General features: G+C 72.2%; 50 protein-coding genes, 1 tRNA gene and 1 pseudogene. 25 read left to right on the top strand and 27 right to left on the bottom strand.

What is annotated here, in order from left to right; translation table 11 throughout:
• Window positions 1-44 precede the first annotated feature (44 nt).
• A complete protein-coding gene (locus ACFWBW_RS01220) occupies window positions 45-1,055 on the top strand; it encodes an ATP-binding protein (protein ID WP_385367408.1) in 1,011 nt (336 codons plus the stop codon).
• Here the strand turns inward: ACFWBW_RS01220 and ACFWBW_RS01215 are convergent.
• Window positions 1,009-2,373: a hypothetical protein gene (locus ACFWBW_RS01215; RefSeq protein WP_385367407.1), complete on the bottom strand. Its 1,365-nt coding sequence runs from the start codon at window positions 2,371-2,373 to the stop codon at window positions 1,009-1,011. The genes ACFWBW_RS01220 and ACFWBW_RS01215 overlap by 47 nt on opposite strands.
• Window positions 2,374-2,608: 235 nt before the next feature.
• On the opposite strand from ACFWBW_RS01215, the gene ACFWBW_RS01210 reads away from it, so the two are divergent.
• The 5 genes from ACFWBW_RS01210 (at window position 2,609) to ACFWBW_RS01190 (ending at window position 10,419) form a co-directional block, all read left to right on the top strand.
• Window positions 2,609-5,032 carry a SulP family inorganic anion transporter gene (locus tag ACFWBW_RS01210; RefSeq protein WP_385367406.1) on the top strand — a complete coding sequence of 808 codons (2,424 nt, stop codon included), beginning with the start codon at window positions 2,609-2,611 and terminating at the stop codon, window positions 5,030-5,032.
• A 300-nt stretch (window positions 5,033-5,332) separates the two neighbouring features.
• Entirely contained in the window at window positions 5,333-7,288 is a 1,956-nt protein-coding gene (gene acs / locus ACFWBW_RS01205) for an acetate--CoA ligase (RefSeq protein ID WP_385367405.1), read from the top strand.
• Between the two features lie 220 nt (window positions 7,289-7,508).
• Entirely contained in the window at window positions 7,509-8,942 is a 1,434-nt protein-coding gene (gene nhaA, locus ACFWBW_RS01200; protein WP_385367404.1) for a Na+/H+ antiporter NhaA, read from the top strand.
• 53 nt (window positions 8,943-8,995) lie between these two features.
• Window positions 8,996-9,454 (top strand): phage holin family protein, encoded by a 459-nt coding sequence (locus ACFWBW_RS01195; protein ID WP_266906122.1) that lies wholly within the window; start codon window positions 8,996-8,998, stop codon window positions 9,452-9,454.
• Window positions 9,451-10,419 carry an alpha/beta fold hydrolase gene (locus ACFWBW_RS01190; protein ID WP_385367403.1) on the top strand — a complete coding sequence of 323 codons (969 nt, stop codon included), beginning with the start codon at window positions 9,451-9,453 and terminating at the stop codon, window positions 10,417-10,419. Before ACFWBW_RS01195 ends, ACFWBW_RS01190 begins: the two co-directional genes overlap by 4 nt.
• 366 nt (window positions 10,420-10,785) lie before the next feature.
• Here the strand turns inward: ACFWBW_RS01190 and ACFWBW_RS01185 are convergent, their stop codons facing one another.
• The 3 genes from ACFWBW_RS01185 to nth all read right to left on the bottom strand — a co-directional run bounded on the left by ACFWBW_RS01185 (window position 10,786) and on the right by nth (window position 13,685).
• Entirely contained in the window at window positions 10,786-11,988 is a 1,203-nt protein-coding gene (locus ACFWBW_RS01185; protein ID WP_385367461.1) for a MarP family serine protease, read from the bottom strand.
• A gap of 13 nt (window positions 11,989-12,001) precedes the next feature.
• Window positions 12,002-12,772 (bottom strand): NUDIX hydrolase, encoded by a 771-nt coding sequence (locus ACFWBW_RS01180; protein ID WP_385367402.1) that lies wholly within the window; start codon window positions 12,770-12,772, stop codon window positions 12,002-12,004.
• 103 nt (window positions 12,773-12,875) lie between these two features.
• Complete coding sequence (gene nth / locus ACFWBW_RS01175) at window positions 12,876-13,685, bottom strand: endonuclease III (RefSeq protein WP_385367401.1); 810 nt, start codon at window positions 13,683-13,685, stop codon at window positions 12,876-12,878.
• Between the two features lie 397 nt (window positions 13,686-14,082).
• Here nth and ACFWBW_RS01170 point away from each other — a divergent pair, with 397 nt between their 5' ends.
• Window positions 14,083-14,757 (top strand): Crp/Fnr family transcriptional regulator, encoded by a 675-nt coding sequence (locus ACFWBW_RS01170; protein WP_003981529.1) that lies wholly within the window; start codon window positions 14,083-14,085, stop codon window positions 14,755-14,757.
• 138 nt (window positions 14,758-14,895) lie between these two features.
• Window positions 14,896-15,705 carry a nucleotidyltransferase domain-containing protein gene (locus tag ACFWBW_RS01165; protein WP_385367400.1) on the top strand — a complete coding sequence of 270 codons (810 nt, stop codon included), beginning with the start codon at window positions 14,896-14,898 and terminating at the stop codon, window positions 15,703-15,705.
• Between the two features lie 16 nt (window positions 15,706-15,721).
• On the opposite strand, the gene ACFWBW_RS01160 is transcribed toward ACFWBW_RS01165, so the two are convergent.
• From ACFWBW_RS01160 to ACFWBW_RS01145, 4 genes are all read right to left on the bottom strand, one after another.
• The gene (locus ACFWBW_RS01160) at window positions 15,722-16,567 is read right to left on the bottom strand and encodes an MBL fold metallo-hydrolase (protein ID WP_385367398.1); all 846 of its coding nucleotides are present in this window, start codon (window positions 16,565-16,567) and stop codon (window positions 15,722-15,724) included.
• Entirely contained in the window at window positions 16,564-17,517 is a 954-nt protein-coding gene (locus tag ACFWBW_RS01155; protein ID WP_385367396.1) for an NUDIX hydrolase, read from the bottom strand. The genes ACFWBW_RS01160 and ACFWBW_RS01155 overlap by 4 nt, the downstream gene beginning before the upstream one ends.
• A 466-nt stretch (window positions 17,518-17,983) precedes the next feature.
• A complete protein-coding gene (locus ACFWBW_RS01150) occupies window positions 17,984-18,457 on the bottom strand; it encodes a RidA family protein (protein ID WP_243330527.1) in 474 nt (157 codons plus the stop codon).
• Complete coding sequence (locus ACFWBW_RS01145; protein WP_112447450.1) at window positions 18,454-18,618, bottom strand: DUF4177 domain-containing protein; 165 nt, start codon at window positions 18,616-18,618, stop codon at window positions 18,454-18,456. Before ACFWBW_RS01145 ends, ACFWBW_RS01150 begins: the two co-directional genes overlap by 4 nt.
• Before the next feature lie 76 nt (window positions 18,619-18,694).
• Between ACFWBW_RS01145 and ACFWBW_RS01140 the strand changes: the two genes are divergently transcribed.
• Window positions 18,695-19,675: an ArsA-related P-loop ATPase gene (locus ACFWBW_RS01140; protein WP_385367393.1), complete on the top strand. Its 981-nt coding sequence runs from the start codon at window positions 18,695-18,697 to the stop codon at window positions 19,673-19,675.
• A 14-nt stretch (window positions 19,676-19,689) separates the two neighbouring features.
• A complete protein-coding gene (locus ACFWBW_RS01135) occupies window positions 19,690-20,985 on the top strand; it encodes an ArsA family ATPase (protein WP_385367391.1) in 1,296 nt (431 codons plus the stop codon).
• A 29-nt stretch (window positions 20,986-21,014) separates the two neighbouring features.
• On the opposite strand, the gene ACFWBW_RS01130 is transcribed toward ACFWBW_RS01135, so the two are convergent.
• On the bottom strand, window positions 21,015-21,365 hold the full coding sequence (locus ACFWBW_RS01130; RefSeq protein WP_385367389.1) for a WhiB family transcriptional regulator: 351 nt from the start codon (window positions 21,363-21,365) through the stop codon (window positions 21,015-21,017).
• Between the two features lie 386 nt (window positions 21,366-21,751).
• Here ACFWBW_RS01130 and ACFWBW_RS01125 point away from each other — a divergent pair, with 386 nt between their 5' ends.
• Entirely contained in the window at window positions 21,752-24,022 is a 2,271-nt protein-coding gene (locus ACFWBW_RS01125) for a transglycosylase domain-containing protein (RefSeq protein ID WP_385367387.1), read from the top strand.
• A gap of 96 nt (window positions 24,023-24,118) precedes the next feature.
• Here ACFWBW_RS01125 and ACFWBW_RS01120 read toward each other — a convergent pair whose 3' ends face one another.
• Complete coding sequence (locus tag ACFWBW_RS01120) at window positions 24,119-24,580, bottom strand: GatB/YqeY domain-containing protein (protein WP_243330535.1); 462 nt, start codon at window positions 24,578-24,580, stop codon at window positions 24,119-24,121.
• A 79-nt stretch (window positions 24,581-24,659) separates the two neighbouring features.
• Between ACFWBW_RS01120 and ACFWBW_RS01115 the strand changes: the two genes are divergently transcribed.
• From ACFWBW_RS01115 to ACFWBW_RS01105, 3 genes are all read left to right on the top strand, one after another.
• A complete protein-coding gene (locus ACFWBW_RS01115; protein WP_385367385.1) occupies window positions 24,660-25,598 on the top strand; it encodes a metallophosphoesterase in 939 nt (312 codons plus the stop codon).
• A gap of 36 nt (window positions 25,599-25,634) precedes the next feature.
• Window positions 25,635-26,330, top strand: a complete 696-nt coding sequence (locus tag ACFWBW_RS01110; protein WP_385367383.1) for a Pr6Pr family membrane protein — start codon at window positions 25,635-25,637, stop codon at window positions 26,328-26,330.
• A gap of 40 nt (window positions 26,331-26,370) precedes the next feature.
• Window positions 26,371-26,444, top strand: a tRNA-Pro gene (locus ACFWBW_RS01105).
• 77 nt (window positions 26,445-26,521) lie between these two features.
• Here ACFWBW_RS01105 and xerC read toward each other — a convergent pair.
• Window positions 26,522-27,025 (bottom strand): annotated as a pseudogene (gene xerC, locus ACFWBW_RS01100) (tyrosine recombinase XerC); the annotation flags it as partial.
• A 903-nt stretch (window positions 27,026-27,928) separates the two neighbouring features.
• Here xerC and ACFWBW_RS01095 point away from each other — a divergent pair.
• Window positions 27,929-28,153, top strand: coding sequence for a hypothetical protein (locus ACFWBW_RS01095; protein WP_385367381.1), 225 nt, complete (start codon window positions 27,929-27,931; stop codon window positions 28,151-28,153).
• 424 nt (window positions 28,154-28,577) lie between these two features.
• Here ACFWBW_RS01095 and ACFWBW_RS01090 read toward each other — a convergent pair whose 3' ends face one another.
• From ACFWBW_RS01090 to ACFWBW_RS01065, 6 genes are all read right to left on the bottom strand, one after another.
• Complete coding sequence (locus ACFWBW_RS01090) at window positions 28,578-29,087, bottom strand: SRPBCC domain-containing protein (protein WP_385367379.1); 510 nt, start codon at window positions 29,085-29,087, stop codon at window positions 28,578-28,580.
• 122 nt (window positions 29,088-29,209) lie between these two features.
• The gene (locus tag ACFWBW_RS01085; RefSeq protein WP_385367378.1) at window positions 29,210-30,739 is read right to left on the bottom strand and encodes a flotillin family protein; all 1,530 of its coding nucleotides are present in this window, start codon (window positions 30,737-30,739) and stop codon (window positions 29,210-29,212) included.
• Window positions 30,740-30,846: 107 nt separating this feature from the next.
• The gene (locus ACFWBW_RS01080; RefSeq protein WP_385367376.1) at window positions 30,847-31,356 is read right to left on the bottom strand and encodes a hypothetical protein; all 510 of its coding nucleotides are present in this window, start codon (window positions 31,354-31,356) and stop codon (window positions 30,847-30,849) included.
• Window positions 31,357-31,482: 126 nt separating this feature from the next.
• Window positions 31,483-32,535, bottom strand: coding sequence for a PucR family transcriptional regulator (locus ACFWBW_RS01075; protein ID WP_385367374.1), 1,053 nt, complete (start codon window positions 32,533-32,535; stop codon window positions 31,483-31,485).
• Between the two features lie 148 nt (window positions 32,536-32,683).
• Complete coding sequence (locus ACFWBW_RS01070; protein WP_385367460.1) at window positions 32,684-33,199, bottom strand: DM13 domain-containing protein; 516 nt, start codon at window positions 33,197-33,199, stop codon at window positions 32,684-32,686.
• A gap of 299 nt (window positions 33,200-33,498) precedes the next feature.
• Window positions 33,499-34,968: a vanadium-dependent haloperoxidase gene (locus ACFWBW_RS01065; RefSeq protein ID WP_385367372.1), complete on the bottom strand. Its 1,470-nt coding sequence runs from the start codon at window positions 34,966-34,968 to the stop codon at window positions 33,499-33,501.
• Between the two features lie 328 nt (window positions 34,969-35,296).
• Between ACFWBW_RS01065 and ACFWBW_RS01060 the strand changes: the two genes are divergently transcribed.
• Genes ACFWBW_RS01060 through ACFWBW_RS01050 form a run of 3 tightly spaced genes read left to right on the top strand, consistent with a single transcriptional unit; the run spans window position 35,297 to window position 37,598 of the window.
• On the top strand, window positions 35,297-35,920 hold the full coding sequence (locus ACFWBW_RS01060; protein WP_385367370.1) for a metal ABC transporter ATP-binding protein: 624 nt from the start codon (window positions 35,297-35,299) through the stop codon (window positions 35,918-35,920).
• Window positions 35,917-36,807 (top strand): metal ABC transporter permease, encoded by an 891-nt coding sequence (locus ACFWBW_RS01055; RefSeq protein ID WP_385367368.1) that lies wholly within the window; start codon window positions 35,917-35,919, stop codon window positions 36,805-36,807. Before ACFWBW_RS01060 ends, ACFWBW_RS01055 begins: the two co-directional genes overlap by 4 nt.
• On the top strand, window positions 36,762-37,598 hold the full coding sequence (locus ACFWBW_RS01050) for an ABC transporter substrate-binding protein (protein ID WP_385367366.1): 837 nt from the start codon (window positions 36,762-36,764) through the stop codon (window positions 37,596-37,598). The genes ACFWBW_RS01055 and ACFWBW_RS01050 overlap by 46 nt, the downstream gene beginning before the upstream one ends.
• 54 nt (window positions 37,599-37,652) lie before the next feature.
• On the opposite strand, the gene ACFWBW_RS01045 is transcribed toward ACFWBW_RS01050, so the two are convergent.
• Entirely contained in the window at window positions 37,653-39,401 is a 1,749-nt protein-coding gene (locus tag ACFWBW_RS01045; protein WP_385367364.1) for a class I adenylate-forming enzyme family protein, read from the bottom strand.
• The gene (locus ACFWBW_RS01040) at window positions 39,398-41,290 is read right to left on the bottom strand and encodes a CoA transferase (RefSeq protein WP_385367362.1); all 1,893 of its coding nucleotides are present in this window, start codon (window positions 41,288-41,290) and stop codon (window positions 39,398-39,400) included. Before ACFWBW_RS01040 ends, ACFWBW_RS01045 begins: the two co-directional genes overlap by 4 nt.
• A 160-nt stretch (window positions 41,291-41,450) precedes the next feature.
• Between ACFWBW_RS01040 and ACFWBW_RS01035 the strand changes: the two genes are divergently transcribed.
• Window positions 41,451-42,689: an acyl-CoA dehydrogenase family protein gene (locus ACFWBW_RS01035; protein ID WP_385367360.1), complete on the top strand. Its 1,239-nt coding sequence runs from the start codon at window positions 41,451-41,453 to the stop codon at window positions 42,687-42,689.
• Here ACFWBW_RS01035 and ACFWBW_RS01030 read toward each other — a convergent pair.
• The 3 genes from ACFWBW_RS01030 to ACFWBW_RS01020 all read right to left on the bottom strand — a co-directional run bounded on the left by ACFWBW_RS01030 (window position 42,680) and on the right by ACFWBW_RS01020 (window position 45,818).
• Complete coding sequence (locus ACFWBW_RS01030; RefSeq protein ID WP_385367358.1) at window positions 42,680-43,486, bottom strand: hypothetical protein; 807 nt, start codon at window positions 43,484-43,486, stop codon at window positions 42,680-42,682. The genes ACFWBW_RS01035 and ACFWBW_RS01030 overlap by 10 nt on opposite strands.
• Before the next feature lie 93 nt (window positions 43,487-43,579).
• Complete coding sequence (locus tag ACFWBW_RS01025; RefSeq protein WP_385367356.1) at window positions 43,580-44,659, bottom strand: sugar ABC transporter permease; 1,080 nt, start codon at window positions 44,657-44,659, stop codon at window positions 43,580-43,582.
• Window positions 44,660-44,708: 49 nt separating this feature from the next.
• Entirely contained in the window at window positions 44,709-45,818 is a 1,110-nt protein-coding gene (locus ACFWBW_RS01020) for an MFS transporter (protein ID WP_385367459.1), read from the bottom strand.
• A gap of 354 nt (window positions 45,819-46,172) precedes the next feature.
• Here ACFWBW_RS01020 and ACFWBW_RS01015 point away from each other — a divergent pair, with 354 nt between their 5' ends.
• Window positions 46,173-47,003: a hypothetical protein gene (locus ACFWBW_RS01015; protein ID WP_385367354.1), complete on the top strand. Its 831-nt coding sequence runs from the start codon at window positions 46,173-46,175 to the stop codon at window positions 47,001-47,003.
• A gap of 328 nt (window positions 47,004-47,331) precedes the next feature.
• Entirely contained in the window at window positions 47,332-47,973 is a 642-nt protein-coding gene (locus ACFWBW_RS01010; RefSeq protein ID WP_385367352.1) for a sigma-70 family RNA polymerase sigma factor, read from the top strand.
• 73 nt (window positions 47,974-48,046) lie between these two features.
• On the opposite strand, the gene ACFWBW_RS01005 is transcribed toward ACFWBW_RS01010, so the two are convergent.
• Window positions 48,047-48,436, bottom strand: coding sequence for an SHOCT domain-containing protein (locus ACFWBW_RS01005; protein ID WP_385367350.1), 390 nt, complete (start codon window positions 48,434-48,436; stop codon window positions 48,047-48,049).
• Window positions 48,437-48,538: 102 nt separating this feature from the next.
• Here ACFWBW_RS01005 and ACFWBW_RS01000 point away from each other — a divergent pair, with 102 nt between their 5' ends.
• Window positions 48,539-49,711, top strand: a complete 1,173-nt coding sequence (locus ACFWBW_RS01000) for a sulfite oxidase (protein WP_385367348.1) — start codon at window positions 48,539-48,541, stop codon at window positions 49,709-49,711.
• 97 nt (window positions 49,712-49,808) lie between these two features.
• Window positions 49,809-50,255, top strand: a complete 447-nt coding sequence (locus tag ACFWBW_RS00995; protein WP_250744887.1) for a DoxX family membrane protein — start codon at window positions 49,809-49,811, stop codon at window positions 50,253-50,255.
• Window positions 50,256-50,283: 28 nt separating this feature from the next.
• On the opposite strand, the gene ACFWBW_RS00990 is transcribed toward ACFWBW_RS00995, so the two are convergent.
• The 3 genes from ACFWBW_RS00990 to ACFWBW_RS00980 are packed head-to-tail and all read right to left on the bottom strand — an operon-like array spanning window position 50,284 to window position 52,141.
• A complete protein-coding gene (locus ACFWBW_RS00990) occupies window positions 50,284-50,643 on the bottom strand; it encodes a hypothetical protein (RefSeq protein WP_385367345.1) in 360 nt (119 codons plus the stop codon).
• 6 nt (window positions 50,644-50,649) lie between these two features.
• The gene (codA, locus tag ACFWBW_RS00985; RefSeq protein ID WP_385367343.1) at window positions 50,650-51,957 is read right to left on the bottom strand and encodes a cytosine deaminase; all 1,308 of its coding nucleotides are present in this window, start codon (window positions 51,955-51,957) and stop codon (window positions 50,650-50,652) included.
• A gap of 16 nt (window positions 51,958-51,973) precedes the next feature.
• Complete coding sequence (locus tag ACFWBW_RS00980) at window positions 51,974-52,141, bottom strand: hypothetical protein (RefSeq protein WP_266906264.1); 168 nt, start codon at window positions 52,139-52,141, stop codon at window positions 51,974-51,976.
• Window positions 52,142-52,263: 122 nt separating this feature from the next.
• Between ACFWBW_RS00980 and ACFWBW_RS00975 the strand changes: the two genes are divergently transcribed.
• Complete coding sequence (locus tag ACFWBW_RS00975) at window positions 52,264-54,090, top strand: prolyl oligopeptidase family serine peptidase (protein WP_385367340.1); 1,827 nt, start codon at window positions 52,264-52,266, stop codon at window positions 54,088-54,090.
• A 78-nt stretch (window positions 54,091-54,168) separates the two neighbouring features.
• Window positions 54,169-54,978, top strand: a complete 810-nt coding sequence (locus ACFWBW_RS00970; protein WP_385367338.1) for an SURF1 family protein — start codon at window positions 54,169-54,171, stop codon at window positions 54,976-54,978.
• Window positions 54,979-55,056: 78 nt separating this feature from the next.
• Here ACFWBW_RS00970 and ACFWBW_RS00965 read toward each other — a convergent pair whose 3' ends face one another.
• Window positions 55,057-55,965 carry a hypothetical protein gene (locus ACFWBW_RS00965; RefSeq protein ID WP_385367336.1) on the bottom strand — a complete coding sequence of 303 codons (909 nt, stop codon included), beginning with the start codon at window positions 55,963-55,965 and terminating at the stop codon, window positions 55,057-55,059.
• Window positions 55,966-56,105: the final 140 nt, after the last annotated feature.

Below are 56,105 nucleotides of genomic sequence, written 5' to 3'. Positions count from 1 at the left end.
CAGGCATACAACACAAAGCCACCGACCCACTACCCTTCGTGAACATGAAGATCGCTTTCGTGGGGAAGGGCGGCAGCGGCAAGACCACGCTGTCCTCCCTTTTCATCCGCCACCTCGCCTCCAATGAAGCCCGTGTCGTCGCGGTGGACGCCGACATCAACCAGCACCTGGGCACCGCCCTCGGACTCAGCGAGGACGACGCGGCCTCGCTGCCCGCGCTGGGCGCGCACCTGCCCCTCATCAAGGACTACCTGCGGGGCTCCAACCCGCGCATCGCCTCCGCCGACACCATGATCAAGACGACTCCGCCCGGCACCGGCTCCCGGCTGCTGCGGGTCGACGAGGACAACCCCGTCTACGACGCCTGCGCGCGCACCCTGACCCTCGACGGCGAGCCCGTGCGGCTGATGGCGACGGGGCCGTTCACCGAGTCCGATCTGGGCGTGGCCTGCTACCACTCCAAGGTCGGCGCGGTCGAGCTCTGCCTCAACCACCTCGCCGACGGCCCGGACGAGTACGTGGTCGTCGACATGACGGCCGGTTCGGACTCCTTCGCCTCCGGCATGTTCACCCGCTTCGACGTGACCTTCCTGGTCGCCGAACCGACCCGCAAGGGCATCTCCGTCTACCGCCAGTACAAGGAGTACGCGCGGGACTTCGGGATCACGCTCAAGGTCGTCGGCAACAAGGTGCAGGGCCCGGAGGACATCGAGTTCCTCCAGGACGAGGCCGGCGAGGACCTGCTGGTCACCGTCGGGCAGTCGGACTGGGTGCGGGCGATGGAGAAGGGCCGACCGGCCGCCTTCGAGCTGCTGGAGGCCACCAACCGGCTGGCCCTGCAGGCGCTCCAGGACGCCGCGGACGACTCCTACGCGCACCGCGACTGGGAGCGGTACACCGAGCAGATGGTCCACTTCCACCTGCGCAACGCGGAGAGCTGGGGCAACGCGAAGACCGGGGTCGACCTGGCGGCGCAGGTCGACCCCGGTTTCGTCCTACGGGAGCTGCTCACTCCTCGTTCTGACTCGCTTCTGCCGGCTCCTCAGCCGGCTTGACCCCGGCGGGGGCGGCCGGTTTGGCCGGCGGCCCCGCCGTCAGGAAGGTGTTCCAGCCCGCCTTGGGCGCCTCGCCGACGTCCAGGGTGCGCATCCACTCCAGGGCCTTCGGGTCCTGGGCGTCCAGCCAGTCCACCAGCTCGCGGAAGGGCACGCAGCGGACCTCCTTCTGCGTGCACATGGTCTTGATGGAGTCCTCGACGGCACGCATGTAGGTGCCGCCGTTCCAGGATTCGAAGTGGTTGCCGATGATCAGCGGCGCGCGGTTGCCCTGGTAGGTCCGCTCGAAGGCCTTGACCAGGCCGTCGCGCATCTGCTCGCCCCAGTACGCGTGCTGGGAGGGGTCGCCCTGTGTGGTCGTACCGGACTGGTTGACCAGGTAGTTGTAGTCCATGCTGAGCGTTTCGAAGGCGCGGCCCGGCATGGGGACCAGCTGGAGCGGGATGTCCCAGAGGCCGTCCGTCTTCTTCGGCCAGATCTGCTTGCTGATGCCGCTGGAGTCGTAGCGGAAGCCGCCCATCTCCTTCGCCGCCAGCATGAAGTTCTTCTGGCCTTCGAGGCAGGGGGTGCGGGCCCCGATCATCTCCTTGTCGTAGTCGAACGGGAGCGCCTCCATGCCCTTGAGGGCGGGCGAGTTCGTCTTCCAGTTCTTGACGAACGACTTCGCCTGGTTGATCTCGCTCTTCCACTCCGCCACGGACCAGGTCCCGACACCGCCCTCGGGTCCGCAGAAGTGGCCGTTGAAGTGGGTGCCGATCTCGTTGCCCTCCAGCCAGGCCCCGCGCACCTGCTCGGCGGTGTCCTTGATGCCCTGGGGGTCGCCGAAGCCGATGTCGGAACGGCCCGCGGAGTGCTGGGGCGCCGTGTAGAGGGAACGCTTCTCCTCCGGGAGCATGTACACGCCGCTGAGGAAGTACGTCATACGGGCGTTGTACTTCTTGCCCACCTCACGGAAGTGCGAGAAGAGCTTCTGGCTGTCCTCTCCCGCACCGTCCCACGAATAGACGACGAACTGCGGCGGCTTCTCGCCGGGCTTCAGCTTCTCCGCCTTCTGTACGTTCGGCTGCAGGCCCGTGTACGAGGTCGAGCCGTCCCCGATGAGCCTCTTGACGCTCCCCGGGGCCGGGCCTTCCGGCGCGGCCGCGCCCTTCTTGGCCGGCTGGGCTCCGGGGGCCGGACGGCCGGCGGGCTCCGAGGTGCTGCACCCGGCCACTGCCAGAACCAGCGCGGTGGCGACCAGACCGCCGCCGATCGTCTTCGACGCGGCCTTCCTCGCGGCGCCCGTCTTCGTGGCGCCCCTCTTCGTCGTGGCAGTCATCCGCCGCACCTCTTCCCTCGCAGTTCCGTCGCAGGACTTCCGCGCCGCAACGTCCCACGCGGTCCGTTTTAAGGAAGGTGTGACAAGCCGTACTAAATGCTTATTCACTCGGGCGCGCTAATTTCTAGGCCATTTGCCCGTATTACCTACCACTGGTCTTTACTCTCCATTACCGTTCGTTTACCGAGTGTTGATAATCCCGCCGCTTCACCCCTCCCCCGAGGAGACGGGACCTATGACGAGCACCCCCACCACCACCTCCCCTCCCCCCGTCGGGAGGGCCTCCTCCGACCTCTCCGCCGACCTCTCCGCCTCCATCGCCGTCTTCCTGATCGCCCTGCCGCTCTCCCTCGGCATCGCCCTGGCCACCGGAGCCCCGCTCCAGGCAGGGCTCGTCGCCGCAGCTGTCGGCGGGATCGTGGCCGGACGCCTCGGCGGAGCCCCCCTCCAGGTGAGCGGCCCCGCTGCCGGACTCACCGTCGTCACCGCCGAGTTGATCCAGCACTACGGCTGGCGCACCACCTGCGCCATCACGGTCCTCGCGGGCTGCTGCCAGCTCGGCCTCGCCGCGCTGCGGACCGCCCGGTCCGCGCTGATGGTCAGCCCGGCCATCGTCCACGGCATGCTCGCGGGCATCGGCGTGACGATCGCCCTGGCGCAACTGCACATCGTGCTCGGCGGCACCCCGCAGAGCTCCGCCGTGGCCAATGTCCAGGGGCTTCCCGCCCAGTTGGCCGACCTGCACCCCGTCGCGCTCGGGATCAGCGTGCTCACGCTGGTCGTGCTGCTCGGCTGGCCCCGGCTCCCCGGCCGGGCGGGGAAGGCGCTGCGCAAGGTGCCCGCCGCACTCGCCGCCGTCGCCACCGCGACGGCAGTCGCGGCCCTCGCCGGGCTCTCCCTGCCCCGCGTGGACCTGCCGTCCTGGCGCAGCCACGCACTGCCCGAGATGCCCGAGGGTCCGGTGCTGGGCATCATCGCCGCGGTGCTGACCATCACCCTGGTCGGCAGTGTGGAGTCGCTGCTCTCGGCGGTGGCCACCGACAAGCTGATCGCCTCCGAGCGCGCCACGGGCAAGCGCCCCGCCCGGGCCGACCTGAACCGCGAACTGCGCGGCCAGGGCGCGGCGAACATCGTCTCGGGCGCCCTGGGCGGACTGCCCATCACGGGCGTCGCGGTCCGCAGCGTGGCCAACGTCAAGTCCGGCGCCGTCAGCCGGAGGTCGTCCATGCTGCACGGCTTCTGGGTCCTGCTCGCCGCCGGACTGCTCGTGCCGGTCCTCGACCTGATCCCGCTCGCCGCGCTCGCCGCACTGGTGATGGCGGTCGGCGTGCAGATGGTGAGCGCCACGCACCTGCGCACCGTCACCCGGCACCGCGAGGTCCTCGTCTACGCCACGACCATCGTGGCCGTGGTGCTCGGCGGAGTCCTGGAGGGCGTCGCCATCGGCATCGCGATGGCCGTCGCCCTGGCCCTGCACCGTCTGGCCCGGACCCGGATCACCGTCGAGCACCTGGACAGCGGGGTCCACCGGGTGTGGGCGCGGGGGCAGTTGACCTTCCTCGCCGTACCGCGGCTGAGCCGGGTGCTCAACCAGATCCCGGGCAACGGCCACGCCGTCATCGAACTGGACGGCTCGTTCATGGACCACGCCGCCTACGAGACCCTCCAGGACTGGCGGGACTCCCATCTGGCGCACGGGGGCTCGCTGGAGGTTACCGGCCGGGCCGGGGCCAGGATCTCCGGATCCGAGCAGCAGGACCAGCCGGACCAGCCGACGCGGGCCGAGTGGACCCGGCTCGCGGAGCGCGCCCATCGGGGTGCGCAGCGCGGGGACCACCAGTGCTGCCGTCCCTGGACGCCGTGGCAGAACCACTGCGACCACCGCGCCACGGATTCCGGTACGGCCCCGGAGGCCGCCGCGAGCACGGCCGCGCTCTCACTGCCCCTCGCGGCCACCGCGCCGGCGGCGGCCCGCGGGCGCGGCGCCGGTCAACTGGCCAACGGGATCAGCGCCTTCCAGAGGGACACGGCTCCGCACGTCCGCGAGGAGCTGGCCCGGCTGGCCCGGGAGGGGCAGCGGCCCTCCCAGCTCTTCCTCACCTGTGCGGACTCCCGCCTGGTGACCAGCATGATCACGGCCAGCGGCCCCGGGGACCTGTTCACGGTGCGCAACGTCGGCAATCTCGTCCCGCTCCCGGGGGCCGAGTCCACGGACGATTCGGTCGCGGCGGCCATCGAGTACGCCGTGGACGTCCTGAAGGTGGACAGCATCACCGTGTGCGGGCATTCGGGGTGCGGGGCCATGCAGGCACTGCTCAGCTCGGCGCCCGGGGTGCCGATGACCCCGCTGCGGCGGTGGCTGCGGCACGGGCTGCCGAGCCTGGAGCGGATGGCCAGCCGTCATCACGCCTGGGCGCGGATCTCCGGGCGGCTGCCGGCGGACGCCGTGGAGCAGCTGTGCCTGACCAATGTGGTGCAGCAGCTGGAGCACCTGAGGGCGCACGAATCGGTGGCCCGGCGGCTCGCCGAGGGCACGCTGGAGCTGCACGGGATGTACTTCCACGTCGGCGAGGCGCAGGCGTACCTGCTGTCGGAGGGGCAGGACTTCTTCGACTGCCGGGTCTTCGACACCGTCGGCGCGGGCGCGCTGCGCGGCTGAACGGCCAAGCGGCTGAACGACCAAGGGGCTCACCGGCCAAGCGGCTCAACGGCTGAGCAGCCGAACGGGTAGACCCCTCCGAGCGGGAGCTTTGAACCGATACCCTCCCGTATCCGTGCCACTCAGTGGCCCCTTCCCGCACCCTGCGGCGGGAGGGGGCCACTCGTGCGTGGGCCCGGACCGGTAATAGGTCTACACCAATTCCCGGCAACCTCTTGTCACCCGGGCCATTGACTGATGAGCTATGCCCGGGGACACAACCGGGGACACAACGGACACCCTGGGAAAGGGAGATGCGTCGTGAGCAATGAAAGCCTGGCCAATCTGCTCAAGGAGGAGCGGCGGTTCGCACCGCCCGCCGATCTGGCCGCCGCCGCCAATGTGACAAAGGCTGCGTACGCACGGGCCGACGCGGACCGGCTGGGCTTCTGGGCCGAGCAGGCGCGGCGGCTGAGCTGGGACACCGAGCCCACCGAAACGCTCGACTGGAGCAACCCGCCCTTCGCGAAGTGGTTCGCGGACGGCAAGCTGAACGTCGCGTACAACTGCGTGGACCGCCACGTCGAGGCCGGCAACGGCGACCGCGTGGCCATCCACTTCGAGGGCGAGCCCGGCGACAGCCGCTCGATCACCTACGCCGAGCTCAAGGACGAGGTCTCCAAGGCCGCGAACGCCCTGACCGAGCTGGGTGTGGAGGCCGGCGACCGGGTCGCCGTCTACCTGCCGATGATCCCCGAGGCCGTCGTCGCGATGCTCGCGTGCGCCCGCGTCGGCGCCGCGCACTCGGTCGTCTTCGGCGGTTTCTCCGCCGACGCCGTCGCGTCCCGCATCCAGGACGCCGACGCGAAGCTGGTCATCACCTCCGACGGCGGCTACCGCCGGGGCAAGCCCTCCGCCCTGAAGCCCGCCATCGACGAGGCCGTCGCCAAGTGCCCGCAGGTCGAGCACGTCCTCGTGGTGCGCCGCACCGGCCAGGACACCGCCTTCACCGAGGGCCGGGACGTCTGGTGGCACGAGATCGTCGAGCGCCAGTCCGCCGAGCACGCACCGCAGGCCTTCGACGCCGAGCACCCGCTCTTCATCCTCTACACCTCGGGGACCACGGGTAAGCCCAAGGGCATCCTGCACACCTCCGGCGGCTACCTCACGCAGGCCTCGTACACCCACCACGCGGTGTTCGACCTGAAGCCGGAGAGCGACGTCTACTGGTGCACCGCCGACATCGGCTGGGTGACCGGGCACTCCTACATCGTCTACGGGCCGCTCGCCAACGGCGCCACCCAGGTGATGTACGAGGGCACGCCGGACACCCCGCACCAGGGCCGGTTCTGGGAGGTCGTGCAGAAGTACGGCGTCACCATCCTCTACACCGCGCCCACCGCGATCCGCACGTTCATGAAGTGGGGCGACGACATCCCCGCGAAGTTCGACCTGTCGAGCCTGCGCGTCCTGGGCTCGGTCGGCGAGCCGATCAACCCCGAGGCCTGGATCTGGTACCGCAAGCACATCGGCGGCGACCGCTGCCCGATCGTGGACACGTGGTGGCAGACCGAGACCGGCGCGATGATGATCTCCCCGCTGCCCGGCGTCACCGAGACCAAGCCCGGCTCCGCGCAGCGCGCGCTGCCCGGAATCGCCGCCACCGTCGTGGACGACGAGGCGAACGAGGTCCCGAACGGCGGAGGCGGCTACCTGGTCCTCACCGAGCCGTGGCCTTCCATGCTGCGCACCATCTGGGGCGACGACCAGCGCTACATCGACACGTACTGGTCGCGCTTCGAGGGCAAGTACTTCGCGGGCGACGGCGCCAAGAAGGACGAGGACGGCGACATCTGGCTGCTCGGCCGCGTCGACGACGTGATGCTGGTGTCCGGCCACAACATCTCGACCACCGAGGTGGAGTCGGCGCTCGTCTCGCACCCCTCGGTCGCCGAGGCGGCGGTCGTCGGTGCGAACGACGAGACCACCGGCCAGGCCATCGTGGCCTTCGTCATCCTGCGCGGCAGCGCCTCCGAGACCGACACCCTCGTCGCGGAACTGCGCAACCACGTGGGTGCCACGCTCGGCCCGATCGCCAAGCCGAAGCGGATCCTGCCGGTGCAGGAGCTGCCGAAGACCCGCTCGGGCAAGATCATGCGCCGCCTGCTGCGCGACGTGGCCGAGAACCGCGCGGTCGGTGACGTCACCACGCTCGCGGACTCCTCGGTCATGGACCTGATCCAGAGCAAGCTGCCGGCCGCCGGCAGCGAGGACTGAGGCAGCGTCCGGCGGTAGCCGTACGACACGGTGAAAGGGGGCATCCGGCGCGCCGCGCCGGATGCCCTTTTCGCACATAAAGTGACGATCGCCGGATACGCCCACGCGTGCACCCTGTAAAGTATTAGACGGTTAAAGAATTACTCCACAGGGTGCGCCGGGAAGTCTGGTCGGCAACGTGCTTCGCCATGCCGTCCAACCCACCCCGGAGGTGCCACCCGTGGCCGCGCCCACCCCCACCGACAGTCAGAACCGCAAGCTCCTCGGCCGCCTGTCGCTACCCGAGCGCCGCTTCGTGGCCGACGCCCTGCGCGCCGAGACGGTCGGCGGCGTCCTCCTCCTCGTGGCCGCGATCGCCGCACTCATCTGGGCGAACGTGCCCGCCATCTCGGCGAGCTACGACAGCGTCCGCTCCTTCCACATCGGGCCCGCCTCCCTCGGCCTGGACCTTTCGCTCCAGCACTGGGCGGCCGACGGCCTGCTCGCCATCTTCTTCTTCGTCGCCGGCATCGAGCTCAAGCGCGAGCTCGTCGCGGGCGACCTGCGCGACGCCAAGGCGGCCGCGCTCCCGGTGATCGCCGCGATCTGCGGCATGGCCGTACCCGCGCTGGTCTACGTACTGACCAACGTGCTCGGCAACGGCTCGACGGACGGCTGGGCGGTCCCGACCGCCACCGACATCGCCTTCGCCCTCGCCGTCCTCGCCGTCATCGGCACCTCGCTGCCGTCCGCCCTGCGCGCGTTCCTGCTGACCCTGGCCGTCGTCGACGACCTGTTCGCCATCATGATCATCGCGGTGTTCTTCACCAGCGAGATCAACTTCCTGGCGCTCGGCGGCGCCGTCGCCGGCCTGGTCCTCTTCTGGTTCCTGCTCCGCGGAGGCGTGCGCGGCTGGTACGTCTACGTGCCGCTCGCCCTGGTCATCTGGGGCCTGATGTACAACAGCGGCGTCCACGCCACGATCGCCGGTGTCGCCATGGGCCTGATGCTGCGCTGCCACCGCAAGGAGGGCGAGCAGCACTCCCCCGGCGAGCACATCGAGCACATGGTCCGGCCCCTCTCGGCCGGTCTGGCCGTCCCGCTCTTCGCCCTGTTCTCGGCCGGCGTCTCCCTCTCCGACGAGTCCATCGGCCAGGTCTTCACCCGGCCCGAGCCCCTCGGCGTGGTCCTCGGCCTCGTCGTCGGCAAGACGCTCGGCATCTTCGGCGGCACCTGGCTCGCCGCCCGCTTCACCAAGGCAGAGCTCAATGACGACCTCGCCTGGCCGGACGTCTTCGCCGTCGCCTCGCTCGCCGGCATCGGCTTCACCGTCTCACTCCTGATCGGCGAGCTCGCCTTCACCGACGACCCCGTCCTCACCGACGAGATCAAGGCCGCCGTGCTGATCGGCTCGCTCATCGCCGCCGTCTTCGCATGCGTCCTGCTGAAGATGCGCAACCGGAAGTACAAGGCGCTCATCGAGGACGAGGAGCGCGACGACGACCTCGACGGCATCCCCGACATCTACGAGCAGGACAAGCCGGACTACCACCTGCGGATGGCGAAGATCTACGAGGCCAGGGCCGCGGAGCACCTGCGCAAGGCGGAAGAGGCCGCGGTCGCCGCGGCCGAAGCTCCGGGCGGGTCCAGCGCCGACGGCGGCCGTCCGGCATGATCTGACCTGACGACAGGACAGCCGTCGCAGTCGGACGACAGAGGGAGAGAGCGATGAGCGCAGTGGACCAAGGGGCCCCAGGAGCCGAGCGCACACTCGGCCAGCTGGTCGCCTCGGCCACCGCCGAGATGTCCGCCCTGGTGCACGACGAGATCGCCCTCGCCAAGGTGGAGATCAAGCAGGACGTCAAGCGCGCGGGCATCGGCAGCGGCGCCGCCATCGTCGCCGGCGTGCTCCTCCTCTTCTCGCTGCCGGTGCTGAGCTTCGCCGCGGCGTACGGGATCCACAACCTCGGGCTCGGGCTGGCCTGGTCCTTCCTGATCGTCGGTGTGGCGTTCTGGCTGCTCGCGGGCGTGATCGGGCTGATCGCCATGGCGAAGTTCAAGAAGATCAAGCCCCCGGTGAAGACCATCGCCTCGGTCAAGGAGACGGCGGCCCTCGTCGGCACCGTCAAGCCCCACGCCCGGTCGGTCAGTGACAACGCCGTGGGTGTGGCACGCTCGTCTTCATGACAGCCCCCTCGTCCGATTCCGGCACGTTCGGTACGCCCCCCACCGCCGCCACCGCGGTCCGGATCGCCATCCCCGGCGGGCGAGAAGTGACGCACCGGGACGTCGCGGCCAACGGGGCGCGGTTCCACGTCGCCGAGCTGGGTGACGGGCCGCTGGTGCTGCTCCTGCACGGCTTCCCGCAGTTCTGGTGGACGTGGCGGCACCAGATGACCGCACTGGCCGACGCGGGCTACCGGGCGGTCGCGATGGACCTGCGCGGCGTGGGCGGCAGCGACCGCACCCCGCGCGGCTACGACCCGGCCAACCTGGCGCTCGACATCACGGGGGTCGTACGGTCCCTCGGCGAACCCGACGCCGCCCTCGTCGGGCACGATCTGGGCGGCTACCTCGCCTGGACGGCGGCGGTGATGCGGCCCAAGCTGGTGCGCCGGCTGGTGGTGTCCTCGATGCCGCACCCGCGCCGGTGGCGCTCCGCGATGCTGTCCGACTTCGGACAGACCCGCGCCGGCTCGCACATCTGGGGCTTCCAGCGGCCGTTCGTGCCCGAGCGCCGGCTCGTCGCCGACGACGGGGCGCTCGTCGGCGAACTGATCCGCGACTGGTCGGGCCCCCGGCTCCCCGAGGAGGACGACGTCGCGGTGTACCAGCGCGCGATGTGCATCCCCTCCACCGCGCACTGCTCGGTCGAGCCGTACCGCTGGATGATGCGGTCCATGGCCCGGCCCGACGGCCTGCAGTTCAACCGGCGCATGAAGCGGCCGGTGCGGGTGCCGACACTGCACCTGCACGGCTCGCTCGATCCGGTGATGCGTACGCGGAGCGCCGCGGGGTCCGGGCAGTACGTCGAAGCCCCGTACCGCTGGCGGCTCTTCGACGGGCTCGGGCACTTCCCGCACGAGGAGGACCCGGCGGCGTTCTCGACCGAGCTGGTCAACTGGCTGAAGGATCCCGAGCCGGACCGCTGAGCGAGACAGTCGCTTATATGACAAGCATTCAATTGCCTGGCGCATAGGCCAATTGGCCGCCCCGAAGGCGATTACCGACCTTGGGCTCCGGGCACAGCTCGGAGTATGGGCTGGACGCACGACTACGGTGACACCGCACACGAACGCCGCTCGACGGTCACGCCGGGCACGCACAGGGGGCAGGGCCGCGAAGGCCACGACGACCCCAGACTCGGGATTCCGCGCATCCTGCGCCGACGGGCCCGCTGGGTCTCCGCCCGGCTCAGGCACCAGCGTACGTAGGCAGGGCCCGGGCAGGGTTTCCGCCCGGGCAGGGGTTCCGGGGCCCGACAGGGCCGCGGGGCCCCACACACACTCCCGCAGGACTCAGAGGGCGCAGCCCTGGCTGTCGACCCGCCGGTTCGCCGTCTGGCCGATCCGGATGTCGTCGCGGATCTCGTCCGTGGTGAGGGCGTAACCGGTGTTCGGGTCGTCGAGGGACTTCGCGAAGACCACTCCGTACACCTTGCCCTCGGGCGTCAGCAGCGGGCCGCCGGAGTTGCCCTGGCGGACCGTCGCGTACAGGGAGTAGACGTCCCGTCGCACGGTTCCGCGGTGGTAGATGTCCGGGCCGTTGGCGTTGATCCGGCCGCGGACGCGCGCCGAGCGGACGTCGTAGGCGCCGTTCTCCGGGAAGCCCGCGACGATGGCGTCACTGCCGCCCGCCGCGTCCTTGTCGGTGAACTCCAGCGCCGGCGCCTTCAGCTTGGGCACGTCCAGGACGGCGATGTCGCGCTCCCAGTCGTAGAGCACGACCTTGCCGTCGTAGAGCTTGCCCTCGCCGCCGACCTGCACGGTCGGTTCGCCGACCCCGCCGACCACGTGCGCGTTGGTCATCACCTTGCCCGGGGCGAAGACGAAGCCGGTGCCTTCCAGCACCTTGCTGCACGCGGGAGCCGTGCCGACGACCTTCACGATCGACTGCTTGGCGTACTGGGCCACGGGGCTGCGCGCGAGCTGCGGGTCCGGCGGCTGGACCTCGGTGATCGGCTCGTTGGAGAACGGGCTGAAGACCTGCGGGAAGCCGTTGCGGGCCAGGGTGGAACTGAAGTCCGAGAACCAGGTGTTCGCCTGCTCCGGGAGCACCCGGGAGACACCGAGGAGCACCTTGGAGTTGCGGACTTCCTTGCCCAGCGTGGGAAGTGACGTACCGGCGAGCGCGGACCCGATGAGCCAGGCCACCAGCAGCATCGCGACCACGTTCACCAGGGCGCCACCCGTCGCGTCGAGCGCGCGGGCAGGGGACCACGTGATGTGGCGCCGGAGCTTGTTGCCCAGGTGGGTGGTCAGGGCCTGGCCGATCGAGGCACAGATGATGATCACGACCACGGCGATGACGACGACCGTGGTGGACACCTGGGTGCCGTTGTCGGTGACCCGGTCCCAGATCAGGGGCAGCAGGGACACGGCGACGAGACCACCGCCGAGGAAGCCGATCACCGACAGGATGCCGACGACGAACCCCTGTCGGTAGCCGACGATCGCGAACCACACGGCGGCGAGCAGCAACAAGATGTCCAGCACGTTCACAGGGGTCACCGTCTCATGCGCGCCAGTCGAGCGGGACTTCCCGGGACCGGTCCCAGGGGCGTTCCCAGCCGGCGAAGTGCAGGATCCGGTCGATCACTCCGGCGGTGAAACCCCAGACCAGAGCCGATTCCACGGTGAAGGCCGGGCCCTGGAAGCCGCCGGGGTGCACGACGGTGACCCGGTGCCCGGGGTCCGTGAGATCGGCCACGGGCACCGTGAAGACCCGGGCGGTCTCGGCCGGGTCGACCACGCCGACCGGACTGGGGTCGCGCCACCAGCCGAGCACCGGGGTCACGACGAACTCGCTGACCGGGATGTAGAGCGGCGGCAGCACCCCGAAGAGCTGGACCCCGGCCGGATCCAGACCGGTCTCCTCCTCGGCCTCGCGCAGCGCGGCGCGCAGCGGGCCGGTGGTGTGCGGGTCGCCGTCCTCGGGGTCGAGGGCGCCGCCCGGGAAGGACGGCTGGCCGGGGTGCGAGCGCAGGGTGCCGGCGCGCTCCATCAGCAGCAGCTCGGGGCCCCGGGGGCCCTCGCCGAAGAGGATCAGCACGGCGGACTGGCGGCCGCGGCCGTCCTCCGGCGGCAGGAACCGGCTGAGCTGGGTGGGCCGGACCGTCCGGGCCGCCTCGACGACGGGGTCCAGCCAGTCGGGCAGGCCGTGGGTGCGCAGCTCGATGCTTCCGCGCCGGCCGCTTCCGGTGTCGTACGGGGCCCCGTGCGCGGTGGCTGCGCCGGGCAATGCGGTGCCCGCCCTGCGGTTCTGCGTGGCCTCTGTCATAGGCACCCCTGTCCGTGGTCCCCCACACACCGCCAAACGCGGCGCGGGTAGCGATTCGTTCCTTGCGGGTGCGGCTCCGCTGCCGGGGCTCCGCCCCGGACCCCGCGCCTCAAACGCCGGCGGGGCTGGATTTGGCAGGCGCCGGCAGGCCCGGGTAGTCCGGGGGTGGGGTCAGGCGTTGGCCGGGCTGGCCGCCCTTCTCGTACTTCAGGAGCTTCGCCGCCTTCTCCGGGTCGGTCTCGCCCTCCCCGTAGGACGGGCAGAGCGGTGCGATCGGGCAGGCCCCGCAGGCGGGCTTGCGGGAATGGCAGATCCGGCGGCCGTGGAAGACGACGCGGTGCGAGAGCATCGTCCACTCGCTCTTCGGGAAGATCGCGCAGATCTCCGCCTCGACCTTCTCCGGGTCCTCCTGCTCGGTCCACTTCCAGCGCCGCACCAGTCGGCCGAAGTGCGTGTCGACCGTGATCCCGGGGACTCCGAACGCGTTGCCGAGGACGACGTTGGCCGTCTTGCGGCCGACCCCCGGGAGCGTCACCAGGTCCTCGATCCGGCCCGGAACCTCACCGCCGAAGTTGTCGCGCAGCGCCTGCGAGAGGCCGAGCAGGGACTTGGCCTTCGCCCGGAAGAACCCGGTCGGCCGGATGATCTCCTCCAGCGCCTCCGGATCGGCTCCGGCCATGTCCTCGGGGGTCGGGTACGCGGCGAAGAGGGCCGGGGTCGTCTGGTTCACGCGCAGGTCGGTGGTCTGCGCGGACAGGACGGTGGCGACCAGCAGCTCGAAGGAGTTGCGGAAGTCGAGCTCCGGGTGCGCGTACGGGTAGACCTCCGCCAGCTCGCGGTTGATCCTGCGTGCTCGCCGCACCATCGCCAGATGGCTCTCCGGCTTCGTCCCGGCCTTCTTGACCTTGCTCTCTGCCATCCCCGAAGGCTACGCCGCGCGGCCCTCCGCCCGTGGCCGGACGTGACCTCCGCCCGGTCGGGGTTTCTTGGCCGAAGTTTTGCCCTGAAAGGGGGGTGACTGCTCCGGGAGGGCTCCCACCAGGCCGTGTTCGCCCACGGCTGAATTTGGGGTGGCCGTCACTCCCCCGGACCCCTTGGCCTGTGCTCTCACCGGCCTGTTGGACCCCCCGCAGGTCCGGGACACGGTGGCGACGACCGCCCCGGACCTCAGGTAACACCACCCCGATCGGCCTCTCGCCGCACAGCACACCCGTACGTCCGGCATCCTTGTGATGAACGTGATTGATCGCACTGTTTGAGCCGTCCGGCAAAATGGGGGAGCGATCCCCTGGCTGGTCGACATAGGAGAGAGACTCGTGGACGACGTACTGCGGCGTGCCCCGCTCTTCGCGGCGCTCGATGACGAGCAGGCCGCGGAGCTCCGCGCCTCCATGGGCGAGGTGACCCTCGCACGTGGTGACGCCCTGTTCCACGAGGGCGACCCCGGTGACCGGCTCTATGTCGTCACCGAGGGCAAGGTGAAGCTTCACCGCACCTCACCCGACGGACGCGAGAACATGCTGGCCGTCCTCGGCCCCGGAGAGCTGATCGGCGAGCTGTCGCTGTTCGACCCGGGCCCGCGCACCGCCACCGCCACCGCGCTGACCGAGGTCAAGCTGCTGGGTCTGGGTCACGGAGACCTTCAGCCCTGGCTGAACGCCCGGCCCGAGGTGGCGACCGCGCTGCTGCGCGCCGTCGCGCGGCGCCTGCGCAAGACCAACGACCAGATGTCCGACCTGGTCTTCTCCGACGTTCCGGGCCGCGTGGCCCGTGCGCTCCTCGACCTGTCGCGCCGCTTCGGCGTGCAGTCGGAGGAGGGCATCCACGTCGTGCACGACCTCACGCAGGAGGAGCTGGCCCAGCTCGTCGGCGCGTCGCGCGAGACCGTGAACAAGGCGCTGGCCGACTTCGCGGGACGTGGATGGCTCCGCCTGGAGGCTCGCGCGGTGATCCTGCTGGACGTGGAGCGGCTCGCCAAGCGCTCGCGCTGACATTCGTAGCTCCGTTGAGGGGTCCTGCCCAGTCGGGCAGGGCCCCTTTGCGTGTTCCTGCGGCGCCGTTGCGGGGGCTCCGCCCCCGAACCCCCGCGCCTCAAACGCCGGCGGGGCTGGATTGTGCACAGTGGACCCATGGAGCACAGAGGCCTCGACGCGTACGGGTACTTCGAGCGCGAAGGCTCGCTCGGGCAGGTGCAGGCCGAGTTCCGGGGGCTCGTCGCCGCCGTGCGGGAGCGGATCGGGGAGGCGTACGGGCGACGGCTGCACAGCGCCTACCTGTACGGGTCCGTGCCGCGCGGGACGGCCCGGCCCGGGCAGTCCGACCTCGACCTGCTGATCGCCCTGCACCACGCGCCCGGCGCGGAGGACCGCGACACCACCGAGGCGCTGGCGCGCGGTGTCGACGAGGAGTTCGCGGAGATCGACGGAGTCGGGATCCTGCTGTACGGCAAGGACCGGCTGCTGAGCGAGCAGGAACGTTACGACCTGGGCTGGTTCCTCGCCTGCCTGTGCACCCCGCTGCTCGGCGCGGACCTGGCCGAGCACCTGCCCCGCTACCGGCCGGACGGCCTGCTCGCCCGCGAGTCCAACGGCGACCTCGCCGAGCTGCTGCCCAGGGTGCGCGAGCGGATCCGGGCGGCGGCCACGCCCGAGGAGTACCGGAAGCTGTGCCGGGGCGTCTCGCGGCACCTCGTACGGACCGGGTTCACCCTCGTCATGCCGCGGTGGGGCGGCTGGACCAGCGACCTCACCGAGTCGGCGGAGGTGTTCGGGCAGTACTACCCCGAGCGCGCCGCCCAGATGCGCGCCGCGGCCGCCGCCGCGCTGGAGCCGGTCGCGGACCCCGCCGTGCTGCGCGCCTACGTCGAGGACCTCGGGCCGTGGCTCGCGGACGAGTACACGGCCCGGCACGGGACGAAGACGCCCCGCCCGGCCGGCTAGCCCGCCTGCGGCCCGCTCAGTCCGGAGCCCCGGGGATCAGCCCGTGCTCCGTCAGGTACTCCAGCTGGGCGCGTACGGACCACTCCGCGGCCGGCCACAGCGACCGGTCCACGTCCGCGTAGACGTGGGCGACGACCGCCTCGGGGGTGGTCAGGCCGTTCTCGACCGCCGTCTCGATCTGCGCGAGGCGGTGGGCCCGGTGGGCGAGGTAGAACTCCACCGCGCCCTGCGCGTCGTCCAGGACCGGCCCGTGCCCCGGGAGCACCGTGTGGACCCCGTCGTCGACCGTCAGCGAGCGCAGCCGGCGCAGGGAGTCCAGGTAGTCGCCGAGCCGCCCGTCGGGGTGTGCGACGACGGTGGTGCCGCGCCCCAGGATCGTGTCACCGGTCAGGACCGCCCGGTCGGCCGGCAGGTGGAAGCAGAGCGAGTCCGCGGTGTGGCCGGGAGTGGGCACCACGCGCAGCTCCAGGCCGCCCGTGCGGATGACATCCCCGGCGGCCAGGCCCTCGTCGCCCAGGCGCAGGGCGGGGTCCAGGGCGCGGACCTTCGTCCGTGTCAGCTCGGCGAAGCGGGCCGCGCCCTCCGCGTGGTCGGGGTGTCCGTGGGTGAGGAGGGTGAGCGCGACCCGCTTGCCCGCCTCCTCGGCGGCGGCGACGACCGCGCGCAGGTGTACGTCGTCCAGCGGGCCGGGGTCGATCACCACGGCCAGGTCGGAGCCCGGCTCGGAGACCAGCCAGGTGTTGGTGCCGTCGAGGGTCATCGGGGAGGCGTTCGGGGCCAGGACGTTCACCGCACGGGCGGTGGCGGGTCCGGAGACGACGATTCCGCGGGGCTGGCCGGGCAGGGCGGCGGCATCGGTCATGCGGGGGCTCCTCCGGGGTGTGCCGGGCCGGAGCTCGCGGGGCCGGGGCTCGTGGGGCCGGGGGCGAGGCGGACGCGCTTGGTGAACTCGTCGTGGCCCGGCCAGCTGAGCACCAGCTCCCCGTCCGTGAGCGTGGCCTTGGCGAGGACCGGGGTCAGGTCCTGGGCGCCGGACGCCGCGAGGGCCTCGGCGGGGCTCCCGTAGGGCTCCAGGGAGCGCAGGGTGGTGATCGTGGGCGGCATCATCAGCAGCTCGCCCTTGTCGTAGCCGGCGGCGGCGTCGGCGGGGCGGGTCCAGACCGTGCGGTCGGCCTCGGTGGAGGCGTTGCGGGTGCGCTGGCCTTCGGGGAGGGCCGCGACGAAGAACCAGGTGTCGTACCGGCGCGGCTCGAACTCCGGGGTGATCCAGCGGGCCCACGCGCCGAGCAGGTCGGAGCGCAGGACCAGGCCCCGGCGGTCGAGGAACTCGGCGAAGGACAGCTCCCGGGCGACCAGGGCCGCGCGGGCGGCCTCCCAGTCCTCCCCGGTGGTGTCACCGACGACGGTGTCCGCGGACTCTCCCGCGAGCAGGACCCCGGCCTCCTCGAAGGTCTCGCGGACGGCTGCGCAGACGATCGCCTGGGCGGTGGCGGGGTCGGTGCCCATCCGCTCCGCCCACTCGGCGCGGGTCGGGCCGGCCCAGCCGATGAGGTGGTCCTCGTCCCGGGGGTCCACGCCGCCGCCGGGATACGCGTAGGCGCCTCCGGCGAAGGCCATCTCGGCGCGGCGGCGCAGCATGTGCACGGCGGGGCCGTCGGGGGTGTCGCGCAGCAGCATCACCGTGGCTGCGCGCCTCGGTTCCACCGGGGTGAGGGCGCCGTCCGCGAGTGCGCGGATCCGGTCGGGCCACTCCGGCGGGTACCACTGACCTCCGGCGGAGGTCTCTTGCTGACCGTACTGACCATTCGGCATGGCGGGATGCTACGGGCATCCGGGCCGATGTTCGAGGGGCGACCTCGCGGACCCCGCTGCGCGGGGGCGCTGCCCGGCTGCGGTTGTGCCGCCGCGCGGGGCGAAGTTCCCGCTGTGGCCCTTGCCGCTGCGCGGGGGAAGTTCCCGCTGTGGCCCTTGCGCTGCGCGGGGCGAGTTCCCCTACCCGCCCTTCGCCCGTTCCCCGGGCGCTGCCCGGACCCGCGCCTCAAACGCCGGCGGGGCTGGGGGATGCCCCGGGCGCTGCCCGGACCCCGGTCCTCAAGCGCCGGACGGGCTGGAGAGGGTTACCGGGCTGCGCCCGGACCCCCCTGGGGCTCCGCCCCAGACCCCGGTCCTCGAACGCCGGACGGCTGAAGAGCAAACGCAGGAGGGGCCGGATCGTGCCCTACGGGCAGGGTCCGGCCCCTCCTGGGTGGACGTTCGGCCCCTCAGGGCCACGCCGAGGTCAGGCTCCCGGGACCAGTTCGACCTGGATCTCGATCTCGACCGGGGCGTCCAGCGGGAGGACCGCCACGCCGACCGCGCTGCGGGCGTGGACGCCCTTGTCGCCGAGGACGGCACCCAGCAGCTCGCTCGCGCCGTTCAACACGCCCGGCTGGGCCGTGAAGTCGGGGGCGGAGGCGATGAAGCCCACCACCTTCACGACGCGCGCGATCTTGTCGAGGTCGCCGACGACGGACTTCACCGCGGCCAGCGCGTTCAGCGCGCAGGTCGCGGCCAGTTCCTTGGCCTGCTCCGCCGAGACCTCGGCGCCGACCTTGCCGGTCACCGGCAGGTTGCCCTTGACCATCGGGAGCTGCCCCGCGGTGTACACGTAGGCACCCGACCGCACGGCCGGCTGGTACGTGGCCAGCGGCGGGACGACCTCGGGGAGGGTCAGGCCGAGTTCGGCCAGCTTCGCCTCGACGACTCCGCTCATGCCGCCTTCTCCCGCTTCAGGTAGGCCACGAGCTGCTCGGGGTTGTTCGGGCCGGGAACGACCTGGACGAGCTCCCAGCCGTCCTCGCCCCAGGTGTCCAGGATCTGCTTGGTGGCGTGGACCAGCAGCGGGACGGTCGCGTATTCGAACTTCTTGGTCATGGGAGCGAGCGTAGTGCCTGCCGTGCGGGGCCCCGGCACCACCGCCGCCGCCGGGGAGGAATTAGGCTCGGGCCCTGTGAGCAGGCTCCAGGTGGTCAGCGGCAAGGGCGGCACCGGCAAGACCACGGTCGCCGCGGCACTCGCGCTCGCCCTCGCACGCGAGGGCAGGCGGACACTTCTCGTGGAGGTCGAGGGCAGGCAGGGCCTCGCCCAGGTCTTCGGGGCGGAGGCACTCCCCTACGAGGACCGGAAGATCGCCGTCGCCTCGGGCGGCGGGGAGGTCTACGCGCTCGCCATCGACGCGGAGCGGGCGCTCCTCGACTACCTCCAGATGTTCTACAAGCTCGGCTCGGCCGGCCGCGCCCTCAAGAAGCTCGGCGCCATCGACTTCGCGACGACCATCGCGCCGGGGCTGCGGGACGTGCTCCTGACGGGCAAGGCGTGCGAGGCGGTCCGGCGCAAGGACAAGGCCGGCCGGTTCGTCTACGACCACGTGATCATGGACGCTCCGCCGACCGGGCGGATCACCCGCTTCCTGAACGTCAACGACGAGGTGGCGGGCCTGGCCCGGTTCGGGCCGATCCACAACCAGGCGCAGGCCGTGATGAAGGTGCTCAAGTCCCCCGAGACGGCCGTGCACCTGGTCACCCTGCTGGAGGAGATGCCCGTGCAGGAGACCGCCGACGGGATCGCCGAACTCCAGCAGGCGGGCCTGCCGGTGGGGCGGGTCGTCGTCAACATGGTCCGGCCGCACCACCTCGACGAGGCGGCCCTGCGCGCCGCCGCAGGCGAGCGGCGCTCCGACGTCTCCAGGGCGCTGTCCCGGGCCGGCCTCGGCAGCGCCCGGCGCGGCGGGGTGGCCGAACGGCTGGTGGACCCGCTGCTCGCGCAGGCCACCGAGCACGCGAGCCGGGTGGAGCTGGAGCGCGCCCAGCGGGCGGTACTGGCGGGGCTGGACGTGCCGACGTACGAACTCCCCATGCTCGGCGCGGGGATGGACCTGGCCGGGCTCTACGGGCTCGCCGCGGAGCTGCGCAAGCAAGTGGGCGGGGAATGAACGGGGCCGGGACGATGGAAGCGATGACGGAGGCGAAGATGGACGCTCCCCCGCGGCTGGACGTCGACCGGCTGCTCGACGATCCGCAGACCCGGATCATCGTGTGCTGCGGGGCCGGCGGGGTCGGCAAGACCACGACCGCCGCGGCGCTCGGGGTACGGGCGGCCGAGCGCGGGCGCAAGGTGGTCGTCCTGACCATCGACCCGGCGCGCAGGCTGGCCCAGTCGATGGGGATCGACTCGCTCGACAACACCCCGCGCCGGGTGACGGGCGTGTCCGGGAACGGGAACGACGGCGCACTGCACGCCATGATGCTCGACATGAAGCGGACCTTCGACGAGATCGTCGAGGGCCACTCCGACCCCGAGCGGGCCGAGGCCATCCTCGCCAACCCCTTCTACCAGTCCCTGTCGGCCGGCTTCGCGGGCACGCAGGAGTACATGGCGATGGAGAAGCTGGGACAGCTGCGGGCCCGGGACGACTGGGACCTGATCGTGGTGGACACCCCGCCGAGCCGCTCCGCGCTGGACTTCCTGGACGCGCCGGGGCGCCTGGGGTCCTTCCTGGACGGGAAGTTCATCCGGGTGCTGATGGCTCCGGCGAAAGTGGGCGGCCGGGCGGGGATGAAGTTCCTCAATGTCGGCATGTCGATGATGACGGGCACGCTGAGCAAGCTGATGGGTGCCTCGCTGCTGAAGGACGTACAGACCTTCGTGGCCGCCATGGACACGATGTTCGGTGGTTTCCGCACCCGCGCGGACGCGACCTTCCAGCTCCTCCAGGCTCCCGGCACGGCCTTCCTCGTGGTTTCCGCGCCCGAGCCGGACGCGCTGCGCGAGGCCGCGTACTTCGTGGAGCGGCTGGCCGCGGAGCGGATGCCGCTGGCCGGGCTCGTACTGAACCGGGTGCACGGCAGCGGCGCCGAACAGCTGTCGGCGGAGCGGGCGTTGGCCGCCGCGGAGAATCTTGAAGAAGGCCGCATTGTGGATCAGGAGTCCGGGAAAGCTGGACTTCGTGACTCCACGGCCTCCGAATCCGACCCCGACCCCGACTCCGACCCCGATACCCGCACGGAGCGAGAGACCGGCGCCGACGCCGACGTGGATGTGATCACGGCAGGACTGCTCCGCCTGCACGCTGAGCGCATGCAGGTCATCGCGCGCGAACAGCGCACGCGTGACCGCTTCACCTCGCTGCACCCCGAGGTGGCGGTGGCCGAAGTGGCCGCCCTGCCCGGCGACGTACACGACCTCGCCGGGCTGCGGGCCATCGGAGAGCGACTCGCGGCCGGGGTTCCGGCCGGAGCGTAGGCGTTCCTACGACGTGGTGCCCAGGTGGTCTACCCGGCTGCCAGGTACGTCTCGTACGGAACGTCGATCTCCTCATCGGCATCCATGGTGAGGATGCCCGTACTGCGCTCGTACTCCGTGCGTGCGGTTTCGAGCAGTCGCCTCCACGAGGTGACGGTGGGACGCCGGCGCAACAGCGCACGTCGTTCCCGCTCGGTCATTCCGCCCCACACTCCGAACTCGACACGATTGTCGAGCGCGTCGGCCAGGCACTCGGTCCGCACCGGACATCCGGTGCACACCGCCTTGGCCCTGTTCTGTGCCGCTCCTTGAACGAACAGTTCATCCGGATCGGTAGTGCGGCAGGCTGCCTGCGCACTCCAGTCGGTAACCCAGCCCATCCCGGCGCCGTCCTCTCCCGAATCGAGGCTCCCCCACGGCGGTAGCGGCATATTCACCGCTGCCAGTTGAGGACGTTACGGAAGGTGGGCACAGTGCAACACCCCCGACGGGCCCAATCTTGAATGGTCCGAACGGACTATGGGTAAGCGGCAGATCACCCGACGGAGTGATCCTGCGACATGCCCGACCATTCCGGCGATTTGGGTGAAATCGACGGGGCATGCTGATCACAGGGGGCGAGATTCGGACATGCGTCCACCCCATTCGGGAAGGGTGAAAAACAAGCCGAGGGGTTGATGTCCCACCGCACTGCTGTGACAGTTGAGGACAGCTTAGGCCAAGGCATTCGCGCGTGTCCGGCGAATGAGAACGTAGGCTGCCCTCTATGGGAAAGAAGCGCTCGGGCGGCGGGCTCACGGGGCCACAGCAGGCCGCCAAGTTCCTCGGTGTGTCCGTTCTCTCCGGAGTTGTGCTGGCGGGGATCGCGATCCCCGGCGCCGGCGCCCTGGGGCTCGCGGCCAAGGGCACGGTCGAGGGGTTCGATGAGATCCCGGCCAATCTCAAGACACCACCGTTGAGCCAGCGCACCACGATTCTGGACGCGGAGGGTGGCTTGATCGCCACGGTCTATTCGCGTGACCGGCAGGTGGTCCCGATCACGGCCATCTCCCCGTACATGCAGAAGGCCATCGTCGCGATCGAGGACTCGCGTTTCTACGAGCACGGCGCGATCGACCTCAAGGGCATCCTGCGTGCGGTCAACCGCAATGCCCAGGAGGGCGGCGCCGCGCAGGGCGCGTCGACGCTGACCCAGCAGTACGTGAAGAACGTCTTCGTCGAAGAGGCCGGCGACGACGAGACGAAGGTGCGCGAGGCCCAGGAGAAGAGCCTCGGACGCAAGATCCGCGAGCTGAAGTACTCGATCCAGGTCGAGGAGGAGCTCGGTAAGCACAAGATCCTCGAGAACTACCTCAACATCACGTACTTCGGCCAGCAGGCGTACGGGATCGAATCCGCCGCCCACCGCTACTTCAGCAAGGCCGCCAAGGACCTGACCCTGGAAGAGTCGGCGCTGCTGGCGGGCGTGGTCCAGTCGCCGAGCCGGTACGACCCGCTGAACGACTCGCAGGAGGCGATGAAGCGCCGCAACATCGTCCTCCAGCGCATGGCGGACGTGAAGGACATCTCCCAGGCCGAGGCGGACGCGGCGAAGGCGAAGCCGGTCCAGCTGAAGGTGACCAAGCCGAAGAACGGCTGCATCACCGCCGTCAAGGGCGCGGGCTTCTTCTGCGACTTCGTGCGCAACACCTTCCTCGACGACACCGCCTTCGGAAAGACCCGCGAGGAGCGGGCGAAGGTCTGGAACCAGGGCGGCCTCACGGTCCGCACCACCCTGGACCCGCAGTCGCAGGACTCCGTCAACGAGTCCATCAAGGACCACGTGGACCAGGACGACAAGGTCGCCACGGCCGTCACCCTCGTCCAGCCCGGCACCGGGCGGGTCCTCGCCATGGGGCAGTCGAAGCCGTACGGCTTCGGCAAGAACGAGACCCAGATCAACTTCTCGGTGGACAAGAAGATGGGCGGCTCGAACTTCGGCTTCCCGACCGGCTCCACCTTCAAGGCCTTCGTCGCGGCCGCGGCCCTCGAGGGCGGACTGCCGCCGACGAAGATGTACCAGTCCCCGTACGACATGGACTACCCGAGCCCGGTGCAGACCTGCGGCGACAAGCCCTGGGTCAACACGGGCAGCCCCAAGGCCCGGGTGGAGAACGAGACCGAGTCCGAGGTCGGCCCGTACGGCATGAGGGAGGCGATGGCCAAGTCGGTCAACACCTACTTCGTGGAGATGATCTCCGAGGTGGGCCTGTGCCCCGTGACCGAGATGACCACCAAGCTCGGTGTGATCCCGGCCAACGGCGCCAAGCTCCCCGAGGTCCCCGCCATCGCGCTCGGCAGTGAGGGCATGTCCCCGCTGACCATGGCCAACGCCTACGCCACCTTCGCCAACCGCGGCGTGTACTGCACCCCGGTCACCATCGAGTCGATCACCGACTCGCACGGCAAGGCGCTGACGGTCCCGAAGTCGAAGTGCGGCCGCGCGATGACCGAGAAGACCGCCGACACCATCAACACGCTGCTGCTCGGCGTGGTCGACTCCGGTACGGGTCAGCAGTCGGGCCTGAAGGACCGGGAGAGCGCCGGCAAGACGGGTACCACCGACAGCCGTTACAACGCCTGGTTCGTCGGCTACACCCCGAACATGTCCGGCGCGACCTGGGTCGGCTCCGGCGGCGCCAAGCAGGTGTCGATGGAGAACATCACCATCGGCGGCCAGTACTACGACAAGGTCTTCGGTGGTGGCCTGCCCGGCCCGATCTGGAAGCAGGCCGTCTCCGGCGCGCTCTCCGGCCGCGAGGCCCCGCCCTTCGTCACGGTGCACATCGCCGACACCCCGAGCCCGACCCCCGGCGGCAAGCCCAACAAGCCGGGTAAGCCCGGCAAGCCGGGCCGCGGGGACGGCAAGCCCGGTGACGGGCGGCCCGGCGGGCAGACGACCGGCGGAACCAACGGCGGAACCGACGGCGGCACGGGCGGGACCGACCCGCTCGGCGGGATCACGCTCCCGCCGGGCATCATCGGCGGCCGCGACTAGGCCCCGCAGGGAAAGCGAGGGAGGGCCCCCACCAGATCCGCATCCGGATCGGTGGGGGCCCTCCCTGTTTCCCTTTTCCCTTACGGGGATCCCTTACTAGGACAGGTGCTTCTTGACGGCGGCGGCGACGCGCCCGCCCTCAGCCAGACCCGCGACCTTCGGGTTCACGATCTTCATCACGGCGCCCATGGCCCGCGGCCCCTCGGCGCCCGCCGCCTTGGCCTCCTCGACGGCCTGCGCCACGATCGCGTCGAGCTCGGCCTCGCCGAGCTGCTTGGGGAGGTAGGTGTCGAGGAACTCGCCCTCGGCGGTCTCCCGCGCGGCCTGCTCGGGACGGCCACCCTGCGCGAAGGCGTCCGCGGCCTCGCGGCGCTTCTTCGCCTCCTTGGCGATCACCTTGAGGACTTCCTCGTCGGAGAGCACCCGGGCTTCCTTGCCCGCGACTTCCTGGTTGGTGATGGCGGAGAGGGTCAGGCGCAGCGTGGACGAGGCGAGCTCGTTGCGCGCGCGGATGGCGGTGGTGAGGTCTTCCTGGAGCTTGGCCTTGAGCGTGGTCATGTCCCGAGTCTGCCAGGTACGGGGGCCCGGGCGCCCTCCGGTTTCCCGGCGGGGTTGCCGGGTCTGCGAACATATGGGCATGCGTGCGCGTTACGGAGTACCTCTGAAGGTCACCGCCGGGATCGCCGCGGCGGGGGCCGCCGGTCTGGCCTATGCCGCCGGTTTCGAAGCCCGGTCCTTCCGGCTGCGCCGGGTCACGGTCCCCGTGCTCCCGCAGGGGATGCGCCCGTTGCGCGTCCTGCAGGTCTCGGACATCCACATGGTCGGCGGACAGCGCAAGAAGCGCGCCTGGCTGCAGTCGCTCGCCGGACTGCGCCCCGACTTCGTGGTGAACACGGGCGACAACCTCTCCGACACGGAGGGCGTGCCGGAAGTCCTCGACGCGCTCGGCCCGCTGATGGACTTCCCCGGCGTGTACGTCTTCGGGTCGAACGACTACTACGGCCCCCGGCTGCGCAATCCCGGCCGCTACCTGCTGGAGAAGACGCAGGGCAGGCACGGCCTCAACGGCAACGCGCCGGTCGTCGGTGCCGTCCACAACCCGTGGGAGGGAATGCGGGACGCCTTCGACGCTGCCGGCTGGATCAACCTCACCAACACCCGGGGCCGGCTCAAGCTCGACGGGCTGGAGCTCGCCTTCACCGGCCTGGACGACCCGCACATCAAGCGCGACCGGTACGCGAAGGTCGCGGGCGGCCCGGAGGCCGACGCGGACTTCTCGATGGCCGTGGTGCACGCCCCGTACCTGCGCGTCCTCGAAGCCTTCACCGCCGACCGGTACCCGCTGATCCTGGCCGGCCACACGCACGGCGGGCAGCTGTGCATCCCCTTCTACGGGGCGCTCGTCACCAACTGCGACCTGGACACCAAGCGGGTGAAGGGCCTCTCGACGCACGAGACGCAGGGGCAGCGCGCGTACCTCCACGTATCGGCGGGCTGCGGGACCAACCGCTTCACCCCGGTGCGCTTCGCGTGCCCGCCCGAGGCGACACTGCTGACACTGACCCCGAAGGCGTAACGCGGTCCGGCCCGGTCCTCCGGGTACGTTGACAGGATGATCACACCCGCACCCGGCGCGCTCCGCCTCCCGACCGTCGCCTTCCGCGGGCTGATCGCGGCCGCGGCCGTCACCGGCCTGGTCATCGAGTGCGTGTACGGCAGCGTGCCCGTGGTCCTGAGCTTCTTCACGATCTGGACGAACATCCTGGTCGCGGTCGTCTACGGACTCTCCGCCCTCTGCGTCCACCGGCGCGAGCAGGACGTCGCCCCCTTCTGGCGGGGCGGGGTCCTCCTCTTCATCCTGATCACCGGGCTGGTCTTCCACCTGCTCCTCGCCAACCCGTCGAGCCCCTTCAACGTGGTCGAGGACCTGGACAAGCTGACCGGCGCGAAGTCCGTCGCCAACCAGCTCCTCCACACGGTCACCCCCATCGGCGCCGTCCTGGACTTCCTCTTCCTGACGGCCCCCCGCACCCTGCGCCCGCGCTACGCCGCGCAGTGGCTGGCGTACCCCCTGGTCTACGTGGTCTTCGCGCTGATCCGCGGCGCCCTCCTCTCCCCCGGCGTCCCGAGCCGGTACACGTACCCCTTCATCGACGCCGCCCAGTACGGCTACGCGCGGGTCGCGCTGAACGCGGTGGTCCTGGGCCTCGCCTTCTACGCCCTCGGCCTCGCCCTGGTCATGGCGGACCGCTACCGCCCGCCGCGCGAAAACCGGATTTCGTCTCCGGCCGAGGGTCCGCTAAAGTAATCGATGTCGCCAGGGCAGCAAGCGCTGCAACGGTGGACATCGGGGTGTAGCGCAGCTTGGCAGCGCGCTTCGTTCGGGACGAAGAGGTCGTGGGTTCAAATCCCGCCACCCCGACTTCGTAAGACCAGGTCAGAAGACCACCTACCGATTTCGGTAGGTGGTCTTCTGCGTTTGGGTGACTAACTGAGTGACTATGGGTTCGGAGCGGCCCTGAAGATCTCGTCCATGGCCGTCGCCCCGGTCTGGATCACGGGCCGGATCTGCTTCCTGTAGGCCGCCTCGGTGACGGCCGTCCCGGAGTGGCCGACCAGCCGGGAAATCTCTTCGAGCGGGACCCCGCTGTCCGACAGCAGGGACACGAAGCTGTGCCGCAGCTCCCTCGGGGTCCACTCCTTCGCGTCGACTCCTTCGGCTCCCGTGATGGCCTGCCGGAACGCACGCCGGACGTTCGTGGAGTCCAGCTCCGTCCCCGTCGCGGAGGAGAAGACGAGACCCTTCTCCGTCCACTGATCACTGGCGGCAAGCCGGTCCCACCCCTGCTCCTCGAACTGCTGCCACAGGGCATCCACGCACCTGGCCGGCAGAGCGATCATCCGGCGGGACTTCCGCGTCTTGGTGTCCCCAGCGGACCGGACCGACCGCCACACCGCGACGTGCGGCGGTACGGGCGGCAACGCGTCCGGGTCCCCCTTCAACGCGGTCACGACGGGAGCCTTCGGCCATGGGCCCGAGGATCAGCCCGGGGATCACACTCGCATCCGCATCCGCGCCACACACCACGCGCCCAGACGGCAGGTTCACCCTGGCGTGGGGCGTCTTCGCCAGTGCCCGAGTCGTCCTTGGGGACAATGACTCGGCGCGCAGCGAGCGATGCCGGTCTACACAGATGACTGCGCGCCGAAATGGGCGCTTCGGGTGCCTTTCTCACCTGACTGCACCAGCGTCGCACTCAAACACGCCTACAGAGCACATGAACGAACCTACCGTGATCGTGTGAACGCATCCGATTACGGCCCTTTCGACTCTGCCGGCAGTGAGCGGTACGACGCGCCGGCAGCCGGAGCCCAGTCCAAGCCGGATCAAGCGTGGCTTGCTTTGGGGGAAAAGCTACTGGCCTCAGTCCCTCCCCCTCGTTCCTACTTCGCTGCAGGTGGTGTCGCACTCTTCGCTTCGGCGGTGTTAATCATCTGCCTGGCGATCATCAAGCCGCCGCGCCAACCTCTAGCCGAGGGATTTTATGGCGTTGCCTTCGTGGTCCTCATGTACGGAGTGGCAGCGCTCGTGTGGGCGCTTGAAAGGCGACGTAGATACGTGATGCTTCTCCACGGGCTGGCCCTGGATGTGCAAGACCGTCTGCACGAGGATGGAAAAGCGCACAGCGCCGGAAGCGACTCGCTGCGGAGGAGTCTTCTGCAGTACCGAGCCGCGCTCATGGGGGCTGGGGCCGTGCAGGAGGCGTCTGATCTCTGCCCGGGCTCATGTCCAGACTCAGACGGCCGATCCCGGCGAGCGTCATGACCACACCGCAGGGGCCGACATCGCTCCACCCCTACCCGCAGACCAAAGCCCAATGGTTGCTGGGGACACTTGCCCCTCACGTGGCCGCAATCACCGTTGCCTTCTGCGGCTACCTCGGCCTCGTTGCACAGAGCTCCGAGGAACCAGACTGCCTTGCAGAGCTGAAAGCAGCAGTTGCCATCGTCGACCAGCATCCCGAGTTGATCAGCCGGCTGTCGGTAGATCCGGACGTCGAGCGGGAATGCAAGATCAAGGAATCGCTGCGGCACGTGAACTCGAAGGAGCTTCCGCCACCCAAGTCGTAGAACAACACGCGCGCCAACGGTCGCAGCTCGCGAAGCGTCTGTGACACCCCTGATTGACCACACTGCCGCGGCCACCGTCGTCGGGGTCATCGATGATTGAGGGAGCAGCGCTGGCGCCCCCGGGTGACCGTCCACATCTGGCGTTGAACGTGTCCCAGGTATCCGACTGCCTGGTTTAGCGTGTGCCCTGCGGAAATGGACTGACCAGATCGAGCTGTAACCGTCCGGGCGGTCCGGGTCATAGACAACTGCAACATCCCGAGTGTTGCAGCCTGTCGGCGAAACTGACCCTCTTAGGCCGCAGACACCGAAGGCGGCCCCTCGTGAACTGCTACCGGCGGCGCGGCAAGAGCGTCGAGATCACTGGGCTGAACGAGCACAGCGCAGGGATGCACGGGAATCTGAGCGGCGAGCTGTCAGCGGGTCACTGACCTGCCGGCTGTCCTGCCGGCTGCCGCGTCCACGGGTCCGGGCCCGGGTCGGCGCCTTCGGCGCGGAGCGCGAGGCGGTCGACGTAGTGCTGCCAGCTCTCCGCGTGCGCCTCGCACGCCTCCGGCGAGGGCAGGCCGCTGTGGATCAGGTGGAGCACGGTGCCGGCGCCCTGGGCGGTGGGTTCGAGGGTGATCTCCACCGTGGTGGAGCCGGCCGCGACGGGCGTGCCGCCGCCCTCCTCCCAGCCCCAGGTGAAGACGAGCCGCCCGGGCGGGTCGACGTCGAGGAAGCGGCCCGAGGCCACGTCCTCGCCGGTGACCCGGGTGCGGTACGAGCCACCGGGCTCGAAGGAGAACGTACCCTCGGCGCCCATCCAGGACAGCCAGTTCTCCCGGTCGGTGAGGAAGGCGAAGAGGGCTTCGGGGCGGGCCGCGATGCGGCGCTCCAGGGTGACGGTGTCCATCGGCGTCGCGGGGCTCGCGGGGGTCGCGGGAGGCGTCATGCGGGACATTCTTCCGCGGCGAAGCGGCGGCGGCTCGGTGGGCTGCGGTCGCAGAGACGGGCACCGGCACAGACGCGAGGCCCGCTGCTCGGCAGCGGGCCTCGGGGGGTGCTTCAGCAGGGTCAGCTGGTGATCTCGATCTTTCCGTTGGGGGAGGGCGTCTCCGGTGTGGCGGGGTCCTTCGGGGCTCCCGCGGTGAAGCCCTTCAGGAGCTCGGCCAGGTCCACGCCGGTGGTGGAGCTCAGGAGCTCCATGCCCTGGGCGACGTTGTCGGTGACCGTACGGGAGAGCTTGCTCGCGCCGTCGGTGGAGATGACGGTCATCTTGTCGATGGCCGAGAGGGGCTCCGCGGCCTTGGCCACGACCTGCGGAAGCGCCTCGACCATCATCTGGATCATGGCCGCGTCGCCGTACGCCTCGAAGGCCTCCGCCTTCTTCTGCATGGCCTCGGCCTCGGCCGAACCCTTGGCCAGGATGGCCGCGGCCTCCGCGTCGCCTTCCAGGCGCACGGCCTCGGCGATGGCGGCACGGCGGGCGCGCTCGGCCTCACCGCGCTTGGCGCCCTCGATGGCCTCGGCCTCGGCCAGGGCGGAGCGGCGCTGCTTCTCGCCCTCACCCGTGAGGCGGGCGCGCTCGGCCTCGCCCTGGGCGGCGGCGATCGCCGCGAGGCGCTCGGCCTCGGCCTGCTTGACGCGGGCCACGCGCTTGGCCTCCGCCTCCTGCTCGGCCTCGTAGCGGCGGGCGTCGGCGGGCTTGCGGACCTGGGTGTCGAGCTGACGGTCGGTCAGGGCTGCCTGCCGCTCGGCGACCTTCTCCTGCTCGGCGAGGATCTGCTGCTGACGGTCGGCCTCGGCCAGCGGACCGGCGGCGTTGGCCTGGGCGGCCGCCGCGTCGGTCTCGGCCTTGATCTCCGCCTGGCGCAGGTACAGGGTGCGCTCGGCGACCGCGATCTCCTCCTCCGCCTTCAGGCGCGCCTGCTCGGCGGCACGGCGGGAGTTGGCCTCGGCGATGTCGGCTTCCTGCTTGGCACGGGCGGCCTCGGGGCGGCCGAGGTCTTCGAGGTAGGAGCCCTCCGTGGTGATGTCCTGGATCTGGAAGGCGTCCAGGACCAGGCCCTGCCCGGACAGGCTGGCCTCCGCCTCCTCGGCGACCTGCCCCGCGAAGGCGGCACGGTCACGGATGATGTCCTCCACCGACATGCGGCCGACGATGGCGCGCAGGGCGCCCGAGAGGACTTCCTGGGTGAAGCCGACGATGCCGTCCTGCTGCTGCAGGAAACGCTGGGCGGCGGCCCGGATGGCGTCCTCGTTGCCGCCGACCTTGACGATCGCGACGCCTTCGAGGTTGGCCTTGATCCCGCGCAGGGTGACCGCGCCGCGCACGGCGACGGGGATGTGGCGGCTGGAGAGGTCCAGGGTGTAGCGCTGCTGCACGAAGGGGACGACGAAGACTCCGCCGCCGACCACGACCTTCTGGCCGCTGTTGTCGGTGGAGATCCGTCCGGTCTCCGGGTCGGTGGAGCTCTTGCCGCGCCGGCCGGTGATCAGGAACGCCTCACTGGGCCCGGCGACCTTGTAGCGCGTGACGACGACCAGGGCGAGTAGGACGAGGAGTACGAAGACTCCCACGACCGCTATGACGACTGGACTCATGTCGGATCTCCCCTGCCTCCCCCGTGGGGGCAGATCGGTGATGGATGGGGTGTGGTGGTGGGTATGGGGTGGTGGGTGGGTGATCAGGTCGGGTGCGGGTCGGTTCCTCAGCGCTCGACGGCGCGGACGCTGACGGAGGTCGACGACGGCGTCGCCGTCACCCACACCTCCGCGCCGCGGGCCAGCGGGCCCTCGGCGGTGGCCGCGTACTTCACGGGCTGGCCCGCCAGGCGCAGGAGGACTTCGCCGTAGCCGGAGGCCGGGATCGCGGTGACCACGGTCCCGGTCGAGCCGATGAGGGAGTCCTGGTGCGGGGCGGCCCCGCTGCGGTCGCGCATCAGGGCGCGGCTCAGGCGGTACGTCGCCCAGCCCGCGCCGGCTCCCGCGAGGGCGCCCGCGACGGTCGCCGGGCCCGGCCCGAGCCCCGTGGTCCCGAGCACGATCGCCCCGGTGAAGCCGAGCATCGACACGAAGCCCGCGAGCACCGGAAGGGACAGCCAGCCGTCGAACAGTCCGCTGAGCGCACCGTCGAAGACGCCTTCAAGGATGCCGTCGAGGAGCAGGGAGACGGCCAGCAGCGCGATCCCCGCAATGCCGAGACCAAGAAAGAACCCCATGAACGCGCCTCCCCGCCCGGGTGGCTTTTCCGCCGGACAGCAGCATCGTTTCACCCCGGGAGCACTCTGCGCATTGCCTGGTGTCGGCAATCTTTACGCCCCTTTAACGCACGAGGGGGGAGTGGCTCACGCGTCGCCGGCCGGCCAGCCCAGCAAGCGGGCGCCGATCACCGCCGTCTGGAGCGTGTACCGGTTCAGCGGGTCCGCCGGGTCGGCCCGGGTGAGGGTGTGGATGCGGTCCAGCCGGTACGTCAGCGCGCGCACGCTGAGCGAGAGGCGCCGGGCCGCCTCGGTGGACACGCAGCCGCTGTCGAAGTACGCGGTGAGCGTGTCGAGGAGCGGCTGGGCGCCGCCGCGGGACGTGCGCAGGGGGCCGAGGGTGCTCTCGACCAGATCGGCCATGGCCTGCCGGTCCCGGGTCAGCACCGGGAAGACGAGCAGGTCGACGGCGTGGAGCACCGGTCCGTCCAGCTCCATCCGCCGGGCCAGGTCGAGTGCGTTCAGGGCCTCCTCGTAGGAGTGGACGACCCCGCCCGCGCCCGGGTGCGAGCGGCCGATCCCGACCCGGCCGCCGTCGGTGGCCGCGTGCGCCCGCTTCGCGAAGTACTCCAGGACCTCCGGCTGGTCCCCCGGTGCCACGCAGATCAGCCGGCCGTCCTTCGTGGTCAGCAGGACCTGCCGGCCCGGGAAGCGGGCGAGGACCGCCGACTCGATGCCGCGTGCCATGGGGTAGCCGTCGCCGTACGTCTCGGGGCCGGTGGCCACGGCGACGCCGTGCGACTGCGAGAGGCGCAGTCCGAAGCGCCCGGCACGCTCGGCCAGCCGGCCCAGGTCGCTGCCGCCGTAGAGGAGGTCGTCGATGAACTCCCGGCGTGCCGCCTCCTCCTGGCGGACGGCCTGGTGCTGGGCGCGTTCGTAGCCCTCGACGAAGGCGTCCACCACCTGCTCGACGGCCGCCAGGAGCGGACCGGCCGCGGGGAGGGGCCGTACGAGCTGCGCCGCGGCCAGGTGATCGCGGATCAGCGCGCGGAGCGGCAGCCCGGCCTCCGCCGCCCGCTCGCCCTCCGCACGACGGGACTCCAGCTCCGCGCGGGTCAGGCGGCGGCCCGTGGCGCAGGCGTCGACGAGCAGGTCGGCGTACCCCGAGAGGTGACTCGCCGGTGCCTGTGGTCCAGCCACGGTGTTTCCCCGATCCCCGCTGTGCACTGTCCTGCTGTGCTCTGTCCCGACGCGACTTGTCCTGCTTACGCGTGCGTGACGCGTCCTTGGTCCGGGGACAAGGGTGACACGGAGGCATCCGGGCGGTCGCGGATCACGCGGTCGCCGGTCACACGGTCGTGAGGGCCGCCGCGCCGAAGGAGACGTCGAAGCGGTCGCACCAGATGGTGATGCTGCCGTAGTCGGAGAGGTTCACGTCGGCCGGGATCGCGTAGTTCTGGTCGCCCTTGTTGCCCTTGAGCTTGCCCAGGCTGACGTACTTGCCGTCGTCGAAGACCCGCCAGCCCGCCGTGCCCTCCTTCACCGGGGCGTCCGTCAGCCAGACCCGCAGGTCGGGGCCGTTGCTGGTGTCGAGGTTCTCCAGGCGCAGGGTGTGGGAGCCGTCCGGGAGCCGGATGAGCTTCGCGGTGCCGGTGGTGGTGTGCTCGTGGCTGATCAGCGCGCCCTGGGCGAGGGTCCGCGGGGTGACGGGCGAGCGGGTGGGTGCGGGGGCGGCGGCTGTGGCGGTGGGGGCCGCCGCCGGGAGGGACTCGTTGACCGTGGCGTCCTGCCAGAGCTTCCACGGCTGGAACCAGTACAGGCCGAGGCCCAGCAGGAGGGCCGCCGGGAGGGCGAGGAAGGCCAGGAGCCGGCGTCCGCCCCGCCTCCTCGGCGAGGTCCGCGGCTCGTCGGGGATCGGGTTCTGCGGCTGGTTCGGCGTCGGGTTCTGCGTCACTCGTCGGGCCTTCCTCGCGTACGTCCGGCCGACCGGCCGTCATGGGCATTCAACGCGCGGGCGCGGGCCGGGACCAGACCCGGCCGGATGACGAAAGGCTTACGTCATCCGGCCGGGGGGCCGTGCCCGTCAGGTCGGGCACGGCGGGATCGGCCCGTCGGGCCGTGCCCCTCAGGTCGGGCGCGGCGGGACGGGCCCGGAAGGTCCGGTCAGAGGGTGCGGAGCTTCGTGGTGAAGACCTGGTTCGCGATCTTCTCGCCGAGGGCGAGGCCGTCCGTGGCGTCCCACGGGTAGTGGACGCCGAGCCAGATGCGGCTGTCGGCGTCCTCCTTGCCGGCCGCGCTGAAGCTGGTGAAGTGGCGGGTCTTGACCGGGGCTTGCGGTTCGTCGGTGGTGAGGTCGAAGGAGATGTTGTCGCTGCCGAAGTAGCGCTTCATGACCCCCGCCCAGGCGCCGCCGAAGGAGGCGTGGCCGGAGACGTACGCGGGGAAGCAGGGGCTGACGTTGACGCCCGTCGGGCTCTTCAGCAGCGGCTTCCACTGGGGGTCGAGGCCGCCCTCGCGGACCGCCGAGACGGGCCGCCACAGGTCGATGGGCGTGGCGAACTTGGCGTCGCGGACCGCGATCCCGGTGTCGGCCATGGCCAGGGAGACGAGGGCGAAGAGGCGGGCGTTCGCGTAGACCCCGAGGCCGCGGGCCTTGGCGACCTCGCGGGTGGCCTGGAGCATGTGGCCCGGCGGCTTGTAGGTGCCGTTGTTGTCGTTGGCCCAGAACCAGGCCGCGGCGAGCTGGTCCGCGGTCCGGTTGATCACCGGGGTGGCCGCCGTGGGCTTGTCGGCGCCGGCCCTGCGGACCGCCTCGACCTGCTGCTTGTACGCGTCGCTCGCCACCAGAGCCTCGTACGAGCCGTACTGGGTCAGGGTGGTGGGGCGGAACTGCGAGCCGGAGGCCAGCGAGAACGGCTTGACCTGGCCGTAGAACGGGCTGATCGCGTCGCTGTCCTCGTCGCAGGTGGCGTCGGGCATGTCCGGGTAGCTCGTCGGCCGCCAGGCGCCCGGCTTGTTGTCCCCCACGTAGACCTGGGGGTTGTCGGAGCCGTCGCCGGTGCGGGCGTCGGTCATCTGCTTGACCATCGTGCCGACCACGGAGAGGTCGAGGAAGTCGCCGGCGGTGGGCTCGGTGCCGAAGCGCTCGCGGAAGCGGGAGTCGAGGTACTGCGTCTGGTCCGCGTAGCGGCTCTGCTTGTTGCCGTAGAGGCCGAGGAGGATGTTGTAGGCCGTCCGGCCGATGACGCGCTCCTCCTCGTCGGGGCCCTCGGCCCAGCCCACGTAGTTCTCCGCCTTGATGTACGGCTCCGAGGTGATCTTGCCCTTCCACTTCAGCTGGTACGAGGACTCCGCGTCGTAGATCGCGGCGTTCATCATCGCGGCCGAGCGGGCCATCGGGACGGGCCCGCCGCCGACCCGGCGGAAGACGTTCTGCAGCACGTCGTTCCAGTAGTGCACCGGGTCGGCTATCGACTGCGCCGGCAGCGCCGCCTGGGCGGGCTGCGGGGCGGCGGCGAGAACGGTTCCGGTCGCGGCCAGGACGACGGCGGTCGCCAGGGCGCGGTGCCACAGAGCGCTCCGTCGGGTGGCGCTGCGCAGGGTGCGGCGAGGGGTGCGGACGTTCTCGGGCATGGCTCGACTCCCCTTGATCACATACGTGTTGATCACCACGGGAGGTGGCGGCGCGATCCTGGCCCGGGGCGGGCCCGGGCGCTTGTAGAAAATGGAACGCCCGCGCGGAATGGCCGGTCCCGCCCGGCTGGACGGCGTGAACCCGCCAGGGCCTGTCGTCACATTCCCGTCGTCGCCCGAAGGGCGGCCTCGCGGCGTCACACCTACCGCTCGACCGGCCCCTCTACCGGCCCGCCACCGGCAGATCGCCGATCGCCGGAACTGTGGGCCCTTCCCGGCCGACCAACTTCACGCGGAGAGACGGCCGGTGACAGTGGAGGGGCGTGGGATGGGCGGGCTGGACGTGCGGATGGAAGGGGTGGGCTGCCGGCACGGGCGGGTCGAGGCCGTGGTCGGCGTCGACCTGGTGATCGCCGCCGGCGAGCGCGTCGCGCTGACCGGCACCAACGGATCGGGCAAGACCACGCTGCTGCGCGCCGTGCTCGGACTGCACCCGCAGGTCAGCGGGCAGATCCTGGTCGGCGGCCGCGAGGGCGATCCCGCCTGGCGGCGGCGGGCGTGCGCGTGGATCCCGCAGAAGCCCGCCGCCGGACGATTCCCGCTGCTGGGCGGCGAGCTCCTCGCCAGCGGCGGGGACTTCCGCGCCGCCGCCGAGGCCGCCGACCGGCTGGGGGTGGGGCCGCTGACCGGGCGGCCGCTGCACACCCTGTCCGGCGGGCAGTTGCAGCGCATGTACCTGGCCCGGGCGATCGGCTGCGTCGCCGCGGGGGCCGGCGTACTGCTCGCCGACGAGCCGACCGCCGCCCTGGACTTCGCCGGGCAGGACGAGGCCGCCGACGTACTGGCCGCGCTGCCCGTGACCCTCGTCGTCGTCACGCACGACCGGGCGCTCGCGGAACGCTGCGACCGGGTACTGGAGATGGCCGCCGGCCGGCTGCGGGAGGTCCGGTGAGCGCCACCCTCGCGGCCGCCTCCCTCGCGAGCGCCGACCTCGGCACCCTGCTGCAACTGGCCCCCGTGCAGCGGGCGGGCTTCGCCCTGATGCTGGCCGCCGTCGGGCTGCCCGTGATCGGTGTGGTCATCGTCGGGCTGGACATCATGCCGGTGCGCTTCGCGATGATGCACGTCGCGCTGCTGGGCATCGCCGTCGGGCTGCTCACCGGGCTGGACCCCATGCTGTGCGCGCTGGTGGCCTGTGCCCTGGCCGGGGCGGGGGTCGCCCCGCTGGCCCGGACCCCGGACGGTCTGTCCGGGGCTATGGGGCTGCTGATGAGCCTGGCGATCGCCGCCGCGCTGCTGCTCCTCGCGGTCTCCGGGGTGAACGCCTCGGGCGCGTTCGCGCTGCTGTGGGGCTCGATCCTGTCCGTCGGCGGCGCCGACCTCGTGGTGCTCGGCGTACTGGCCGTCCTCGTGCCCGGACTGTTCTGGTGGCGCCGCCGGGAGGTGGCGCTGCTGCTGTACGACCGTGAGCTCGCGCAGTGTTCGGGCGTGCCGGTGCGGGCGCTGACCACCGTTCTGCTGGTGCTCGTCGCGGTCGCGGTCGCCGGAGCCATCAAGCTCACCGGCGCCCTGCTGGTCGACGCCCTGACCCTGCTGCCCGCCCTGGCCGCGCGCCGGCTGGGGACCTCGCTGAAATCGATCACCGGGTGGGCGGTGGCCATCGGTGTCTTCGTGAACCTGACCGGCTTCCTCATCGCCCTCCGGCTGGACTGGCCCCCCGGGCCCGTCCTCGTCCTGACCGCGGGGGCGCTCGTCCTCGCGGTGCACCTCGTACCCGAACGGAGAATCCGCTCATGGCGCCGCGAACCCGCGTCCGCAGCACTTCACTCCTCGCACTGACTGCGGCACTGGGCCTGGCACTGGCCCTGGTGACCGGCTGCGGTGACAGCGAGGGCAACGGCAACACCGGCGCCAGTGGGCCTGGCGGTGACACCGCCAAGGGCGGCAAGCCGGTCGTCGTCGTGACGACCACCTGGGAGGGCGCCTTCGCCAAGGCCGCGGGCGCACAGGACGTCAAGGTGATCGTGCCGCAGTCCGTGCACCACGCCCCGGACTACGACCCCAAGCCCTCCGACCTCGCCGCCGTCGCCGGGGCCGACTTCGTGCTGTACGCGCCGTTCGAGCCGTACGCCGCGAAGATCAAGGAGGCCGCCGGGTCGAAGGCGGAGCTGGTGGAGGTGAACCTCGACAACGACGCCGACAAGGTCAAGGCCGAAGTCGCCCGGCTGGCGGCGCTGTTCGGCACGCAGGCCGCCGCCGCGCAGTGGACGGCGGACTTCGACGCCGAGTACGGGCGGGTCGCGAAGGACGTACGGGCCGCCTGGCCCGGCGGGAAGAGCCCGTCGGTCGTGAGCCAGGTGTTCACCGCCTGGTCGGCGAAGCTGGCGGGCGCCACCACGGTGGGCACCTACGGTCCCGAGGCGGTGACCCCGGCGCAGCTGGCCGAGCTGTCGGCGAAGAAGCCCGCGCTGGTACTGGACAACGCGCACATGTCGACCGGGACCGTCCTGCCCGACTCCGGCGCGCGACAGGTGAAGATCGTCAACTACCCCGGGAACGACCTGGACTTGCTGCCGGTCTACCGCAATGCGGGGGTCGAGTTGAAGAAGGCCATGGCCAAGGCCGCCTAAGGGTTGTGGGCGGGGCAGGGCGGGGCGGTCCCTTCGGGGCCGCCCCGCCCTCGTCTACGCGCCCACCCCGGCGGCGAGTGCGGCGGTGGCGGCGGTGGCGGCGGTGGCGGCGGCTCCGCGGGCCCGTGCGCGCAGCTCCGCGCGGTCGGGTTTGCCGGCCGGGGTGAGCGGGAGCTCCGGCAGGAGCAGCAGGTGCTCGGGGTGCTTGCGGCGCTCCAGACCGCAGCGTGTGAGGTGTCCGGCCAGGGAGTCGAGGGTGGGGAGGCGCGCACCGCGGGGGACGACGCAGGCGGCGAGGCGCTCGCCCATCACCTCGTCCGGGATCCCGACGCAGACGACGTCGCGGACGAGGGGGTCCGAGGAGAGCTCCCGTTCCACCTCGGCGGGGCTGATGTTGGCGCCGCCGCGGATGACGATGTCCTTGAGGCGGCCGACGACGTGGAGGACCCCGTCCTCGTCGATGAAGCCGAGGTCGCCGGTGCGCACCCAGCCCTCGGGCGTGCGGTAGCGCGCGTCCAGGTCGGGGGAGGCGACGTAGCACATGGGGGTCATGGGGCCGCACGCGATGATCTCCCCGATCTCGCCGTCGGGGAGCCGCTCGTGCGTCTCGGTGTCGGCGATGCGGATGTCGGCGACCCGGGGGTCGGGGCGGCCGGCGGCGATGCCCGTGCCCTCGGACTCCGGGGCCGCCGCGCCCAGTCCGGTGTGGCAGTTGACCCCGTCGGCCGAGCCGTAGAGGTTGACGACCGGGCAGCCGAAGGCATGGCTCGCGCTCTCGGCCGTGGTCTCGTCGAGGGGGGCGCCGCCGAGGACGAGGGCGGTGGGGGCCGGAAGCGGGACGGCGCCGGCCCCGTCGCCGGCCCCGTCGCCGTCCCCGGATGCCTCCGCCTCCAGGCGGTCGAGCATCATGCGGATCATCGCGGGCACCCCGAGGATGTGTGTGGGCCGGTGCTCGCGCACCGCCGCGAGGGCCGCCTCCGGCGTGAAGTGGTCGAGGACGATCAGGGTTCCGCCGTGCCGGGCGAGGGTGACCGCGGTGCCGCTGGAGCCGAAGGCGGACGCGAGCGGTACGAGGAAGAGGCAGCGCGGCGGCGTCCCGTCGGGCATCAGGGAGGCGAGGAAGTTGCCCCGGCCGCCGGCGAGGGCGTTGTGGGAGTACGCGATCATCTTGGGCTCCGCCTCCGAGCCCGAGGACACCAGGATGCGGGCGGCGCTGTCGGGGTGGGGCCGGGCGGGTACGAAGGCGGCCGGGTCGGAGCGCAGCAGCTCCGCGAACCGAATCGTTCCTTCCGGCTGTGATCGGCTGGAGCCCGTGCCCGCCGGTCCGCCGACCTCGATGACATGGCGCAGCGCGGGCAGTTCGGGGGCCAGGTCCCGCAGTTCGGCGGCGTGCCGGTGGCCCCGGTGCTCCACGGCGGCGATCACCGCCACGGCCTCGGCGCGGCGCAGCAGACTGCGGGCCTCCTGGCCGCCCCGGCCCACCGGGAAGGGCAGGGCCACCGCTCCGATGGCGGCCAGGGCCAGGTCGGCGATGACCGCGTTGCGGCCGTTGGGGAGTTGGACACCGACCACGTCGCCGGGGCGTACGCCGAGCTCCGCAAGGCCGGTGGCCAGACATCGCACCTTGCGGTCGAGCGCGGTGTAACAGAGCTTGCCCTTGGCGTCGATGACCGCGGTGTGGTGCAGGTCGGCTATCTGACGGGCCCGGAAGAGGCTGTAGAGGTCGAGGTCCGGACAGGTTCCGTCGACCGCCCACGAGCGGCGCAGGCCCACGGGCAGCAGATCGTGCAGTGCGACGGTCATACGAAGCTCCAGGGGTCGGGAACGGCGGGGGCACCGTGCGCGTCGCGGCTGATCGAGCCGGCGAAGCGCGGGTCGTGGTGCAGGTCGGCAAGGTCGGTGGTGACGGCGGTCGCGGCGAGGCCGCGCGCCCGCAGTGCTCGTAGGGCGTCCTCGGTGGGCAGCTCCGTGAACCCCCGCGTACCGCTGACGACGGCCGCCGCTCGGCGGGCGTCCGCGTCGGCCGGGGCGATCCAGCCGTCCGCGGTGCGCAGGGGCGTACGGAATCCCGCGGGGCGCCGGCCCCGCTCCCCGTGCCGGGCGCGGTGCAGGGCCGGGGCGGTGAGCAGGTCGGCGGCGCCGAGCAGCGAGGAGTCCACGCGGACCCCGCGTCCGGTGCGCTCGCGCAGCAGCAGCCCCGCGAGGACGGCCTCGGCGCCGAGCAGCCCGCCCAGCACGTCGAGCAGGGTCATCAGGGAGGGCGCCGGCACCTCGCCCTCGGGGCGGGCGGCCTCGCCGACGCCGGTGCGGGCCTGGACCATGAAGTCCGTGCCCATCGGCGGATCGGCGATCCGGCCCTCGCCCCAGCCGCCGGTGTACGCGTACACGAGCGCGGGGTTCGCCCGCGCGAGGTCGGCGGAGTCCAGGCCCAGCTCGGCGGCCTTCCCCGGGGCCCAGTTGTGCAGGAACACGTCTGCTCCGGCCGCCAGTTCCGCCAGTCGCAGCCGGTCGCCGGGCGACTTGATGTCGATCTCCATGGCACGCTTGCCCCGGTTCAGGGCCAGCCAGCGGGCGGAGAGGCCCGAGCAGGCGGGCGGCATGCCGCGCAGCGGGTCACCGCCCGGGGGCTCGATCCGGACCACCTCGGCGCCGAGCAGCCCCAGCAGGTGGGCGGCGAGCGGCGCCTGGACGCGACGGCCGGCCTCCAGGACGGTCATGCCGGCGAGGGGGCCCGGGGCGGAGGGCGCCGCCTTCGCCGGGACATGGCCGCCGGGGCCGTACGGGGCCAGGGTCCAGGGGGCGGCTCCGTCCTGCTCGGCGGCCCGCTCGGCCAGGCTCCGCAGCCGGCAGACCTCGGCTCCCGCGGCGGCCGCCGCATCGCGGATCCGCTGCCAGCCGTGGGCCCGGGTGGTGGCGTGCAGCGCCTCGGGGAAGGGTGCGCACGCGGTGGCGTACCGGAACTGGAAGGGCCGCCAGCCGGCCCGTACCGCGTCGGAGGGGGCCTCCAGAGCCCGCCAGAACCCGGCCCAGGCACCCGGATCCAGGGTCTCCAGCTCGAAGAGCGTGCCGTCCGCGGCGGTGAAGGGCGGCCCCCCGGGCGTGAGTTCGGCGGCTTCGCCCTCGTCGGCGCCGCTCGCGGCGAGGTACTGGGACACGACCAGCAGCCCGGCCCGGTCCACGTACGTGTGCGGCTGCGCGGCGGCGCCCTCGCACCCCCTGGCCCGGGCCAGCAGGGCGGCGAGCAGGCCCTGCGTGGTGAGGACGGCCGTCGCGGCGGTGGCGTAGTCGACGGCGAGCCCCCGCGGCAGGCCGTCGCGGCGGCCGTGCACGGCCATGATCCCGGTCGCGGCCTGCACGGTCGCCTCGTCGGTGACGCCGCGCAGGGCCGCCTCCGGCGACGACCAGGCGATGGTGGCGGTTGCGGTCGCGGTTGCGGTCGCGGTTCCGATCGCGGTCGCGGTCGCCGGAGCAGGGAGCCCGGACCCGTAGGTACCCCCGAAAGCGTCGTCCGCCAAGGTGACGCGGGCCGCTCCGTCGTCGCCCCCCGCGGCCGGCGGCCCGGTGTCCGTGGCGACGGCTCCCAGCGCCCTCAGGTGCTCGGCCACCGGGCCGGCGAGCGCGGGCGGTCCCGAGGTGGTGAAGCGCAGCCCGTCGAGCGGCCGAGCGGTCTGGGTGACGGCGGGTGACGCCATGCCTCTCCTCTTCTCCCGGCCCGGCGATCAGCCGGCGCCGCTGGTGATCCCGTACGCGGGAACCAAGGGGCGGGCCCGCCCGACCAGTTCCACGGGGAGGCAGTCGGACTGCCGTTCCCACGGGTTCCCGGCGGGCTGGAGGAAAGTGGTGGAGGACCGAGTGGCGGAAGACGGAGGGAGTGCGGCGCGCGGCCTGCGCGAACCAGTGGGCGAGGACGCGGAGTTGAGGGACCGGGTGGCGGAGTTCGTACGGGAGCGGGTGATGCCCCGCGAGCCCGTCCTCGACGCGGGCGGTCCCGCCGCGGCGGCGGCCCTGCGGGAGCTCCAGGCCGGCGCGAAGGAGGCGGGCCTCTGGGCCCTGCCGCTCCCCGCGGAACTGGGCGGCCAGGGACTGGATCTGGCGCGCTACGCACGGCTCGCCGAGGCCGAGGGGGCGAGCGACCACGGACCGGCGGCGCTGGGGTCGGCGCCGCTGCTCGACGCGACGATGCTGTGGCGGCACGGCGGCGACCGGGTGCGCGCGCTGTACCCGCGTCGGCTGACGGCCGGCGAGCTGCGCGCCTGCTACGCCATGACCGACCCGGAGACCCCGGGCACCGACCCGTACCTCACCTCCACGCACGCGGCGGAACAAGCGGACGGGAGCTGGACCCTGAGCGGCCGCAAGTGGTTCACCTCGCACGCCGCCGGGGCCGACCTGGTCACCGTCCTGGCCCGCACCGACGGGCGGCCGGGAGACCGTACGGGGCTGTCGCTGCTCGTCGTCCCCACCTCGGCGCCGGGATTCCGGGTGGTGCGGGAGCTGCCGGTGCTGGGAGCGGCCGGCCAGTGGGAGATCGAGTTCGACCGGGTGCGCGTGGACGCCGACCACCTCCTCGGCGAACGCGGCCGGGCCCTCGCCATCGCCGCGGAACGGCTCCAGCTGGGCCGCACCCTGCGCTGTCTGCGCTGGCTCGGCCAGGCCCAGCGCGCGTTCGACCTCATGTGCGAGCGCGTGAACTCCCGTACCGGGTTGCGCGGTCCGCTCGGAAGCCACCAGCTGGTGCAGAGCCACGTCTTCGAGTCGCTCCTCGTGCTGCGCACCACCCGGCCGCTCGTCCACGAGGCCGTGGCCCTGATCGGCGCCGGACGGGACGCGCACGTGGAGGTGGGCCTGGCGAAGGTGGCCGCGGCCCGCACGCTCCAGCAGGTGACCGACGCGGCCATCCAGATCCACGGCGCGGCCGGCCTGGGCCCCGACACCCCCCTCCCCGCCCTCCACCGCTCGGGGCGCACGGCCCGGATCCTGGACGGCCCGGACGAACTGCACATCACGGGGGTGGCGCGGAGGGTTCTGGGCGAGTACGGAGGTGTCCCCCCGGTGCGGTCGTCACCCGGGTCCGGGCTGCGTCAGCCGTGACAGCTCAGCCGGACCAGGATCGTGTCGCCGGGCAGGGATGCGAGGTACGCCTCGCTGCCCGGCCATTCGGCGGGCACCGGAGGTTCGTGGGGGCAGAGCGGCGGGTCGCAGGTGGCGTGCAGGGCGCTGTTCTGCCCCTCCACCCACCAGCCGTCGAGGGTGAGCACATCGGTGTCGGGCGGATTCCGTGCGCTGAACTCGCGGACGTAGGCGTCCCGGTCGCCCTCGTAGTCGATGACGGGGTGTTCCGAGCAGAACGGGAACCCCAGGAGGCCCATGCCGAAGCTGAACGGGTGGTCGAGGAACGCCTGGATCACCGGCTGGGCCCGGTAGGCGGCGAACATGTCGTCGCCCCAGCGGTCGTCCGGGAACGCGGTGGGGTCGTTCCGCCAGCGATCGACGAATTCCTCGAGCGGCCGGGCCGGAGGGTGCAGGGCGGACAGGCGGTGCCAGAGGTCCCAGGAAGCCGCGATCCTGCGCTCGGACGCGGCGAGCGGCTGCGAGAAGTCGAGCAGGGCGCGGGGTCCCCCGGCGCAGACGCCCGGAGCACTGGGCCACGGTGTGCCGTCGTTCGCGGGGTCGTCATGGATGAGCCTCGGGTCGTTCTCATGGCCGGGGGCGATCGCGAACCCGGTGCTGTGGCTGCCGCCGAGGATGCGGCGCGCATCCCACATGCGACGGTCGACGGGGTTGTCCCCCGTGTCGAGGTAGAAGGGGGCCATGGCCTCGTCGAGGGCGCCCTCGATATCGCCTCCGGCCTCGGCCGGCAGGCAGACCGTCACCCGTATGCGAGCCATCCACCCCTCCTCGGTAAATCCACGACATGCTGTCCGGCCGACAGCATCGCACCCGGTCAGGCGCGTGGTGAACCCGGCACGGACTCCGGGCGATCACACGGTGCGCAGGTCCGCCAGCCCGACCGATCCGGCCAGTCCCAGCGCCAGGAAGAAGTCGCCCCACACCAGTTCGTGGCGGGCGGCGAGTTCCTTCTCCGCGTCGTAGCAGCCGTTCAGCAGTCGGCCCCGGGAGAGGTGGTGGTCGACCAGGTGCTTCAGGATCTCCAGCGCGCGCTGCCCGTACGCCTCGGCCCGGGGGCCGGGGAGCAGGGACAGTTTCAGGAGCGCGACGGCCGTGATGGCCGCGGCGGAGGTGTCCAGCGGCCCGTCCGACCCGGCCGCACGCGGTACGAGGGGTGCGCCCGGCCCCGTCCACGCGGTGGCAAGACGGTCCGCCAGTGCCTGCGGGTGCCCCGGCAGGTGCTCCGCGACGGCGGGCCGGTGCAGGGCGTCGGCCAGCGCGAGCAGCAGCCAGGCCGGGCCCCGGCTCCAGCCCGGCGCCGGCTCCGCGCAGGCCAGCCAGCCCCGCTCCGCCTCGTAGGACCAGGCCGGTACGAGGTCACGGGCGCGGCAGACCTCCGTCCCGGAGGCGGGGAGACACAAGGTCAGGTGGCGCTGGAGGTGGGAGGCGGCCGCCGCGGGGCTGACGGTGGCGAGCAGGGGGACCGTGCCCGGCAGGCCGTCCACCCGGGCCAGCAGTCGGGGACCGCCGAACGCCGATCCCCAGGGCAGCAGCCCGAGTTCCCCGTCCATCGCGGCCGAGCAGGCACCGGCCGCCCGCGCCCGCAGCTCCCGCGCCCCGCTGTCATCGGCGGCCAGGGCGGTTCCGTACCAGAGGATCAGCCCGCGCGTGGAGGTGTCGGCCCCCACCCAGCCGGCCAGCCGCGCGGTGCAGGCACAGGCGGCGGCCCGGTCGCCTTCGGATCCCGTGTGGCGAGCCCTCAGCCAGAGCAGCCCCGCCCAGAACCCACCGGCCCAGGAACCCCGGCCGGTCGTCGTCCACCGCCCCGTGTCCGGTTCCGCGTACAGCGGGAACCGGCCCTCGGCGACATCGGCCGCCGTGACGGCCACCTGCTCGAGGACCTCCGCCAATGCCCGCGCCGCCCACTCGTCCACCACCCGCGCACCCGTCAACGGACCCTCGCTCCCCCACGCGTCCTGCCGTCACGGCCACTGTCCGCGATCACCGTCCACGCCCCCGCACCGCCCACGTCACCCCGACCGCGCACGCCAGCCCGAACTCGGCCGCCACCAGCAGCCAGCCCGCCCCGTAGCGGCCGGCGTTCGCGAGGGGGCCGAAGAGCAGGGGGCCGACGGCGAAGCCGGTGAAGAAGCCGGCGGCCACCAGGGCAGAGTCCTGGCCGGCCCGGCCGGGGGCGGAGCGCTGCATCACCAGGACCATCGAGACGGCGTTGGCCGGTACCGCGAACACCCCGACGGCCACCGCGGCCGGCCACACGAGCGGCCGTACGGTCGGCGCCGCGACCAGCAGGACGGCCGCCCCCACCGCTCCGGCGGCCAGGGCTCCGGGCAGCCACTCGGCACGCCCCGGCCGGGCCGCCTTCGACCAGCCGATCCGCCCCGCGATGCCCGCGACTCCGAGCACCGCGACCAGCGCGCCCGCCGCGGTGGGACCCAGGCCGAGCCGCTCTGCGCCGAAGAGGGCCGCGTACGTGTTGACCGAGGCGATCCCGCAGCCCAGGAACAGGGAGAACACCGCCAGCCAGGCGATGTCACCGCGCGGGACGAGCGAGCCACCGGGCGCGGGCCGGGCCGCCCGCTGGTCGGCGGGCAGGGCGCGCAGCGCCCACAGCGCCGCCAGCCCGGCGGTGGCGGCGGCCGTCCACACCGCCCCGCGCCAGCCGATCCCGCCGGCCAGGGCCGTGAGCGGCAGCCCGGCGGCGAAGGCACCCAGCTGGACGCCCGACTGCTTCATGCCGGTCACCGGCCCCCGGCGGCCGGGAGGCACGGCGGCGAGGATCGCCTTGTTGGTCGCCGGATTGGCCAGGGCTTGGGGCAGTCCGCCCAGCCCGACTGCGGCGAGCAGGAACCCGGGGCCGGGCGCGGCACCGATCAGCGCGAGCGCCGCCGCGGACACCGACAGCAGGAGTACGAGGGAACGGCGCGGCCCGATCCGGTCCACCAGCCTGCCGCCGAGCGGCGACAGCACGGCCGCCGTGCCGAACCCGACCGTGGTGGTCCAGCCGAGCAGGGCGGGCGAGACCCCCAACTCCCCCACCAGGCGCGGACCGAGCGCTCCGAGGAGGAAGAGCTGGAGCATCGAGAAGGCCATGGCGCCGGTGAGCAGAGCCGTGAGTCCGCCCGGCCCGCCGCCCGTCCCACCGCCTGCATCGCCGCCCGCCTGGCTGCCCGCCGCGCCGCCCGTCGGGCCGCCGTTCGGGCCCGCGGCTGCTCCGGGCGTCTTCACCGACCGGTTCCGGTCCGCCACCGCTCGCCCACCCCGTTCCGCTGCTCGCCCTCGGTCCCCGGCCGTCACTTCAGGGACAGGAGTCGGATCAGTGAACGCCTGGGTTCCCCGGGCCTGTTGTGGCGTGCGCCACAACACGACGAGGTGCGATTTCCGGACGATGAGAAAACCTGATGCCCTCTGTCGCCCCCGCCCGGCCGGTGCAACGATGGCCGCGCCATGACACCCGGTCGATGTTGCCGAGCCGTACGGGCCGCGATGTTCGCGGCCACCTGCGTGCTGCTCTCGGCCCTCGGGCACGTCCTCATGTCGGGAACCTCCGTCCCCTGGTGGGGCATGGCCGCGGCCTTCGCCGGAACCTCGGCGACCGGCTGGTTCCTCGCCGGGCGGGAGCGCGGCCTCACAGCCGTCGTCTCCGCGACCGTCGGCGTCCAGGCCGCCCTGCACGGCGGGTTCTCGCTCGCCCAGGCCGCGGCGGCGCGACCGCGGGAACCGGCCGCTTCCTTGGCCTCCTTGAGCGCCCTGGCCTCCCTGGGCCGCCGCTCGGCCCAGTACGTGCTCTGTTCCCCCTCCGTGCTCTGTTCCCCCTCCGTGCTCCGCCCGCAAGCGGCTCCGTCGCCGGGCACCGGCAGCACGACCCGGCACGTCGTGCAGGACGTGCACGGGCTGGCCGGGGCACACGGGATGCACGTGCACGGAATGACCGACGGCTCCGCGTCGGTGGCGGCCGCGCTGCCGGTACCCCTGCCACTGCCGACCGCACACGCCATGGGTTCCATGTCACCGGCCGGCATGCTCGCGGCCCACCTCCTGGCGGCCCTGGTCTGCGGCCTCTGGCTCGCGTACGGGGAACGCGGCGCCTTCCGCGTCCTGCGCGCCGTCGCCGCCCGGTTCCTCGTACCGCTGCGCCTGCTCTTCCGGCTCCCCGCGCCCGCACACCGGCCCCGCGTCCGCGTTCCCCGGAACCACCGGATCCGGACGCCCCGCCGGCTGCTGCTCGCCGACGCCCTCACCTCACGGGGTCCACCTCACGGGATCGCTGTCGTCTGACAGCCGGCTCCCCGACGCGCCACGGGCCCAGCACCCGTACCCGTACCGCGCCTCGGGCATCGGTCATGCCTTCCGGCAGGCCGTACCACCCCGTTCACCGGCCTCGCGATGCCCTCGCTCCGGGCTCCCCCGGGCGCGCCACGCGGTGCGGTATCTGTGGTCACCGTGGTCACCGTGGTCACTCCGACCACCCCTGCCACCGCAGGCACGGCGCTGCTCGTGCTGCCCGCGCAGTCTCACTGCCCGCGCAGTCCTCACTGCCCGCGACGCCCGCCACGCCCGCGACGCGGCATCGAATCCGGCCGGATTCACAGAAGGACACCAGGCGATGACCGCTGCCCTGCTCACCCGTCCGACCGCCGCCACGACCGCCACCACCACCCCCACACCCACCACCCCCACCCGCCGCGCCGCCGGTCCCGACGAGGCCGTCACCCTCCTCGCGCTGGCCGCCCGTGACGGCGACCCCGGCGCGGTGGACCAGTTCGTGCGCGCCCTGCACCGCGACGTGCGCCGCTACGTCGCCTACCTCAGCGCCGACCCGCAGTCCGCCGAGGACCTGACCCAGGAGACCTTCCTGCGCGCCCTCGGCAGCCTGCACCGCTTCGAGGGCCGCTCCTCCGCCCGCACCTGGCTGCTCTCCATCGCGCGGCGCACCGTGGTGGACAGCCTGCGCCACAAGGCGGCCCGCCCCAAGATCGCCGACAGAGACGACTGGCAGGCCGCGGCCGAGCAGAGCCAGCCCCGCGGCGTACCCGGCTTCGAGGACGGCGTCGCGCTCGCGGAGCTCCTGGCGGCGATCCCCGCCGAACGCCGCGAGGTCTTCGTCCTCACCCAGCTCATGGGTCTCCCGTACGCGGAGGCGGCGCTCCTGCTCGGCTGTCCGATAGGCACCGTCCGCTCCCGCGTGGCCCGGGCCCGGTCGTCCCTGATCGACCTGCTGACGGACGCGGACCCGGCCGCGTCCTGACCCGGAACGCCCGAACGGGGGCCCGACCGCGAGATCGCGGTCAGGCCCCCGTTCGGCGGGCGGAGGGCAGCCCTCAGGTCAGGAGCTTCTCCTTGGCCTTGTCGAACTCCTGCTGGGTCAGGTGGCCCTTCTCCTTGAGGGAGGACAGCTTCGCGAGTTCCTCGGCCGGGCTGCTGCGGGGGCCCGCGGCCTTCTGGACGTAGTCCTGGAAGGCCTTCTCGTTCGCCTGCGCCTGCTTCACATCGCGCTGGCTCATGCCCTTGCCGCGGACGACCAGGTAGACGAGGACACCGATGTAGGGCAGCAGGAGCACCAGGACCAGCCAGCCGGCCTTGGCCCAGCCGTGCAGCTCGTGGTCCCTGAAGATGTCAGTGATCACCTTGAACAGCAGGAAGAACCACATGACCCACAGGAAGAGCCACAGCATGGTCCAGAACAGGTTGAGCAGTGGATAGTCGTCCACGCTTCACTCCGATCACATAAGGGACAGATCAATTCATACCGCCCGCTGAACTGATCCGCACGCGGAGTAGCCGGTCCACCGCCACAGCGGGACCATGACCCCATGGAGCCCGCAGAGGAGCACCCCCTCGCCGGGATCGGCTCCCCGGGCCGGATCGCCGCCCCCGGAGAGGGCATCGGCCAGGACGAACTGGCGCTCGCCGCCCGCAACCACGGCCTCCCGCTCGAAGCCCTGCGGTACGAGGTCACCCCGGCCGGGCTGCACTACGTGCTCGTGCACTTCGACATCCCCGATACGGGCGGCACGGGCACCGGCACCGACACCGACACGGGCACGGGCACGGGCACGGACGAGGGTTGGCGCCTCACCCTGCGCGGATGCCTGCGCACCCCCCTGGACCTGAGCCTGCGCGACCTCCGGTCCCTGCCCTCCGTGACCCGCCGGGTCACCATGGAGTGCGCCGGCAACGGGCGGGCACGCCTGTCCCCGCGCCCGGTCAGCCAGCCCTGGCTGGTGGAGGCGGTGGGGACGGCCGACTGGACGGGGGTCCCGCTGCGCGCGGTGCTCGCGCGGGCCGGGGTGGCTCCGGGCGCCGTGGAGGCGGTGTTCACGGGCGCCGACCACGGAGTGGAGCGGGGTGTCGAGCAGGACTACCGGCGCAGCCTGCCGCTGCCCGTCGACGAGGACGTGCTGCTCGCCCACACGATGAACGGCGGGCCCCTGCCGCCCCAGCACGGGCATCCGCTGCGGCTGATCGTCCCGGGCTGGTACGGGATGGCCCACGTGAAGTGGCTGCGCGACATCGAGCTCGTCGACGCGGCGTTCGGCGGCTACCAGCAGGCCACGGCCTACCGGTACAGGCAGAGCGCCGAGGAGGCCGGCGAGCCCGTCACCCGGATCGCCCCGCGCGCCCTGCTGATCCCGCCCGGATTCCCCGACTTCATGTCCCGCACCCGGGTCGTGCGCCCCGGTCCCCTGCGGCTCGCCGGGCGGGCCTGGTCGGGCTACGGGGCGGTCGTGCGCGTGGAGTTGAGCACCGATGGGGGCGCCGGCTGGGCCGACGCCGAGGTGTCGGCGCGGGGCGGGCACCCGTACGCCTGGCAGGGCTGGCACGCCGACTGGACGGCGACCCCGGGCAGCCACACCCTCCTGGTCCGCGCGACCGACGCCTCGGGGCTCACACAGCCGGTTCAACAGCCCTGGAACCGCGGCGGCTTCGGCAACAACCAGGTCCAGGCGGTCTCCGTCACGTGCATCCGGAGCACAGCCAGTTGAAGCCTGCCGTCCGCCAACCCCTTGCCACGGCCCTCCCCTTCCCCCGAAACTGACACATCGTCAGATCATTGCGAGGGAACGAGGGAAGGAACCGGGGATGCAGACCATCTGGCTCGGCGGGCCCGAATGGGTCGCCGTTCTGCGGATCGGGCTCGGGCTGTGGTGGCTGGAGAGCTGGCGGCACAAGGACAAGAAGGACTGGTTCGGCGGAGGCGGCATCCGCTGGGCCGCCGGCGTGGCCGAGAAGCACCGCTGGGGGTTCGTCACGCGCGGCTTCGACATCGTCGTCAAGCCCTACCCGCGCTTCATGGCCTACCTCGTCGCCTACGCCGAACTGGCCCTGGGCCTCGGCCTCATCGTCGGGTTCCTGACCCCGATAGCCCTGCTCGCCGGGCTGCTGCTCAACCTGGTCTACCTGATCCTGATGATCCACGACTGGGGCGAGCAGGGGCAGAACCTGATGATGGCCCTGATCTCCGGGGTCGCCTTCTTCGCGATGGGCTGGCAGGTCTGGTCCCTGGACAACGCCCTGGGGCTCTTCTGACCCGGCCGGCCACCCCGCCCCGGCCCCCTCAGCCCCGCCGGTCGAGCGGGTTCGCCGCGATGCGCTCCTTCGCGCCGCTCGCCACGTAGGCCGCCGCCGCGCACTGCGGCTTGCGCGCGGCCTGGTCGGCGACCAGCGCGAAGAAGGCGTCCCCGAAGCCCAGGCGCGGGTGCTCCGCGAGCAGCGCGGCCGTGAAGACGGGGTCGGCGTCGCCGACGCCGACCCCGGAGACGTCCGCGGTCGTACCGATCCGGAGCAGGTGGCTCTCCACGTCCTCGGCGGCGGAGACGTCCTCGCGCATGTGCCGCACGATGATCTCCTCGGCGCGCGCCCGCCGCTCCGCCGGCCAGCCCAGCCCCGCCGTCAGAGTCCATGTCACAAGGGTCATGGGCGGTCAGCGTAGGCGGGGGACGAAGTCCACCTCCGAGGGGCCCTCCTCCCCCGGCCAGGCCAGCAGGCGGGCCGGAGCCGCCGGGGTCTCGGCGAGGACGGTGCCGCGCGAGACGACGTAGCGGGGGCGGACCTGGCGGCGGACGGCCTCGGTGGGCGATTGCGCCGGCAGCAGGACGAAGGAGGCCGGGTTGCCCTGGCGGACCCCGTACTCCGAGGGCGAGAGGCCGAGGACGCGCGCCGCGCGCTCGGTCACCATCTCGAAGGCCACCGGGATCTCGTCCGCTCCGGTGAGCTGGGCGGCGTAGATCCCGACGAGGGCCGTCTGCAGCGGGTTTCCGGTTCCGAGCGCGTTCCAGGGGTCCATCACGTCGTCGTGGCCGAAGGCCACGTTGACCCCCGCCGCCAGCATCTCCTTGACCTGGGTGAGGCCGCGCCGCTTGGGGTAGGCGTCGAAGCGGCCCTGGAGGTTGAGGTTGGCGAAGGGGTTCGAGACCAGGTTGATCCCGGAGCGGGAGAGCAGGCGCTGGAGTTTGAAGCTGTACGCGCCGCCGTAGGAGCCCATCGCCGTGGTGTGCGAGGCCGTCACGTGCCCGCGCAGCCCCGAGCGCAGGGCGTGCGCGGCCAGCACCTCCACGAACCGCGACTGTTCGTCGTCGATCTCGTCGCAGTGCGCGTCCACGCGCAGCCCCTCCTCCTCGGCGAGCCGGAAGGCGACGGCCAGCGAGGCCACCCCGTCCTCCCGGGTGTCCTCGAAGTGCGGGATCGCGCCGACCACGTCGGCCCCGCGCCGGACCGCCTCGCGCAGCAGCGCCTCGCCGCCGGGGAAGGAGACGATGCCCTCCTGCGGGAAGGCGACGATCTGCAGGGTCATCACGTCCCGGACCCGGTCGCGCACCTCCAGCAGCGCGTCGAGCGCGGTCAGCGCCGGGTCGGTGACATCGCAGTGCGTGCGCACGTGCAGCACGCCCTGCGCCGCCTGCCAGCGCAGCACCTCGGTGGCCCGCGCGATCACGTCCTCGCGGGTCAGGGTCTTCTTGCGCTCGCTCCAGCAGGCGATGCCCTCCCAGAGCGTCCCGGAGACGTTGGGGCGCGGGTCGCCGGCCGTCAGGGCCGTGTCCAGGTGGATGTGCGGCTCGACGAAGGGCGCGCTGAGCAGGCCGCCGTGCGCCTCGATCAGCACCCCCGTCGCCGGCGGCTCCTTCTGGTCGTCGTACGGGAGCACGCGCGCGATCCGCCCGTCCTCCGCGACCTCGACGTCGTGCAGGCCTTCGCTGTGCAGCAGCCGGGCGCCCCGGACGATCATCCGCATCGGGTCAGCCTACGGCTCAACCCCGCTTCGCCTGGGCCTTCTGCTGCATGCCCCGAGTCTTCGCGGAGACCGACTGGACATCGCGGACGGCGGCCTTGGCGCGCGCCTCGGCCGCCGTGTTCTTCGCCATCGCACGCTCTGAATCATGGTGGGACGGCTTGCCGGTACGCGCCTTCTTCGCCATGACCGCCACTCCTCTACGCAGCCTCGTACGCGGGACCCCGCGTACCCAAACCACCGTGCCCCCGTTCGGCCCCGTCGGCATCTCGGGGGCCGGGCCGCGGGCGATCCGGTTACATGGGGTGCATGACTGACGCCACCGCCGACACGAACGCAGCCGCCACGGACACCGCCGCCGTACCCGACTGGGAGAAGCGCTTCCGGGCCCCTCGCGTGGGACTGCCCGAATGGGCCGAGGACGCGCCCGACCGCTCGCTCTTCGTCTCCAACGCCACCGGGACCTACGAGCTGTACGCCTGGGACCGTGCCACCGGCGCCCAGCGGCAGGCCACCGACCGGCCCAACGGGACCACCGACGGCACCCTCTCCCCCGACGGCGAGTGGGTCTGGTGGTTCTCCGACACCGACGGCGACGAGTTCGGCACCTGGGTCCGCCAGCCCTTCGCGGGCGGCCCCGACGAGCCGGCCACCCCCGGGCTGGAGGCCTCGTACCCCGCCGGGCTGGCCATCGGACGGGACGGGACGGCCGTCGTGGGGCGCTCCACCGACGAGGACGGGACCACGATCCACGTGGTCCGGCCCGACGGGTCGGAGCCTGCCGTCGTCTACCGGCACCGCGAATCGGCCGGTGTCGGCGACCTGTCCCGGGACGGGACCCTGCTCGCCGTCGAGCACACGGAGCACGGCGACGCGATGCACTCGGCCCTGCGCGTGATCACCCTGGACGGCAAAGCGGTCGCCGAGCTCGACGACTCCAAGTGCGGCACCGAGGAGCTGGGCCTCATGGTGCTCGGCTTCGCGCCCGTCGCGGGAGACACCCGGCTGCTCGTCGGCCACCAGCGGCGCGGCCGGTGGGAGCCGATGGTGTGGGACGTGGCCGCGGGCACCGAGGAGGGGCTGGCCGTCGACCTGCCGGGCGACGTCGGCGCCGAGTGGTACCCCGACGGGTCCGCGCTGCTGATCGAGCACGGCTTCGAGGCGCGCAGCGAGCTGTTCCGCTACGACCTGGCCGCGCGGGAGCTCGTACGGCTGGACACGCCGCCGGGGACGGTGTCGGGTGCGACGGCCCGGCCCGACGGGTCGGTGGAGTACCAGTGGTCCTCCGCGGCAGAGCCCTCCGTCATCCGGTCGACCGCGGGCGGGGTCGTGCTCGACCCTCCCGGCTTCCGCCCGCCGGGCTCCGTACCGGTCGAGGACGTGTGGGTGGAAGGGCCGGGCGGGCGGATCCACGCCCTCGCCCAGCGGCCCGTCGGCCACGGTGACGGGCCCTTCCCCACCATCTTCGAGATCCACGGCGGGCCCACCTGGCACGACAGCGACGCCTTCGCCGCGACCCCGGCGGCCTGGCTCGACCACGGTTTCGCGGTCGTGCGGGTCAACTACCGCGGTTCGACCGGCTACGGACGCGAGTGGACCGACGCCCTCAAGCACCGGATCGGCCTGATCGAGCTGGAGGACGTCGAAGCCGTACGGGAGTGGGCGGTGGACTCCGGGCTCGCCGACCCGGCGCGCCTGGTGCTGTCCGGCGGCTCCTGGGGCGGCTACCTGACGCTGCTGGGCCTCGGCACCCGGCCCGAGGCCTGGGCGGTGGGGCTGGCGGCCGTACCGGTCGCCGACTACGTGACGGCGTACCACGACGAGATGGAGGCGCTGAAGTCCCTGGACCGCACCCTCTTCGGCGGCACCCCGGAGGAGGTCCCGGAGCGCTTCGAGGTCTCCTCGCCGCTGACGTACGTGGACGCGGTGAAGGCGCCCGTGCACATCGCGGCGGGCCTCAACGACCCGCGCTGCCCCATCCGGCAGATCGAGAACTACGTGGACCGGCTGGCGGCGCGCGGGGCGGAGCACGAGGTGTACCGCTACGACGCCGGGCACGGCTCGCTCGTCGTGGAGGAGCGGATCAAGCAGGTCCGGATGGAGATCGACTTCGCGCTGAAGCACCTGCCGCGGTAGGCCCGCGGCGGCCCCCGCCGTCGCCCCCGCGGCGGCCCCGGCACCGGTGAGCCGGTGCACCCCCCGTACGGTGGTGGGGTGCACCGGTTTCTCCTGACCCCGCGCTGGTGGGGGATCAACGTCTTCGTCGCGCTCGGCGTTCCCTTCTGCCTGTTCATGGGGACCTGGCAGCTCGGCCGGTTCGAGGACCGCGTCGACACCCACAAGGAGGCGAAGGCGAACAGCGAACGCCCCGCCGACCAGGGGGCCGCGCCGCTGGACTCGCTGGTCCCCGTGGACAAGCGGACCTCCGGACGGCTCGCCTCGGTCTCCGGGGAGTACGCCGACCAGCTCCTCGTCCCCGAGCGGCGGCTCGACGGGAAGTCCGGCTTCTACGTCCTGACCCTGCTCAAGACCGACACCGGCAAGGCCGTACCCGTGGTCCGCGGCTGGCTGCCCGGAGCCGCCGACGCGGGCCGGGCCCCGGCCCCGCCGGCCGGCCGGGTCGAGGTGACGGGCGCGCTCCAGGCCTCGGAGAACTCCACCAGCAAGGGCGTCCACTCCGCGGGCGGGCTGCCGGCCGGGCAGCTCGGCGTCATCGGGGCCGCCTCGCTCGTCAACATCGTGCCGTACGGCCTCTACGACGCCTGGCTGACCGTGCAGACGCCCGCCGACGGGATGACCCCGGTACCGGCGCAGGCTCCGGCCAACACCGGGCTGGACCTGAAGGCCTTCCAGAACCTCGGCTACACCGGCGAGTGGTTCGTCTTCGCCGCGTTCGTGCTCTTCATGTGGTTCCGGCTGTACCGGCGCGAGGTGGAGACCCTGCGCGATGCGGAGGCGGGCCTCCTCGCCGAGGCCGAAACCCCCGCGGCGGAGCCTGCCCCGGCCGGGGCCGGCTCGGCGTAGCGTCCGGGACTTCGCCCCGGGCCACGGCCCTGGCGGTCGCGCCCCGGGCCCTGCACCCGCGCCTGCTCGCGCCCCGGTCTAGCCGACCGGGATGACGCCCGTCCGGTAGACCGTGCCGCCGCACGCCTCGGCGACGGTCGTCTGCGTCGTCGGGCCGTCCGGGCCCGACACGCTGGGCGTGTGGGAGACCACGGCACCGAGCGGCGGGTTCTCCGCCTGGGTCTGGCCCGTGTCGGTGCCCGGCTCGGCATCCGTGGTGTCCCCGGAGCCGCCCTCCGGCGTGTCGCCTTCCCCGGAGCCGTTGGCCCCGGGACAGCCGCCTTCCGGCGGCACCCACGCGAAGCGGACCTCGTACGCCGCGTTCGGCGCGAGCACCATCCGCGTGGCCTCCACCGACGGGTCGGGCAGCAGCCCGGTCGCCGGATCGCCCGTGACGTGGCTGACGACCGCCACCGCGGCTCCGCCGTCGCTCGCCGGGACCGCCGTCAGGGTCTCCGGGCCGCGGACGGTACAGCTGCGCGAGGACACGTTGGTGACCTTGAAACTGCCGTAGACCTTGCCGCCGGCCGACGGGGCCCGGGTGCTGCCCTCCACGCCGACCTGGCTGCGGGTGCAGGTGGGCGCGTCCGAGGACGCGGGCGGGGGGATCAGACCGCCGCCGACGGTGCCGGGCAGGGCGGAGGGGGCGCGGGGCGGGGTGACGTCCGTCCCGCCGGTGCTCGGGAAGCGGCCGTCGGGCGAGGTCGGCGAGGCGCTGGCGCCGCCGTTCTCCGCGTTCTTGTCCTTGCCGTCCTTGCCGTCCTTGTCCTTGCCGGAGGACCGCTTGGGCTTCGGGCGCTTGCCGGACCCGTTCTGCTGCAGGTCGGACCCGTCCTGCGAGTCTCCGCCCTGCTGGCCGTGGCCCGCCGTGAGGGAACGGTCGGAGTTCCCGCCCGCGGCGGAGGTCACGTACAGGCCGACCGGGACCGCGCCGCCCAGTACCACCACGGCCGCCGCCGCGGCGACGAGGATCCGCCGGTTACGGACCCGGGGGGGGGGGGACGAGAGGATACGGACGCCCCCCCCCTCCGCTAAGGGGTTCGACCACCCCACCCCCCCCCAACCCAAACCTCCGAGCACAGCCTCAC

The organism is Streptomyces sp. NPDC059957 (assembly GCF_042730015.1).
Classification (GTDB): domain Bacteria; phylum Actinomycetota; class Actinomycetes; order Streptomycetales; family Streptomycetaceae; genus Streptomyces.
The sequence above is the reverse complement of the archived record's forward strand: the minus strand, read 5'-3'. Positions and strand labels throughout refer to the sequence as shown.

Bases quoted from the DNA above. Each gene is read 5' to 3' on its own strand.
- codA (WP_385367343.1), bottom strand. From the start codon at position 51,957: ATGCGGATGATCGTCCGGGGCGCCCGGCTGCTGCACAGCGAAGGCCTG.
- ACFWBW_RS01145 (WP_112447450.1), bottom strand. From the start codon at position 18,618: ATGACCAAGAAGTTCGAATACGCGACCGTCCCGCTGCTGGTCCACGCC.
- ACFWBW_RS00990 (WP_385367345.1), bottom strand. From the start codon at position 50,643: ATGACCCTTGTGACATGGACTCTGACGGCGGGGCTGGGCTGGCCGGCG.
- ACFWBW_RS01120 (WP_243330535.1), bottom strand. From the start codon at position 24,580: ATGACCACGCTCAAGGCCAAGCTCCAGGAAGACCTCACCACCGCCATC.
- ACFWBW_RS01130 (WP_385367389.1), bottom strand. From the start codon at position 21,365: ATGGGCTGGGTTACCGACTGGAGTGCGCAGGCAGCCTGCCGCACTACC.
- ACFWBW_RS01085 (WP_385367378.1), bottom strand. From the start codon at position 30,739: ATGAGTCCAGTCGTCATAGCGGTCGTGGGAGTCTTCGTACTCCTCGTC.
- ACFWBW_RS00975 (WP_385367340.1), top strand. From the start codon at position 52,264: ATGACTGACGCCACCGCCGACACGAACGCAGCCGCCACGGACACCGCC.
- ACFWBW_RS00995 (WP_250744887.1), top strand. From the start codon at position 49,809: ATGCAGACCATCTGGCTCGGCGGGCCCGAATGGGTCGCCGTTCTGCGG.
- ACFWBW_RS01050 (WP_385367366.1), top strand. From the start codon at position 36,762: ATGGCGCCGCGAACCCGCGTCCGCAGCACTTCACTCCTCGCACTGACT.
- ACFWBW_RS01065 (WP_385367372.1), bottom strand. From the start codon at position 34,968: ATGCCCGAGAACGTCCGCACCCCTCGCCGCACCCTGCGCAGCGCCACC.
- ACFWBW_RS01020 (WP_385367459.1), bottom strand. From the start codon at position 45,818: ATGGCCTTCTCGATGCTCCAGCTCTTCCTCCTCGGAGCGCTCGGTCCG.
- ACFWBW_RS01215 (WP_385367407.1), bottom strand. From the start codon at position 2,373: ATGACTGCCACGACGAAGAGGGGCGCCACGAAGACGGGCGCCGCGAGG.
- ACFWBW_RS01110 (WP_385367383.1), top strand. From the start codon at position 25,635: ATGATCACACCCGCACCCGGCGCGCTCCGCCTCCCGACCGTCGCCTTC.
- ACFWBW_RS01115 (WP_385367385.1), top strand. From the start codon at position 24,660: ATGCGTGCGCGTTACGGAGTACCTCTGAAGGTCACCGCCGGGATCGCC.
- ACFWBW_RS01135 (WP_385367391.1), top strand. From the start codon at position 19,690: ATGGAAGCGATGACGGAGGCGAAGATGGACGCTCCCCCGCGGCTGGAC.
- ACFWBW_RS01220 (WP_385367408.1), top strand. From the start codon at position 45: ATGAAGATCGCTTTCGTGGGGAAGGGCGGCAGCGGCAAGACCACGCTG.
- ACFWBW_RS00980 (WP_266906264.1), bottom strand. From the start codon at position 52,141: ATGGCGAAGAAGGCGCGTACCGGCAAGCCGTCCCACCATGATTCAGAG.
- ACFWBW_RS01155 (WP_385367396.1), bottom strand. From the start codon at position 17,517: ATGCCGAATGGTCAGTACGGTCAGCAAGAGACCTCCGCCGGAGGTCAG.
- ACFWBW_RS01125 (WP_385367387.1), top strand. From the start codon at position 21,752: ATGGGAAAGAAGCGCTCGGGCGGCGGGCTCACGGGGCCACAGCAGGCC.
- ACFWBW_RS01010 (WP_385367352.1), top strand. From the start codon at position 47,332: ATGACCGCTGCCCTGCTCACCCGTCCGACCGCCGCCACGACCGCCACC.
- ACFWBW_RS01045 (WP_385367364.1), bottom strand. From the start codon at position 39,401: ATGACCGTCGCACTGCACGATCTGCTGCCCGTGGGCCTGCGCCGCTCG.
- ACFWBW_RS01165 (WP_385367400.1), top strand. From the start codon at position 14,896: ATGGAGCACAGAGGCCTCGACGCGTACGGGTACTTCGAGCGCGAAGGC.
- nth (WP_385367401.1), bottom strand. From the start codon at position 13,685: ATGGCAGAGAGCAAGGTCAAGAAGGCCGGGACGAAGCCGGAGAGCCAT.
- ACFWBW_RS01210 (WP_385367406.1), top strand. From the start codon at position 2,609: ATGACGAGCACCCCCACCACCACCTCCCCTCCCCCCGTCGGGAGGGCC.
- ACFWBW_RS01090 (WP_385367379.1), bottom strand. From the start codon at position 29,087: ATGACGCCTCCCGCGACCCCCGCGAGCCCCGCGACGCCGATGGACACC.
- ACFWBW_RS01060 (WP_385367370.1), top strand. From the start codon at position 35,297: ATGGGCGGGCTGGACGTGCGGATGGAAGGGGTGGGCTGCCGGCACGGG.
- ACFWBW_RS01000 (WP_385367348.1), top strand. From the start codon at position 48,539: ATGGAGCCCGCAGAGGAGCACCCCCTCGCCGGGATCGGCTCCCCGGGC.
- ACFWBW_RS01015 (WP_385367354.1), top strand. From the start codon at position 46,173: ATGACACCCGGTCGATGTTGCCGAGCCGTACGGGCCGCGATGTTCGCG.
- ACFWBW_RS01030 (WP_385367358.1), bottom strand. From the start codon at position 43,486: ATGGCTCGCATACGGGTGACGGTCTGCCTGCCGGCCGAGGCCGGAGGC.
- ACFWBW_RS01195 (WP_266906122.1), top strand. From the start codon at position 8,996: ATGAGCGCAGTGGACCAAGGGGCCCCAGGAGCCGAGCGCACACTCGGC.
- ACFWBW_RS01160 (WP_385367398.1), bottom strand. From the start codon at position 16,567: ATGACCGATGCCGCCGCCCTGCCCGGCCAGCCCCGCGGAATCGTCGTC.
- ACFWBW_RS01150 (WP_243330527.1), bottom strand. From the start codon at position 18,457: ATGAGCGGAGTCGTCGAGGCGAAGCTGGCCGAACTCGGCCTGACCCTC.
- ACFWBW_RS01190 (WP_385367403.1), top strand. From the start codon at position 9,451: ATGACAGCCCCCTCGTCCGATTCCGGCACGTTCGGTACGCCCCCCACC.
- ACFWBW_RS01040 (WP_385367362.1), bottom strand. From the start codon at position 41,290: ATGGCGTCACCCGCCGTCACCCAGACCGCTCGGCCGCTCGACGGGCTG.
- ACFWBW_RS01080 (WP_385367376.1), bottom strand. From the start codon at position 31,356: ATGGGGTTCTTTCTTGGTCTCGGCATTGCGGGGATCGCGCTGCTGGCC.